The sequence below is a fragment of the Mesorhizobium sp. M6A.T.Cr.TU.017.01.1.1 genome, from assembly GCF_004023115.1.
Taxonomy (GTDB): domain Bacteria; phylum Pseudomonadota; class Alphaproteobacteria; order Rhizobiales; family Rhizobiaceae; genus Mesorhizobium; species Mesorhizobium mediterraneum.
On sequence record NZ_RZTA01000025.1, the window covers coordinates 1 to 57671 of the forward strand.

Sequence of the window (57671 nt, forward strand, 5' to 3'; positions counted from 1 at the left end):
GCGACCGGCATAGGGAATGAAGCTGGCGCGTTCTTCTTCGAATACGTCCCAGATCGTGCGCTCACCCTGTTCGGGATGCCGACGCGCCTTGGCATTAGGCAACGCATTTGTCGGCCAGCCAGCCGTTGAGATCCTCCAACGTCTTGAAGCGCAGCCTCGGTGTGAAGAAGCGCTCGCGCACCAGCCCGACCTGGTTCTCGACTTGCCCCTTCTCCCAGCCGGCCGCCGGTGTGCAGGCCTCCGGCTCGACAAGGTAATGCCCGCACATCTGCGCAAAGCGGCGGCTGTAGCGGCGAATCCCTGCCGATGAAGATCGCGTCCACCGCCGTCTTCATGTTGTCGTAGATGCCGCGCGTGCAGGCGCCACGGAAGAAGGCGAACGCCCGGTCATGCGCGTCGAACACCATCTCGTGCGTCTCGCGCGGATAGGCCCTCACGAAGAACATGCGGCTGTGAGAGCCGCATGTGCGCGACCTTCACTGTCACCGTCACGCCGTCGAGCAGGACGATCTCGTGACTCCAGTCGAACTGGTAAGCCTCGCCAGGTGCAAAACTCAGCGGAATGTAGGCCTCGGCCACGGCGCTGGCGCGATCCGCCGCCCAGCTCTGAGCATGCCGCCACCCCGAACTGTAGCTGCCGTCATAGCCGAGGCCGCGAAGCTCCTCGAAAATACGGATCAGCGTCAGCCGCTCCCGCTGCGGCTTGGCCGCATTCGCCGACAGCAGCCGGTCCAGCGTCTCACGCCAGGCTCCCATGCGGGGATAGGGCTGGTGCTTGCGCTCGTAGCGGAACTCCGTCTCCTCAGAACGCAGGACCTTGCGCACCACCTTGCGCGAGATCTTCAGCTCGCCTTGCTCGACTTCCCCTGGACCAGCGACAGCCGACGTATCTTTGCAATCGTCTCCAAAACCAACATCCAAAACACAAATGCCTCGGATCAAGCCGGAGGCATCTTGATGACCCCATCGTTAAGGGGTCCCGTTTGGACGAAAAGCACCCCTTAAACAGGGTCCTCATTCCACGAAAAATCAATGCACTACCTTCCAAAGCTGAGAGAGATCGCCACCGACCGCTTTGAAGGGGCTTTCGGCGGTCTCGTCAGCGAGGTTGTGGCATGAAGAAACATCAATCCACCGCATTGGGCCGAAGCATGCCACGGGCTCATGCCGCGGAGAGCGGGAAGATATTCTTGAAAGAAGCGGTCTCCGACATCAATAACGACAGGATCGGCAGCTTTCTCACGTCACTTGAGGTCGAGCGTGGCAGTTGCGACCCGCAATGCAAAGGCTGGCGGCGATGAATACCTTTGCGCGGTCCCTGATCTCGGAGCACCCCGAATATATGGATGCGCTGCAACTGGTGGTGACACTTCCCTTCAAGAGGGCGCGCGGGTGGCACCTGTCGCATATCTCGAAGGCCCGGAAATCAAGAGCGTCCTGGCGCGTATCGACCGCCGCACGCCTTCTGGACAGCGGGATTACGCGCTGTTTTCGCTGATGTTCAATACGGATGCACGAGTTCAGGGAATCCTGAATCTTCGAATTTGTGACCTTCGTCTGGTATCGCCCTGTCCCGCCGAGCAAAGGGACTTTCTCAACGACCGCGGCACACCGCTGACCCGGTTCGGTGTTCGATACTTGCTGCGCAAACATGTTGATATGGCTGCGGGGGAAGGAACCACCCTGGCGGAAAAAGCATCCATCACCGCTCTTTGCGGCACACGACGGCCATCCACCTTGTCAAGGCGGATGTTGACATCGCCACCATCAGTCAATGGCTAGGCCACTCGGGGCTGAACGTAACGATGCGCTACGCCCGGGCCGGTATCGATATGAAGCGGCAAGCGCTCGAACAAGTCTTTCCCGACGTGATGTCATCGGCAAAAGACCAGACGATCATCGCTATGATGGCGGGATGTTAGGCTGGCTGCACCGCTTGTAGACGCTCAGTTATGTGGAGTTGTATCGTGGGAAGTCGCGCGTCTGTGGGCTCTTGCGGTGTCAGCTCCACATCTCTCCGCTTGCACGTTGTCGCTGTCGAAGAGCAGTCTGTTCATGTCTTCGTGCTGGCACGGCAAGGATTGTCCATATTGTGGGCGTCTTGCACTTGCCGAGCTTATCCGAAATCCAGCGCCGGATCAGGCGTGAACACTGTTGCGTAGTTCGTCAGCCAGAGCGCGGAGAACGTCGGCGCTCCCTTCCAGCGCCGTAAAAGCGTAGGGATTGAGGAACTGTCGGCCCCAGAACAGATTGCGATCTGTGCCGGATAGCGTAGCTTCCTCGCTGACACGCGGCCAATTCTCCGCAATGCATCGGAGCTGGCCTTCAACAATCGCTAGAGCTTCCGGCGCGCTGAGCAGGAAGTGATGCGCGGCTTCAAGGCAGGAGGCGATCCGGCTCATGCGGTTATTGCCGCTGATGAGCATGGCCTGGCTGGCCTCCTGGCCACTGCGGGCCTGCGGACAAATATCGTAGGCAGGCGTGAGGGTGAGCTTAGCTCCGTCCCAGAATGCCGCATGGTTGCGGGCATGATCGTCGGTGTTGCCGCAAAGTATGTTGAAGACAATGCGGCTGAACAACTCGCGCAGAGTTTCCGACGGCGCGGTGAATCGGTGGCGAATGATCTCCGCCAAATCCTGGTAGCTGGCGTAACGCGCCATCATCTCATCGAGCGCGAGCATCGTCAGCGCTGAGACCATGGATTTGCGTTGCCAGCCGCCCGTGACCTTGATCCGGTCGAATCGCTCGACGAGCAACACGTCCTTGCCTGCGGCGCGAACGAGCGAGACGGATGCCGCTCTGATGCCGCACAAGGCGGCAAGCCGCATGGCTATGAATTCTCCTTTGACGACGCTATAAAGGTCGGCAGACGAGGAAAATTTCGCGACATGCTTGACGGCGTCGTCCTCGATCAGCGCCTTTGGCCTTGCGCCGCCGATCGAGCTGCCGTGATGCAGCGCCTGATCTAATTCGGGGGTGAGCGGAATACCTTTCTCTACCCGCTCCGCCGATTGGACAAGCTCTTCGAGAGTGGCATTGGCCAGTGCGCGCGGTTCGTAATTCGTGGGCGAAAACTGAAAATCGAGCGCGCCGATGCGATCCGAGCCTGTTTCCAGCAGGAACGTCAGTTCTGAAATATCGAGCCGCGCGATTTCATCGCCCTTCACACCGAATTTGCGGTTTAGGATAACCCGTCGTCCCCAGGCATCGGGGGCAGCATCGCGGATGCATCCCGGCATAGTTAGGCCAGGAAGCAAAGGCAATTCGCCTGCCTTCAGGGGCAGTTCCGGGAGATAAAGCGGGATCGCGCTGCCCAGTTCACGAAAGCTCCTGCCATAGTTGAAGCTGACGAGTCCGTCATGGGCATATAGCCGCCCGGCGACAACCGGTGCGGTCTCGCCCGGCAGCCAGACCCAGACATAGGCTTCGTCGTACTTGGGGACCTTAGAACTCATCGACGATCTGCTTGCCGGCCTTGTAGACGTGCTTCGGCAGCAGCGCGATGCGATCGTCCATGCGGCCTGTGAGGGCTGTGATGCCCTTGCCGTCCGCATCGAACAGCTTCACACCGACAATGGCAGCAGCTTCGAACATCAGTCCGATTTCGACTTTGGGATCGCCCTTCTCGATGCGCTGCAGGGTGCTGCGTGAAACACCGATTCTCTCGGCTAACTCCTGTGCGGTTAACCGGTGCTGCATCCGGCCCAGCCGGATGGTCTTACCGAAAAGGCCAAGCGCTTCCATCGCGTAGCGCGAATAGGTGCGTTTATGCGCTGCCGTCATTCGGGTCTCCGTGACCTATGCATGATCCATATCGCCATCTTTCGACCTTTATATAGGTAATGTCGCAGAGCGACTGCCAAAGTCAAGACTCCGTATCGTATGACCCAATCCCCCTGATTCGACTTTATATGCAGCAAGAGTTCGCATCACGGCTACGTTCGGAAAGCGAGGTAGAATGCGACGGGAGACGCAAGCGTTACACATCCGAACTAGGAAGGCGAATATTGCCTACGGCTCTGCACAACCGGGCCAGCTCTGCGCGCCTCGGGCGAGGCGGAGATCTGGCGCTGGATCGCGGACAGCCTTGAGACGCCTCGCATGAGTCATTCGATGGGCGGTCCCTGGTGCGAGGCCGAGGCGCTCGACTGCTGGCCGACATCCTCGGCGGCGGGACTCGCAGCCGGCTATACCAGCACTTTTCGACCGCATACGCGCCTAGCTTCTCTCCGAAATCATTGCCAATGAGCGCGAACCTCACGCGATCGCCGAGCTGGCCTGGCGGCGCGGAATCTACGGCGTATTCGAGACCGCCCAAGGGAGCCTGACCAGCGTAACGCCCTCCGATCTAAGCGCCTTCCACAAAGCCGCTTTCGCCCGCGACGGGCTGCATGTGGCGGTCGTAGGCGACATAGATGCCAAAGCCCTGAGAGCAAGGCTCGACCAGCTGTTCGGCGATTTGCCTCAGAAACAGGCGCTCGCCCCCGTATCTGATGTCACTAAGCGCCGAGCGGACGCAGGTCGCATACGCCCTCCACCAGACTTCGCTCCAGCTGGCCTTTCTCGCCATTGGACGCAACGACCCGGAATTCTACGCGGGACAGCTGATGAACGATATAGTCGGAGGCTCACGATTTACCTCACGTCTGTTCCAGGAAGTGCGCGAAAAGCGCGGCCTTGCCTACGGTGTCTCGTCCAGCTTGGAAGGCTACCAGCATTCCAACATGCTTGTCGTGACGACGTCGACGCGCGCCGACAGGGCGGCCGAGACGCTCGACCTGATAACACAACTGATCAACGAGCTGGTGGACACAGGCCCAACAGCGGCCGAACTCGAAGCGAGCAAGAAGTATCTGATCGGCGCCTATGCTATCCACAATCTGGGTTCCTCCAGGTCGATTTCCGCCACGCTTGTCGGGTTGCAGCTCGACAAACTCGGCATGGACTACATCCAGCGCCGCCCGGCCCTCATCGAGCAGGTGATCCTCGACCAGGCAGGGGGGGGGCGGCGAAGAAGCTGCTTTCGGCCGGGCGTTGGCCCGTGACAGCGAATAATCCCACGCTCTACAATAGCTGAAGGACTCGCCGAACTACGTGTGGCTGATCCGACTATGGTGTGGCAGAATGAACGCCTTGAGACTGCCTGCGCGCCCTCGCAGACCAGGTTCTCTCCCGTGATTCGATTCCCGCCCCGAAGAATGCCGTCGTTCCGAGAAAGTATTCTAACTTTTGCGTATACCAAATACGGGAAAGTTAGAAACTCTTGAATATGATGATTATGCTAGCTTTCCCGTATCTCAGATACGGGAACTTTAGAAAATGGCCCTTCACCTCGTTGGGAAAACATCGATAAAACCCGCAGCCACTATCAGGCTGAAACGGGCAAGCTCGTCCAGTTAATGCGCGGCATCTATGTCGATGCCGGGGAGGATATCGAGGCCACGATACTCAAGCACGCCATCGCCAAATACCTGTATCCCAACGCTTACCTCTCGGCGGCGAGCGCTGTGCTTCTCGGCCCGACCCGGGATGGCCGCCTGTTCCTGAGCGGGCGACGAATACAGCGCACGCGCTTACGCTTGCTGGAAATCATTCAGAACCCAGCTCCCGACCACCCATCATTCGCTCAAGCGGTTGTCGATGATGGAATGGGAGAATTCCGGATCGACGTCTCCTCGATGCGCCAGCGCTTCCTCGAAGCTTTCCGCCTGCGCAGCGAACACGCGGCATCCATCGGCGAGACGATGCGCGAGGCAATCGCGAACCGCCTCATAGAACAATACGGCAGCGCCCAGGGCGCTGCCGACGCGACATGGGCGCTTGCCGGCGCGAACCAGCGGTATCGCGAGGGCGAGCACGCCGAGCGCTTTTTCCTCCGCCCTCCACTGACCACAGAACCCGCACGCAACGAAGCCGCGCTCGATCTGATCGTGGCGTGGCACGGCTTCGCGCAGCAAGCCGGCTTTTCCTGACGTCGTCGTCAACCTGGTCTATGCGACCGAAGGTGGTCGCGTGGGGCCGCGAACTCTGCTCCAATGCCAAGGTCCGAAAGATCAGCTTTACAGGCTCCACCGCGGTTGGCCGACTGCTCATGCGCCAGCGCTCGGACCAGATCAAGAAGGTCAGCCTCGAGCTCGGCGGCAATGCGCCCTTCATCGTCTTCGATGACGCGGATATTGACGCTGCGGTTGACGGCGCGATCCAGGCGAAGTTCCGCAATGCCGGCCAGACTTGCGCGTTTCATCGAACCGGCTTTACGTCCAATCGAGCGTTCACGATGAGTTCGTCGAGAAGTTCGTGGAGAAAGTCCGGCACTTATCGGTTGGGGACGGCTTCGCTCCGGGAGTGGACGTCGGACCACTCATCGACATGCATGCTTTGGCCAAGATCGAGTCCCACATCGCAGATGCCGTTGCCAAAGGTGGGATAATTCGATGCGCGGCCGAACATATCGGCAAGGATGGCACCTTTTTCAAACCCACAGTCTTCACCGAGATCTCCAGCATCATGGCGGTTGCGCAAGAGGAGACTTTCGGGCCGTTGGCGCCGATCATCCGCTTCCACGATGCGGATCAGGTTATCTGTGAGGCAAACGACACGATTACGGGCTCGCCGCCTATTTCCATGCCTCGAACCTGAGGCGTGTCTGGCGCGTGGCCGAGGCATTGGAATATGGCATGATTGGCATCAATACGGGGCGTATGTCTTCGGAAGCGGCGCCCTTTGGCGGCTTGAAGCAGTCCGGCATCGGGCGGGAGGGTTCCCGCCACGGGCTCGAAGACTACCTCGGAATGAAGTACCTCTGCATGGGTGGAATCTAAATGACGTCGCCCCGAGTTTCTCCAGTTTTGGGTTCGTTTCCGGCGTGGGTTGTGCGCTGCTGGGCGGGTGAAGCGACGGGCGCTGGCGCGGAACCTTTCGCATAGCGCAGCGCGAGCGACCGTCGCGGGTTGAAGGTGGTGGCGAACTCGGCCGGTGTCTGCCAGGCGATTTGGGAGTGCGGCCGCGCGGTGTTGCAGTCGGCGCGCCACAGGCGATAGCGATGCTTGCCATGCGCATGGAATGCCATTCGACCGGTTCTGATCCGCGCAGGAGAGGATGGCGTTCGAGATGAACTCGCTGGCATTGTCACTGACCAGTGATGAGCCGGTTCAATTCCCGGGCAACCAAGTGCCCTCGACCGTGCTGAATAGCGCGCCTTTGCCATACCGGCGGATTAGCGCGGCCGACCTTACTTCGGCATGATGCGAGCAATTTCTGCACCAGGCGCGCAACGTATGCCACTCCCTCAGATCGCCCAGCGATACGTCTGGGCCTGCATGTTTGCTGCCTTCTGCGATGGCTTGCCGACACTTTCGGCTCGCCGGGTGTGATGATCTTCTTCTGCGTCTTTCCCTCTCGGCGATATTGCCGTTCGGCCGTCCCGACCAAGGCCAAACCTCGGGCCGTTTTCCCGTTCCCGGGTCGAGCTTGAACGTCTCGTCGATGATGTCTCTGGCGTGCTGCGAGCTCAACGCCGAGGCGCTTGGCATCGATGCATGGCGCGACATGATTGCGGCGGTGTCGCACGGGTTCGACGGTTTGGGCTTCAGGATCGTGCGGATGGGCCACGCTTTTCTGGCGGCGCGAAACACGGGCAATGCGCGTTCAAAACCTGACAAAGGCAGAAATTTGTCAGGTTCAATCCAACCGCCATCCGGGCACTACGGAGGTTTTTCAAAGCATATTCATGCACTTGCGCGCTGAGCCCGCTGGCATGGACCTTGCAACGCTTGCAGCAGGACGGTATGCAATGGAGCAGACGAGGATGTTCTCTCCCCTGAACCGTGTGCCGTCTCTGAGAGGGAAATAAGCTCGTGCAGAAAATCTCACAACCTTTGACAACGGCTTTGGAGAACAACGTGGTGTTGCAGATCGAGTCCCCGGCTCCTTCGATTCAAGCGGAAACCTGGCTGCGTGGCGAGCCCCTCACCAGCTTCGAGCCTGGCAAAGTGTACATCGTCGAATTTTGGGCAACTTGGTGCGGTTCGTGTGTGGACGGGATGCCCCATCTGATGCAGCTGCAGGAGAAATACAGGGAAAGCGGCGTTGAGATCGTAGGAGTCGCGGCTAGTGAACGCGCTCCAACGGCCGATGAGGCCCGAAGCACGTTGGACGCTTGGTTGACGGAAAAGTTCCCGAATTTGAACTATCGGATCGCATTCGACTCGACAGGCGAAATGGACAAGCTTTGGATGGAGCCCAGCTTTTCTTTCTGGATTCCCACCAGTTTCGTGGTCGACCGAGACGGCTGCATCGCCTTTATTGGTGCACCGACGGAACTCGATGAGGTCTTGCCGAAGGTGCTTAACGGCAGCTGGCGCACCAGCGATAAAGCAAAATCCGCCGATGCGGAGCGGATCGCGGAAGGCGAACCCATAGCGCGCGAACAAGCGCTGAAGAAGCCGATCAATGACAGATATCGGGCGGCGGTGGAGAAAAAGAATTGGAGGACGGCGCTCTCGGCGATCGAAGAAGGCATCGCCTTGATGCCGGACAACCTCGGTTTCCGCCGTTCTCATGTGAATCTGTTGCTTCACAAAATGAAGGACATGCAGGTCGGCTTGCCCGTCATGCGCCAATTCGTTCGCGACGCGATCAACAGAAACTCCGAGAATTGGATGGTTGCGGCGTTAGACGAGCTCTTCTTTCCGAACTATGACCATTCGCACTTTCCGTCTGCTGAGCGCTTGGCGATGGGAAAACAGCTGTCCGAACACATCCTGGCACTGAATCCCCCGGAAAGCGACAAACGTAAGCTCCTGCCCTATCGTTTGGCAGCCCTCTACTATCACGAGAGCGGCAACAAAGATCGGGCGATCGAGTTGATCGAGCTGGCACTGAAGTCGCAGGGCGGTCCGGAGCTTATCCGGGACGAAGATGAACAGCGCGAAATATCGCATTTGCTGCAGTTCCTGGCCTACTTCAAGGGTGAGAAGGTTTGTTACGGCGCTCTGTGTGCGGTTCCAAACAATGGCCGATTCGACAGCTGGTATACCGTTTGCGGCTGACCGCCAGCTTATGTGAGGGACAGAATTGGCCGGGCGGACAGCTCTTGATGCGAACGGCGCAAACCCCGCCCGGCTTGCGAAATCACCTGGGCCGCTCTTTTGGACCTAAGTCCGAAGGACTGCGGCCTTGTACGATGCCCGCCTTTGTTTAGGCGCGCTATGAGCTGAGCTACGGGTTTTGCCCGCTACTAACCGTTCGCCAGCCTGGCGCAGGTGCCTCTCAACACCTCCACCACACCAAGGTTTCATGCCGGTAGCGAATTCGATCTTGGCGGCATGGCCATTAAGCACATGGGATGGCCTCGCTGGCGGCATGCCTGTGATCTGGTGCTGCAGCCTACGCTTGCCTCCGCCAGCGGTTCGATGAGGCAGCCTGTCGCACAATTGATATCAGGATTTCAATGCCGGAACACCGGCGCCGCCCTCAATTCAATAATGAGGTGTCGCGCACCACGGTTGGCTGCTTGATCCAGGCAATTCAGGCCGCCGTCATCCTCAATGAGGTGACCTCGACCAGAGCCTCGGCCTTGAATGGCATGATCGAGGTGCATGGGTGCGGCCACCGTCATTTTCGTCAATCCGAACGGGATTTCTTGCGACCGCTTTGCGGCTTTATCCAACACGCCAAGGACCACACTGTCGACAGGCGGCGCGAGCTTGGCGCCTAGGCGTCCACGTCAACAGATCCTTCTGACAATTGGGACTTGTACGATCACCTAGGAGGCGAGAGCCCATGACGATCATCGTCGCGCCGGCCGCGATCTGAAGCAGGCGTCGGCGCGCCTCCCGCCTATCTTCTGGCGAGGCTTCGGTGAAAGGCGCCGATGGCGGAACGGAAACACCAGGACCGGCTGAATACCGAGCTGTGCGATCGCGTTCGGCCAAGTTGAGGAAAGCGAGCTGAAGGCAGGACTTTGCACGCTGGCACCGCGTTGCCGGGCCATATAAGAGATTTGGCCCGACGCGAGAGGCGGCACTCGTGGCCAGAGAACGGGATCGCACCGGCCGCCACGCTGTCACAATGCCGAAGTTGGTGATCCGGCACGACGCATAGCTTCTTCCCGCTCTTTGGCGATGAAGCGTACCAGCGTGTGAATCTTGAGCACACCTGAATCACTTCGTCGCCGAGAACCAACGCCGGCGTGACGTTGATGTACAGCTCCTTGGCGAGCGCGCAATGGCGCTCGAGGACGTTTTCGATGGCGCGGTCTTCCATGTCCCGCTTGAGCTGCTCAACCTCGAGGCCAACGTGTCGTGCGATAGTCAAGATGTCGAATTCGCTGAGCTGGCCGCGAGCAGCCATAAGGGCGTGATGGAACGCCTCATATTTTCCCTGTTTGCTGGAGGCGAGCGCCGCCAGTGCGTCGCCAGCCCGGAAAAAAGCAGGGCTAGAGGACTGAAAGGGCGATAGGGCCGGCTTTTGGATTAAGCATGGGGGGCTCCAAGTAACGGTGGAAGGCAGGGCAGCAACGGCTGGCCTTTTGACGTCAAAGGGGGCACCGCTTTAATGCCTCACCCGCTGTTCGCGGATGACGGGAGGTCAAGGGGCTCGTGCTATTCGAACAGATGCGGTGGGATGGCTGGGCCCAACAGCCGACCAATCCGTGAGCGGCGCTGTGTGCGTGCGAACTGCCCAGCCGCGGTCGCCGTTCGCCGAGCGGCTTCAGGCGGCCGAGTGCGATTGCTGAGCGTGACTGCAGCAAACACCTGCACGTAAAGCTGGGATAAGAGGGCTTAGGGGCGCGGGACTCGCGCTGCGGGTGTGCGGGATTATATTCAACAATTCTTGTCTCCTGACCGGATGGAGGCGGGTTCCTCCCTCCCGGGCATCTCCCGTGGCTGCGCTCCGGTCTCACATTGCACCAAGGGTCCTGGCAAGCTCCGCGCCAATTGCGACAGCGCCGATAAACGAGCAGGTTTCCCGAATTGATAAGGGCTCACGCGCCGTGGCTTGTGCGGATTCCAGCACTCGCTGCTCGCGAATACGTGCACATGCAACTTAAGCGACGGCGGAAGCAGCCGCGTCGCAGGAACGGGCCAGGAAATCCTCGCCCTGCCCTGTCCGCTCATTCCGCGTTTGGCGGCGCAAACTGCGACCGGGCCTTGGCCCACTGATCGGCCGCGCGGAAGCCGCTGTGAATGGTGTAGCACGATCGGGAATTTCATCCAGCGCGGCAGCCAGCCTCTCGAGTTTCTCGCGATCGTTCTCGCCGGACCGGAAACGATCGGCTTCTGCCTCTTGACCTTCTCGGCGAAATTGCCGTCCGCGACACGCTTGACTGCAACATTGGCCAGCATGCGTTGGCAATATCCTTGTTGCGCAGGAGATCGAAGAAGGCATCGTCCGGCTGCCACAATGCGCCCATGCCAACGTTCAGATGGTTTACCGACCGCCTGGACCACGGCGCATCAGGCTTCTACGGCCTCTATCGTCTAGCCATAGGGATGGTGAGAGCGCGTACCACATCCTAGTCGGAGCGCTCGAAGGGCGGCGAAGACAGGCGCCATGGCATGGTCGCCGCCATTGCCGCCGGCTTGCGCCGCCTCATCCGGCGCCGAACAAGGCCAAACCTGGCGCTGCTTTTCGGCTCGAGCTCGCGGGTCAAGTTTGAACGCGTTCACGACCATCTGGCGTGCGGCAACTTCAACGTAGTGGAGCCCGACATCGATGCGTCAGACGACGTCATGCCGCGTGTCGCACGCGCTCTTATGGTCTTCGTGCTTCGGGACCGTGCCTGTGGCCACGCCTTCTGGCGGCGCGAAGCAAACAAAATGTCAGGTTCACGACAACCGACATCTGGGCACTGTGGAGGTTTTCAAAGCAAATGGCGCTTACCGGGCGCTGAGGTGTTGGCACGGCCTTTGCAAAAATTGGGAAGGTGGCAACACGGAACGAGGGTCTCTCGCCTTATTGCCGGACACGAAGCCAAAGCTTCCGAAGGTTTAGGCCGGAATGAACTCAAAGCACAGTTGCGCTCTCTCTGCCAGAAATTATGAAGAGAATGAGCGCTGAAGCACATGACATTGGTTACGTGGCGTCATTTATTGGGCAATTTCTTGTCATTTGTTGATCTATCTCGACGAGAACAAAAGATGAGCGGGGAAGGTAAAAAGAAACGCGGAGCATCTGGCGTCTCAAATGCGGGGAATATTGCATTCCGATGGCGGTCGGCCTTCAAATTACAGATTGGCGATAGGGCACACGACTCATCCGCGCCTGGGTGGATCGCGGTTCCTTAACGCCATGATCCTGGGAATGCTGCCAGGATTTAAACCAAGTGAACGCATGTTGAGGGCTGCGGACGCTTGTATCGAGGTATGCCCCGTTCTTGCTGCGCCTTTCCTGTGAAAGAAGCAGAGAACCGCAAATGGCTTGGCAGATGGTGTGAGCCAGGTTGTAGGCGGGCTGTGCCGCCCTTCTTCTTCCGTATCTTCTCGTACTCCCAGGAATGGAAATAGTGATTGGCGTCCAGAACAATGACATCGGACCATCCGGAGATAGGCTGCCTTGCGCCGCGCAGTCGCCTCGTATCCGCGTCGGCGAAATAGCTATCCTCGCCAAAGAGATCGGCGACGATCTGGCCGGCATAGGTCGCAAACAGCGCGGCCATGGTGGATTCGTCACGCCTTCAAGCCCGCGGCGCGGGGCGTAGGTGTCGGGACTGTTGAACTGCGCCAGCCATTCCTCTACCGGTCCTAGTTCGCCAGTGTCAAATAGCGCACGCTCTGGCGTCGATCTCGCGGCGGTAGGTATTGCCGATGGCGGGCACAGCGCCGCCTGCCTTGAGCAGTTGGCGAAGGTCTCCATTTGCGAGACTTCATCCGGCTCGAGCCGCGCGATGTTCTCGATCAGCGAGGCTGCGAGAGCGGCCGCATCCACGCCGGTTCCATGATGGCTCGCAGGGCTTCGACCGGCTCGCCCCTCATCGACGAATGTCTTTGCGGCGTAGTAGCGCCGCCGCCCGGCGACGATGTCGAAAGCGTCCGGACTGCCGTTTTCGCGAACAAGCAGCGGCTGGAGGATGCCGCGCTGGCGGATGGACGGCACGATATCGGAGACGTCGGTGGCGTGCTCCCCGTTTTGCCCGAATCTCATAAGTTTCCCAAGCCGCAGCAGCCATCCCACAGGTTCTGCTTCGAGCACCGTGCCCCCGATGGCCAACGGTATCGTCAACGCGCGTGAACCGTGTTGTCGCCGAGATGTGGCATATAATGTCGGCACTTCAGGAAGTGATTGCGCGGGCGGCAGGTGGGCAGTGGTCAGCGCGCCTTTCGAGAATATCGCTCGCATAAATGTCCGGCGAGCGGCTCCGAGCGTAACCTGCCATCGCCGGGCTCTGCGACAGCCTGAAATCTATCTCGAACCGAATCCGAATCGCTCGTTGAGTCTCGTCCCTCCCAGCGCGGTAAACCGCGCCTCGATCTCGGCATTCCAGCAAGCCTCCCACGAAGTTCGCCCGCTAGACAGGGTGAAGGTCTGCTGTCCGATCAGCTGGTTTAAGATCAGCTCAGGCTGCGGCGGCCGCTCGATCTCGCAAAACTCTACAATTCTGCGAATGGTCTCGAGCTGAACTTCGCGTCCTTGGTCGCCTATGATCTGCTCATAGCTCAATCCAAGAACATTCTCCTGATCCGCCCACGGTGCCACTGGATGGCAGCGATCATTGAAAATGAAAGGCGCGATCTCATCGAAGTACTTCAGCATTTTGTCAGGTCCGTCCGGCTCATTGCGCCACGTAATCTCAGCCTCTCAGGGGGGCACCAATCGCTGTCACCTACATATCGCATCCCCTGCACTATCATCGGAGCCGTTGCCCTTGTAAAACTTCCTAAACTCTGGGTGTTTCAATAGCAGCTTCACGTCGATGCGGCCAGGGCCGCTGGTGAGCAATGACCGACCTGCTTCGGTGGCAACGAACCGCCCTCGTGCGGGAGGGGCGAGCAGTCCCGCTTTGCTCATGTAGAATTTCGCCCAGTGGATACGGTTGTGTAGCACGTGCTGCTTGCCGCTCGGCAACAGCTGCTCACGCTCTTCAGCGGTGAGACCAAACCGTGCAGCAATCTCGGCCTCGGCTAGTGGAACGGAGGTTTCGTCCTTCGAAGCGACCTCAAGAACCGGGAGCATGAGCGATTGGTAGTCAGGGATCGGCATCGTGCTTTCAGCCCTCGAATACACGGAATGCAGTTGGGGCGGCGAGCGCTGACACGTGAGAATATCCCCGCCTGTGGGGGCATTACTGTCGATCGGCTTCGCTGAGCTTGACCTGCGGCAACTCATCGCCGCGACACCTTACTCGTGGAGGCAATCCCTTCGCCAGCGGGGGCCTCCGACGGAGTCGCCAAAGCGAAACGCGCAAACCTACCCAATCGCGTTCCAATTCTTGCTTACGAACAAGCCAGTCTGGAAGCACGCTGTCCATCGCTTTCCAGAATTGCTTGGAGTGGTTGTGATGCAGCAGGTGAACCTGTTCGTGTAGCACCACGTAGTCGATAACCTGTACCGGCAGCTGTAGAAGTCGCCGGTTAAAGTAGAGTGTCCTATGCTTGCTGCACGAACCCCAGCGGAATCCAAGGTCCCTCACAATCACCTTAGACGATTGTCTGCCCGCTTAGTCGTTCAAGCTCGGCCGATCGTGATCGGAGCCATGCAGCCCCTTCGTCCATGAACCATCGCTGAAAATGTAGAGCAGCCTTCGGCGATCGTGGACAAGCGCGTGCGCCGTTACGATCTGACGGTGAGTGGTTTGAGCTCAGGCGCAGTGCAACGAAAGTATCTTCTATCTCGGCCGAAGCTACCGACTTCGCAGTGTTGCGGCGCGTTGGACGATCTCGTCGAGCACATATCCGTCCTGATCAACCGCTCGCCACACCCAGGATTTCTGACCGTTGATGCGCACCACGACTTCATCGAGGTGCCAGACATCGTTTTCGTTTGCGCCTTCGGCGTATGCGGCGGGCATAATCAGGCAGTGCATCGGCACCATCGGAGGATGGTCTCGTAGGGAACGACAATCCCGCGATCGAGCAGCATTTCCCTGACATCGCGCAGACTCAGATTGGAGCGGAAGTAGCCAGATAGCACGGGCCACAATTTCGATCAGGTAGTTCGATCACACGTCATTTCGTCAGTATCGATTGTCGCGCATCTCGGAACCAGATCCGCCCTGCGTGTGAACGATCTTGAAACGAGATGATGTGGGACGACAATCGGTATTTGACCACTACCATTTAAATAGAGATTCTTTGGCCGCTCGCTTCCGCTGAGCTTGATAAAGCGCTGACATTAGCACGAAACAATGAATGGGAGGAGGAACATCTCATGTCGCAGGAACTCGAATATCTTGGCCGTTACGTCGCTGCGGGCCGCCTGAGCCGACGTGAATTTCTCGGCCGTGCGACGGCGCTCGGCGTTTCAGCGACGTTCGTCAATTCGATCCTCGCCAGCGCTGCGCGCGCGCAGGGGCCGGTCCGCGGCGGTATCACCAAGGGCGGCCTTAGTGGTGCTGGGGCAACCGACAGTCTCGATCCGGCGACGTCCTCGAAGATTATATCAAGATCGTGGATATGATCAGGCGCTTAGCGTTATCGCGAGGAACGTCAGTGAAGGAACTTCAAGTGCGTCGTAACGACACTAGCTCCTGCGAAGCGTGATCATCACCTAATTGGAAGAACCGGAGCTGTCGCCGAACAGCGACAATCACCGCAATGGTCGGAGAACAACCCGCTGCGCGGGATGGACGCGCGTGGTAAGGTAGAGGTCACGATCCGGTTGCCGCGCCCGCATTGAGCGTCGTTCGGCGGGGCAGAGCATCACAGGCTTCGTCAACAAGAAGCCTGACCACCCCCACCCTGTTCTCGATGCACCGATCAGGCCGCCGCGCCAACGGTTGATTGACGACATGACCATGCGCCGGTTCAGCCAGGAGGCGCAGCGCAACTACGTCCGCGATGTCGGGCGGTTCGCAAGCTTCCTTGGCCGATCGCCTTGCGAGACGCTGTGTTAGAGCAGCCAATTGTTATGCGAGTGCATCTTGCTTAAGCAAATTGATCTTTTGCCAAACGTCTTTATAGACAAAATGGGCTCTGGCGTAGAGGATTAGAATAGCCAATGGGAGGGGAACGAAATGCACAATGGTCGTAAAGAGAGCGAGCTGCTCGCCCATGCAAGACTGGTCCACGGCAGCGTAGAACGACCAATACAGGGCCGCTAGCCCGAACAAGGATGTGACGGCCGCGCAGCATGTTACCCAAGTGGCCAAACTATCGTCATTGATGACGATCTCTCGCTTTGCCGATTCCAAACGTGCCCGAAGGCTGCCGGCTGATGAGGGGTTTCTCACCTTTCTTGATCCGATTAACGTTTCGATTGCCGCGATCTGGCGTGCAAGCCGTCCTCGAGGAACGATTGCCAGCTCTCTAAAAATCGACAGCGCCAAATTCAATCCGAACGCTAGTTGAAGCAGTCCGGAAAACTCATTCAGACGAAAACACTCTGTTGCGAGCGACTGAGATGCCATTGAAACTTACCCCCCGACCTTCGGCAGTGGAAAGCATCCGCCGCGCGCGACGATTGTCAATTGAAGCGGTCGCGATTGAGGCGAATATCCGACCAGATTTCTTGACTGAAATGGAAACAACCCCAACCGACGTCAGCAAGCGAGTGGCGTTTTCACTTGCCTCCGCTCTGGCTGTACCGGTCCAGTTCCTGTTCGCCAAAGACGTAGAAATCGACGCCAATATGCCTGATTTTCGCGCCGCCAATAATAGGCCAGCGGTTCTTACATCGGCAGGACTAACGCGAATCGCGCGTGCTCGTTCTATCGCCGCCTACCTGGCGGACCGAGCGTTCGAAGACTGCGCCAGGTTCGCCAATACAAATAGCGTGACCATCCATCAGCAGTCGACCGCGCGAAAGCTATTGAAATCGCTCTATGTCCCCGTCCAGCGCGTCGATGGATCGGTGGATCCTACCCTAACGTTCAGGGAGACGCGTGTATCGCTAGAGCGGAAAGGCATCATCGTGCTCTGCGATAGGGTAGCGGACCCGTTCCGTGGGTTTTGTTACTCTCCTACCGGTGACTTTCCCATCATCTTCGTGAATACAACCGGGCAGCGGCCCGCTACCAAGCTGTTCACACTGATGCATGAAGTGGTGCATGTGCTCCTTGGCAAAACGGGAGTTTCAGACCCCGCCATTCTCAACAACCAGGTTGAAAGATTCTGCAACTCGGTGACTGCCTCGGTCATGATGCCTGCGGAGGAATTTTCCCAAGCCTATAAAAGCGTCGCGGGAAGGGGTGCCAGGGCCGTCGTTGATCTCCTTTCCAGACGATTTGGCGCCAGTAAGCAGGCGAGCGCCTTACGCGTCTCTGATTTGGGCTTGAGCAAAGGCTTTTACGCTGCGTGGTCTGCGACCCTGCCGTCTGAAGTCCCCATGATCGAAGAAGAAGACGAAGGTGAGGAAAACAGCGGGGGCGGTGGAATTAGCTCGCAGATTGCCAGGTTCGGATATCTTCTGCCTAACATGCTCACCGCCGCCGTCGACAGGAAGGCAATCTCTCAGTTCGATGCGTACCGGCTCACCAATCTGAAGCCAAGTACGATAAAGCAGATCGCCGCCATCGGTGTTAACCGGCTGGGGCCATAACAGCATGGCCTATAGCGGCATCAACTTTGTGCTTGATCTAGAGGCATGCCTCTATTTTAGCGAAGCTGGCGGAAACCTGAAAGCCGCTCTGTTCCAACGAGCGAAAGTCGAACGCATTGCGGTACCCAAAGAGGTTTTCGACCAGGTTCGTATCTTCGACAAGAGCTTGGCCGATGAGATATCGGAGTCGGACATCGAAATTGTCGAACTCGATTCCGACGTATACGTGGCCGCTTGCGCACTCAACGAAATCTTTATGACCTCAGGGCATCGGTTAAACGCGGCCGCAAACGAAAAGGTCCCCGTCATAGCGCTCGTTCATTGTGCGCAAAATGGCGCTAAGCCGCCATGCCATTTGGTATCCGGCGACAACGGACTCCACTCCTCGTCGATGAGAAGCCTCTGTGCCGCCCTGAAAGTCCCTTTCATGGAAGTCACCAGCTTCTAGCAGCATTTTGGCGCTGTGCGGGAACTTGGTGTGGGACCAAGTGGCAGCTTTGCTCGAAAACCCATCTAGCGATCATCGGCGGTTGGGGTCTGGAGCGGGTGTGGCCGATCTTCGGTGCGCAATCCGGCAGCAGCACGACGAGCACCTGTGTGCTGTTCGGTGAGCGTGACCGTGCCGGGCCGCCGCCGGCGGAATTCGATCGCTGGGTAGGTGTGCTTCCACGGCGTGATGCCAGCGAGGCCGAGGCGGCCGAGGTGCTCGCGCATAGCCCCATAAGGTGGGTGATCGCTGCCTGAGCTGCAGCCAATTGGTCCGCCGGTTTTTGCGAAGCCTTTAAACTGTCCTTGCTGAGCAACGGCGACAGTTCCCGTAAGACTCTGGTGGCTGCAAACTTGTCTCTCTTTTTTTGAGCAGTGACCAATGGCAGCACACAGTGGGTGAAGAGGCGGGCGGGGCCGAAAGTGCCATCCAGGAAACTGGTGCGAAATTCGTCGACGGATGCCAAGGCCTCAAACATCCGTTCGAAACCCATCCGGCGCGCAGCCATGTGGTGTTCGAGCGTCAAGATTTTGCAATCATCAATTCTTTTCCAAAGCGGATCGCTGGTGATCTCCGCCATGTATTCCAGGATTTTCTGCTCCAGCGCAGGTTTGTTGTCGGTACCTGTGGGAAATACGAAGAGGCGAGCCCAGCCCTCGATCGCGTCATCACGGGGCTCTTGGGTATGAACGTCCGCAGACGAGCGGATCTGGTTGATCAAACGAACGACAGTTTTGGACTGCGATGATTGAGTTTTTTTGCCGGGACTGCCCAGCCCGCGGGGATTTCATCCTCAATCCGGTCTTTTCCGTCAGCGTAGATGCGCTGCATCGTGTCGCCGATCAAACCAAGGCTGAAACGCTCTTTGTGTGCCTACTGAACGCTGAGTAATGCATCCACGAGGGCGCCGTGGTGGTGTCTTGGCCTTCGTCGATGAAAAGGAACGGGGATTTTTCGACAAGACGCCGTTGCGTCAGTGGCTTGGTTTGCAGGAACGACGAGAAAATCTTGATCACTTCGCTGTGGTTCAGCGCATTTCGTTCTCGATTGTCGCCGTTGGGGTGTAGGTGAATGTTTTGATCTGATCCAAACGATCAAGACGATGTCCCTTGGACTCGATCTGCGCGAGGCGGGATATGGACGCCTTTGTGCCAGGCCGGCCTTTAACCTCCTCTTCCTGAAGTTCAAGGATTTGGCGCTGGATGCCGCCCCTCCGGCAATTTCATTTACTACTGCTGGAAGGGGATTTTCGATCACTTTCACGATGCCGAGTTCAAGCTGCTTGTGTTCAAGCTGTTCGGCCAGCCATAGAAGCCCAACACGGATGTAAGGTGGTGGAGCGAGGGCGATTGGGTTTTCAATCTCAAGCAGGTCTAATGCGAACTCCGCCTTGTTCCCTTGAACCGCGCCGGGTTTGCCGGAGGCTGTTTCGTTTGAGTCACGCTGCCATGGCCGGCTCTTCGAGTATGGCGTAGTAGGTGCCTCGGCTTCCGCCGGCGGGATGTTGCCGATGGGCTCCAGCAGCCGGCGATTGTTGAACCAGTCGACCCACTCCAGGGTCGCGAACTCGACGGCCTCGAAGGAGCGCCACGGCCCGCGCCGATGGATCACTTCAGCCTTGTATAGGCCGTTGATCGTCTCGGCGAGCGCATTGTCGTAGGAATCGCCGACACTGCCAACCGACGGCTCGACGCCGACCTCGGCCAGGCGCTCGGTGTATTTGATCGACACGTATTGGCTTCCCCTGTCGCTGTGGTGGACCAGGCCGCCGCCATGGACGGGGCGCCGGTCATGGAGCGCCTGTTCCAGGGCATCGAGAACGAAGCCGGCATGGGCGGTCCTGCTCGCCCGCCAGCCGACGATGCCACGGGCATAGGCGTCGATGACGAAGGCGACATAGACGAAGCCGGCCCAGGTCGCGACATAGGTGAAGTCGGAGAGCCAAAGCCTGTTCGGGGCCGGGGCATGGAACTGGCGGTTGACCTGATCGAGCGGACAGGGAGCGGCCTTGTCGCTGATCGTGGTCTTCACCGGCTTGCCGCGGATCGCCCCTTCGACACCCATTTGGCGCATCAGCCGCGAGACGGCGCAGCGGGCGACGTCGAAGCCTTCCCGCCTCAGCTGCCGCCAGACCTTGCGCACCCCATAGACCCGGAAGTTCTCCTCGAACACGCGCCGCACTTCGACCTTGAGTTCCTCATCGCGCTTCGCCCGCGCCGACAGCCGGGAGGGATCGCGCCGCTTGGCGACATGGTCGTGGTAGGTCGACGGCGCGATCGGCAGCACCTTGCAGATCGGCTCGACCCCATGCGCCTCCCGGTGATCGTCGATGAACGCGATCATGGCTTGAACGGGCGGTCGAGCTTCGCCTGGGCAAAATATGCCGACGCCTTGCGCAGGATCTCGTTGGCCTGCCGAAGCTCCCGGTTCTCCCGCTCCAGAGCCTTCAGCTTCTCGGCAACCTCGGTGGGAAGGCCGGCGCGCACGCCGCTGTCCACCTCAGCCTTCTTCACCCACTCATTGAGCGACTGCGCCGTGCAGCCGATCTTTGCCGCGATCGAGGACACCGTCGCCCAGCGCGAACCATGCTCGCTTTCGTGATCCAAAACCATGCGCACCGCTCGGGCGCGCACCTCGGGAGAAAACCTGTTCGTCGTCTTGCTCATGATGGCTCCACCTTCTCAAGGTTTGGAGCCTCCGGCAAACCCGGCGCGGTTCACTATCTGCGCTTTCGGTGATGGCTGTGTGGAATTTTGCAATGAGACCTGTGCCATTGAGGCCTGCGAAGAGAGGCAAGTTCGCATAGACGATCGAATCTTCAAGCGTGTAGGCCAGCGCTTCTGCCGCTGTGCCTTTGAAGGTGATTTGCACCGGACTTTGGTAGGCCACGCAAATCGCGAAGCGCTCATCGGCATAGGTCAGAATCTTGTCCGCGTCAGGCTGGTCCAGAAGCTCATCGAGGAGAGTGGCTGCCGGACACCCAGTTCGAAGGGTCTGATTGCGGGAGGTATAGTTCTGGCCCCTGACCGGTACTGCGACCTTCCCCTCAGCATCGCAAGAGTCGAGATCGGTGATGATAAGGGTTGTTAGGCCAATTCGCTCGACCAGTGCTTTCATGCGATGGACGTGGCTTCCACCGATTTCTAGCCAAGTGATGTAGCTCTCGGACAGCTTGGCGAATTCAGCATGCTCGTTCACAAAATGAGGAACGAGAATGCGTTCGGCTGGCCCCTCGATGAAAATGGCCGCATCGGCAAAGACGAGATCGCAGTGCGTCACCTTAAGGTAGCGGGTGATGAAACGTTTTGTCTCTGGATCGCCGCCGAACGCATCGTTGAGGTTCAGGACGCATGAGGTCGGAATACTCGTTGCATTGCCCGGTAGACGCCGGAAATACCGGAGCGAGTCGAACTCGCATTCGTGCGCGATGTGGCTTGAATGTGTGCTTACCACCATCTGGGTGCGGAAGGGTTCTTTGGTTCCGAGCTCGTCGTGATTCCGGAGAATCTTATACGCCTGGCGGATGAAGACCTGCTGGACCTGCGTATGGAGGTGCACCTCGGGTTCTTCGATAAGGACCAAGTGCAGGGGCGCGATAACCGTTTCATCCCCCGCCGCCCCACACCGAAGCGTTTCAAAACCCGCGCCAATTTGGCTGATCGGACCAACGAAGAAATTTTATGGCTTCTTTTCAGCTATTTAGCCCGAAGCAAAACAATGATTGGGAACAAAGCCTGTGCTGCGGACATGACAAACCCGACACGACGAGAAGCGTTTCCTGCGATAGGCGGCAGAAGTGTCTCGATCGGAGCAAACGGAGACCCACGTTACTTCGCAACCAGTTGCCGCGCCCTCCGGTCGCCACGCAGCCGCGACCAAATTGCGGCATGTCCTGCCGGTGCCCTCCCCACCGGCAGGACATTTGTTTTTCGACTTTTTGGGTCAGACGCCTCGCACTGCGTTCCTGATCAGAGTTCCGAGGCGGGATTGCCGGCATGAACGAAATGGTATTGTGGAGACCGGTAACTTCTCTGGGGTTAGGCGGCGCGCAGGAGAGGCGGTTTGGGCTTGAATAGTGGTGGCACGTTCGGCTCTGGCTGTCGGAACGGTGCCCGCAATCGATTGCGAAGCTCGCCGTTGAGATCTGCCGTCCTGACCTGCATGAGCATGTGAGCACCGTGGAGCGACCACCGCATCTGCTGTTTCTTGACCATCCGCTTACCGACAAGTGAATTCACCGCCGATTCAGCCAGAGTCGTTGCGACGCGAAGGCCGGCTTGGTAGCGCTTGCCATAGTTGACGATCGCGCCGCGGTTCGAACGGATATAGGTCAGGAGCTGCAAGCCGAGGCTTTGAAGTCCGGCGATGGAGAACTCGCTGTCTCCTTGCGAAGCCTTCACCCTCTCCAAGAGTTGCTCCAGATCGGTGATCGCGCGATCGACCCGCCCATGCCACAGGCGCCACTTCACCGCTCTGATGTCACGGTCGATTGCGGGAAGCGCTTCAGAGAGACCCGATCGGGATCGAGCCATATGATTGGCGATCTGCTGCATCGGCTGGACCTTCATGGCGATGTGGAACCAGTCGATGATGTGGGCCGTCGGCTTCGGCATTGCGCGGGGTAGCCGCTTCAGGATTTCGGCGCCGTCCGAAATCACCGTCACATCGCCAAAGCCGCGGTAGCCTACTTCCCAAAGGGCATGAAGGGCGCGATCCCGGATTGCCCGTTGGTCGGTGCTGCCGGTCACGAAATAGCGACCGCCGCCTTCGCCCCGCCCGCCGCGGCCGCATCGGGCCACAACGAGCTCGAAGTTGCGCGCGGAATTGGAATCGGCGCTGCGAACATGCGCAGTATCGATGCTGATGACGAACTCTTTGCGTCGATCGCCAGGAAGCTGCATTTCAAGCTGGCGTCGTTCGTCCGTTTGCGCCCTTGCGTGCAATTCTTCCTCAGCAACCTGATCGTCGAGCCGTTCGCCAATCCTGATGGTTCGCTTGCGCACGGTGGCATGCGTCTCGGTCGGCTCGACGGGCAGGAATTCGGCAAGCACTCTCGCAGCCTGCCGGTACGGCATCATGCTCCCCAGCCGCGCCGTCAGTTCCATCAGCTCGGATGTCGCTCGATCCGGGCAGATCTCCCGCAGCGGCGCAAAGGCATCGACCATGCCTGGGTAACAATCCCGACACAGCATCCAACGAGGATTGCGCACCTCCACGATGCCAAAGACAGTCCGGATCCGTCGCGTCGTGTAGTCCTTGACCGGCCGAAACCTGTGGCAATCCGGGCAGACCCGACGAAAGACGGAATACGTCTCCGCCTCATGGTTCACGACCGCGCTCTGCAGCGCCGCCATGATGGTCTTGCTGTCCTCGATCGACAGGCCGAGGTCGCCGTCAAACAGACGTTCCCAGCTCTTGTCGATGCGGACCGCCTTCCGGCAAACGTCTCCGAACTCGTTCCTGCCCTCGATCGTGATCGTCCATTCCACCGCCATCGCTTTCCCTCCGAACAAAGCGGCGCTCATGGACTACGCGGGCCTAACGACCTGTATTCGACCCCAGAGAAATTACCGGTCTCGCGCCCGGTCAGGACACCCAAACTTCCACGGCGAGTGCATCAGCAGTCTGCAACAATGAAACCGCTCACGAGCTTTTTCCTCTCGATTTCGTTGCTGTCCGCAGCGGCCCCATCCGCCTTCGGGAGCACGAAGGAGATAGATGTCACAGTCAGTAAGGCCCTGAGGCTGTCGCAGGACACTCTCAATCCTGGTGAGCGGCGAGAATTGGCCGAGGTGGCGCTGGCTTACTGGCGAAATTTCGACAGCCGAATCCCGAGGTTGTCGCCATCTGAAACGAAGTGGATTGAGGAAGAGTTGAACACCCAGGATACGAGCAGGCTCACCAAGGTCGTTAATTCGAAGGAATACGCGCTCTGGCAACTGAAAAACCTGTCGTCGAATTGCGTCGACCTATTCGAGCAACTCCCCTCGACCGTCGGCGGCGATAAGTTTGTCGAACTCTACATGTGGATGAAGACAGTCTCATGCGACGCGACAACGCATGGCACCGTACAGTACCTGCAGTTGGCCGGGCTGGGTGACGGGCGATTTGCCGGATCCTTCAATCTGATGCATGCCAGCCTGATGTGTCATCGCAAGCAGCATAGCCTCCGACCGAACGATAGGAAGTCTCTTCTCTGCCACATCATTGTCTCGACTTTCCTCCCACAGGGCTTCCTCCACGGAGTTGAACTGCTTCTTGGTCGGTGGAAATCAGCATCCCGAACGGAGGTCATGCCTCTTGCTTCCTTGGGCAAGCTGTCGTTCTGTGCCCGGAGGCTTGGGATAAATTGAATGATCCGGACATCAATGCTTCTTTTATCGACGTCCATTTGGTTGTTCCTTTGACACGTCTAATGTCCACGATGGCCATGATCGGGTTGGCGACCTTAACAAGCATGGCCGCCGAGTGGAGCACATATGGCAACGCGCGGTTCGGATACCGGATCGATATTCCGCCCGGGTTCTCGGCCGTGAGTGAGGCGGCCAATGGCGACGGAGGAGTTTCCAGGTCATCCGACGAACGCACCGAGCTGAGGGTTTGGGGCAGCCATCTGACAGAGGGCGATTTCCAGGAGGAGGTCCGATGGCGGATCGATGAGGACGTCGCTGACGGCTGGAACGTCACCTACCGCAAGCAGCATCCGGCATGGGCGAGCTGGTCCGGGACGAAGGGCGGTCGCATCCTTTACGAGCGCGCCATCCCTGCCTGTGACGGTGCGGCCGCGTATTTCCGGATAGAGTACGACATTAGCCAGAAGCAGGCGTTCGCCCCTGTTGTCAGCAGGCTTGTGAAATCGCTTCGAAGCGGCTCCTGCTGATCCGGTTTACCGCCTGCAGTTTTTGGCAGCTTCCGGATCGTTCCAACCATCGGTCATCGCCGCTACCCTGGCAACCTTTTCGGGATGCGACCTGGACGGACGACGGTCGAGCAATTCCGTTACAGACAACGCGCCTTCCAGGCTGACCCCTTCCTTGCGCAGAGTTGCGCCCGCAAAGCGATCGGCCTCCAATTCCTGCATCGGGTCTACCGGAGTTCCGATGTGTCCGCACTAGTGATGCCCCAGCTCATGGGCGATGATGGCCATCGCACCTGTACTGCCGACTATCGGCGACAGTTCGCGATCATAGACGATGACCCTATTGCCATCGAGGATGGGTGGCGATCGCATTTCCCCCGAGCGAGGCATTCATCGGATATACATGCAGTCTTCTTTCGACAGCTCATCGCGTCACATGCATCGAACATCATGAACGCGTAGTCCTCGAAGGCAGGGACGACTGCGACGGATTTGCCGCCGATGCCAATGGAGAAATGGAGGGCGGGCGTGTCTTCGAAGTCGACCACCGTGTCATTGTCGGCAGAGGCCACCGTTGATGCCATAGCCAGTAACGAAGCGAAGATAGTTGTTCGCACCTTTCATTCAGCCGTCAATACGCCGTGAGAGGTCGTTGATGTACCACTGACGGTGCATCTCGTGATGGTCTTCCATCTGCCTGTTGATCACACCAAGCCAGCCGCCAGTCCAAGTCTCGAATGAAGGCCGACCCTCGGGATCCTTCGTGTTCTCTGCCATAGTCCGGATTGTAAAGACGGGGTTCTGCCAATCACGTTCTTCGCCAAGTTGCCGGAAAATAGGAACCCTCAAATCGGAAGCGCGTCCGGCCGCGGAGGGCCAACTCAACCTTCGAGACCAAGCGGTTTTTGAAGGCCTCGGCCGTATCCAGGAGAACCCGGTCGACGTCCGCCATGCTCGCAGTCGGCGAGATATCCCAGAGGTCTAGGACGAGGGTTGTCGGGTTCACGCCCCATCCGTAGTGGGCATAGAGAGATACGTTCTCGTTCCTCGAGTCGGCAGCCTTCGCCCGAAGAGCTGGCCAGGTGACAAAGATACCGTTGGCCGTAATTGCTCCGGTGATCATGATGATCGCGGCGATCAGTGTCTTCTTCATGATGGCCCCCAAGCCCGAAAGTGATCGGACTATATTGGGTACATTGCGATCTTGTCACTGACTAAACACCGAGGCTCTGTCAGGCATCAAGAACGGCCCGTCTATCGAAGGCGACATCCTGCGTTACTTCGGTCTGTAGATCGTCTTTGAGTGCCACCGCCATCTGCATGATTTGGATTTGCCGGAGCGCAAGTTCGGGCGATTCTACATATCCCACACGCCCGGTAGCGCCCCCGGCCCGTCACCTCCCGGATGCCGAGTTCGGCGACCAGGTCTAGCGCGGCGCGCTGGCTGATTTTCAGCTCGGCCGCAATCAGACCAGCCGACACCACCGGCCGCGCCAGCACCAGTTCGATCAGCGCCGGCATGCTCGAGTTTTTTCGCCGCTTCCTCAGCCGGCGCTCCATCTGGCATTTGCCCATCACCAGCCGATAGTGCTCCTTGAGCCCGGCCGCAGCGGCCTCCGCAAAAGCGTCGAGTGCGGCCAGCAACCGAGTGGTGCGGAGGGGGCTTTTGCGCCGGTCGCGCGGAACCATGCGCAGGCCGGCATGCAGGCAAAAAAGATGTGAGCCGACCTTCCCGGTCTGGCGCAGCAGCGCCGCGACCAGCAGCGTGCCGAGCCAGTGCTGGTGCTGCAGCGGTTCGACGTCCTGCCACGCCTCCCAGGCGATCGCCGCTTGCATCACTGCCGGCATGTTTTCGCCGCGGAGCCGGTCGACCACGGCGAGCCAGTCGGTCAGCCGCAGGTCCTCGTCCCAGTCGAGGTCGCGGATCAGCGGCCCGAGACTGTTCGGCAAGGCCTCCCGCGCTGTCGCCCGTGCCCTGCTGTGTCGACATCCGAGCTGTCCGCTGCGCGCGGCGCCACATTTTCGCCGGCCAGCAGCCGGCTGGAGCGCGCCAGCACGGCATCGATCTCGGCCATTTCTTGTGCCAGGGCATCGGATTGTTCAGTCTCATCGGCAAGCCCACTGCCGCCGGCGTCGTCGTCCGCCCCGGCGGCCGCTGTCGGGGCAGCGGGTTCGGAGCCGGCCCGTCCCGGAATCGACCAGTCGCCGCCCTGCCCTTCACGGCCGCGCAACGCCAAAATGCTAATTCGAGAAAGCGCCCAGTCGGGTGGGTGCAAAAGAATGCGGCGCCGGCTGCGCAGCACGGCGTGCGCCCGGGTGAGCTCGTGGGTCGGGGTGCGGATGTCCATAGGGGCGTCGTGCAGCACGAGGTCCTCTGCATGGACGAGTTCGCCGTCGAGCCACAGCGCGGCGGCCGCGTCGCCGAAGTGGGAGCGTTCGACAAAACCGTCGCGGACCGGGCTTTTGTGCACGCGCTCGTCGAGGCGCGCCAAAAGGTCGTCGGCGCGGGCGAGCGGCCCGATCAGGGCCCTCAGGGGCAAGTTGGCAAGATCATAAGCCATTGATTCCTTTGTATCGGATTCGCGCAACGGAGGCTATATTGCTATTCACTTCCGTCACAGGCGATGACTCTGGCGATAAAGCTGACTATCGATAATTAGCTTCGATAGTTATCGAATAGTTCGCTGATTCGACTCTCAACCGCTCATATCAAGCGATTACTTCCATGTATCTGCTGCGCTATCCCCGTCCTGGCGTTGGAGTGTCGCTCCTCACCTCCTCCACCACTCACCAGCCCGACGGGAATATCGCCCGCCAGCAGCTTCTCCTTGCTGAGCAGCGCGGCAACCTCAAGCGCCTCGAAATCGGGCAAATCCCGCAGGTGTGTCGAGGCCGAAGTGCAACAGGAAGGTCTTGGTCGTGACGTAGGTGTAAGGCGTGCCAAATTTGCGGGCTGGGCGGCCCGGAGGCGATAAAATCCTGCGACCGGAGCGCCCCGATCGGGTCGCGGCTGAACGCCTTCAAGGTCCAACACGGCCATTGCCGAAAGCGCAGCCTTGTGACCATCCGCCAGCATCGCTGCGACGATCGGCTCAAGCGGTTTCTGGTCGAGGGCTCTGATGACCTGTTCGGCAAGCCGCAACCCATGCGCTCGATCCCCCGTAGAGCTCGCGGTTTCTCTTTTCGAAGGTGCGCACGTATGGAGTTCGCATACTCCATCAAGGGTTAGGGTGATCGGACGCAAAGCCTTTTGGGGCTGGGTTCTTGCGAGCGCTGGACCGGTCGCGGCGAAGCGGCCGCGCTTTTTTCAGCGGCCATGGTTTGCAGATCGGGCACTCAAGCGACCTCCGAATACGGCCTCTCGATTGGAGCCGACGGGCGGCTCCGCACAGGAACGCTCCCCCTTCGCGCTGCGGCCAGGTGCCTCGAAACGGCCTTCATATACCATCGACGCAATCCTCTTCAGCCTGACATTGCCCGCTCAGTCTGAAGTTCTGAACGGGAGTGCTTCCGAAAAGGCATGCCCGGCAGGAGACTGAGCTCGCTGCCGGGCCGGGTACGCCTTGGGAGGTGGCGTAAGTCAATGATTCGAGCATAGTGGGAACCACTCAGTCCGCTCATTTTTCGGAAGCGTGCATGTACCGTGCCAAGGCAAAAAGCATTTAAAACGCCCGACAGTCAGCTTCCCTTACGTTGCGTACTCGACATTGTCGGCTATCGGACAATGCCGAACGTGCGTCGGCTACCGCCCGCACTGCCCCTGTTGCTGCGGCATACCAATGCGTGGCGTCAGGAAGACATCGTCGACCATTAGCCGTCTCGCTGAGATACTACGCCGAGCCCGAGCTCCCCCTATCCTAGACCCTCGTATCGCATATCGGACGGCCCCACATCAGCCCAAGTTGCCATGGGGACCAGCCCCATGCGTTCGCCCGAATGCAGCTTTCTGGCTTGATCGACAGACTTCAAGGAATGCAATCAAGGGGACGGTGCAGGCCAAGATTGCGGCAGGGCTTGGGCAACCATCAGGTCGCCCAAGCGGTGCCCCATCCTTCTCCTCAGAACTCCGCTGCTTCCAGCTGGCGGCTGAAACCCACAGGCGCAGCCAGCTTGGTCGCTAACCGCATCGATCGCCTCATGGTGTCTGCCATGAATCGTGTGCGTGAAGCGCTCCAGAGCGAAGATGTTGGGCGTCAACCAAGTTCACCAATGACCTTCACTGCGCGAGTTCTGCACGGTGAGAGGTTGATCCGGTGATTAGGAGGAGCACTCGTTGTCGGATTCTCGACGATGTCGGACATGTGACACAACGCTTCCAGAGCGATCGCATTGTTCCGAAACGATTTTCCCAGTTGGCACGTCGGTTGCGGTCCTATGCGCAAAAGCACTGCGATGCCGCACCGACTGGAAGAACTCATCAATGATCACGCTTTTCGAACATGTGGGCGCCGCTACCAACACTGAGCGTTCCCGATCAAACGGAAGCCATTCCACTTTCATTCCTCAGGTCGTTCGGACATGAACGCATTTGATGTCCGTCCAACGCTGGATGCTCCCGACGACGATCCCTATCTCTGGCTTGAAAATGTAGAGGGCGAGCGGGCACTTGCCTGGGCCGCCGGCCAGTCGGCAAAGACCCTAAAGCACTTCGGTGGAACGCAGTTCGAGCGCGACCGCGCGGCTCTGACAGCCATTTTCGACAATCGCGACAACCTTCCCCTGATCGCGCGCCATGGTCAGTACCTCCACAATTACTGGCGAGATGCCGGAAATCCACGCGGACTGTGGCGCCGGACCACCCTTGCCGCCTACATGAAGGCGGATCCCCAATGGGAGCTACTGCTCGATCTGGATGCTCTCGCGGCTAGCGACGGAGAGGATTGGATCTGGGACGGCGCGTCCATCGAGCCGGAGAGACGGGAAAGAGCCGTTCTGCGCCTGTCGCGCGGCGGCAGCGACGCGGTCGTGCATCGCGAATTCGACCTGATCTCTCTGAGCTTTGTCGCCGACGGTTTCAATCTCCCCGAGGCCAAAGGCTACGTTAGTTGGCTGGACCCTGACACGCTTCTGCTTTCCAGTGCGCTTGGTAATGGCATGGCCACCCGCTCCGGCTATGCGCGCACCGTGCGACTGTGGAAGCGTGACGCGGATCCCCTCACCACGCCGGTAATCTTCGAGGCCGGGTTCGAGAGCCTCAAGGTGTCTGGTCATTCGGACCGCACCGGCCGCAGCGAGCGCCTTTGGTTCATCGAGAAGCCGGCCTTCTTCGAGGAGATCAGCTGGATCGGCGACAGGAGCGGGCCGAGGAGGCAGATCGATCTTCCTCGTGACGCGTCGTGGCGGGTCTTCGGCGACTGGCTGGCGGTAAGGCCGCGCAAGCCGTGGACGGTGGGAGGCACCACCCATCCCGCCGACGCGCTGATCGTCATCTCGCTTTGCTCTTTCCTCGCCGGCGGACGCCGATTTGAGACCCTGTTTCAACCAGGGGAAAGGCGCTCCCTGCAGTCATTCTTCTGGAATGACGGGAAGCTCATTATCTCTTACCTCATCAATCTCGTACCGCGTTTCGAGATGTTCACTCCCGGCCACCAGGAATGGACGCGCCGAGTCCTGGACACTCTGCCCGCCGAAGGGACTGTCCACGTCTGGTCATTCGATGCGGCAGTTCACGAGGCCAATGGAGAGGTCCTGGTCTGTGCTCAGGATCCGATCACGCCGCCGCAGCTCTTGCTATTCGATCTCAATGCCGCGCCGTCTCTCAGCGCTTCAGCAATCCTGAAGCGCAGCCCGGAGAATTTCGATGCATCCGGACTGGTGGTCACGCGCCACGAGGCAGTCTCTATCGATCATGAGCTGATCCCCTATACGCAGGTTGGTCCGGCGAACGGGAACGGAGATGCTCCGATTCACCTTTCCGCTTATGGCGGGTTCGGCGTATCACTCCTGCCCTACTACAACTCCCCGCTGGGCAAGCTGTGGCTCGAGCGCGGCGGCACGTGTGTGGAGGCGAACATCCGCGGCGGCGGCGAGTTCGGCACCCGCTGGCACGAGGCCGGGCGCAGGGAGGGCAAGCGTCTCGCCCATGACGATTTCGCCGCCGTTGCCGCCGACCTCGTGCGAAGGGGCATCACCCTGCCGAGGCGGATTGCCGCCGAGGGTGGCTCAAATGGCGGCCTGCTGATCGCAAACATGCTGACCCGCTATCCTGAGCATTTCGGGGCTCTGTTCTGCACAGTACCGCTTATCGACATGCGTCGCTACACCAAGCTCTTGGCGGGCGCGAGCTGGATCGACGAATATGGCGATCCGGACAAGGTTCACGATTGGGCTTTCCTGAAGGAAATCTCCGCCTATCACGCCGCGGCGCCGGGACAGCCCTATCCGCCTATCCTGATCGCCACCACGAAACGCGACGACCGCGTCCATCCGGGCCATGCGCGCAAGATGGCCGCAAAACTGCAGGCTCTTGGCTATCCCGCTTACTTCTACGAAGCCAGCGCAGGCGGGCACGGCTGCGGCAAGGACAATCGGGAGCAAGCCGCATTCATCAGTCTAGGCACCAATTTTCTCCGCAGCGCAATCGGCTTCAGCGATCACCTTCCGGAGACGGCGGGACGCGTTGCAACGCAAGAGGGGCATTTGAGGTCCATCAACAATTCATTCGAGCAGGAGACGAAATAGTGCAGTGCATCCTTTCTGAACATCAAGGAGTGAATCTCATGGCGAGAACGCGAATGGGCGTAGCGCGGGCAACAGCAGCGGCGGTGGCCCTGATCATGGTGGGACAGCAGGCCGTCGCCGCGGAGCCTGCGCAAGCAGAGACCGTCCTGGCGGAGACGGGAGCCTCGGTCACCGAAGCGCCAATCCCTTGGCAGGTCCGCCTGCGGGCGTTGGGCGTCGTTACGAAAGATCTGGGCTACGTTGATACGCTTCCCGGCTCCGGTCTTTCGTATTCGGACACGGTGACGCCGGAACTCGATATCTCGTATTTCTTCACCGACAACATCGCCGCCGAACTCATACTCGGTACCACCTATGCCAACATCGCGGGCCAAGGGACGATCGGAGGGTTGGGCAACATCGGCAAAGTTTGGCTGCTGCCGCCGACGCTCACGTTGCAGTACCATTTTACCGATCTCGGCGCGTTCAAACCTTATGTCGGCGCCGGCGTGAACTACACGAGCTTCTACAACCAGGACACTGGCAGCGCTGATGCTCTCAAGGTGAAGAACACGTTCGGCACGGCGCTGCAGGTCGGATTCGACTACATGGTGGACCAGCACTGGGGCCTCAACTTCGACGTGAAGAAGCTTTTCCTGAAGCCGGACTTCGACGTCACGGTGGCCGGCGCGAAGCTGACGGGGAAGGCGGAGCTCGATCCCTGGCTGATAGGCGCAGGTGTCACCTACCGCTTTTGAATATCAGAGTGAAGTCTGCTTCCCGACTGCCGGTTTTAATGAAGGGCGCCTCGCGCGCCCTTTTTTACGGTCGACACTGCAGGGCGAGACCTCATGAAGCCGATTGTCGAGAGGGCGGGGCTCTCTTCCGGCGGACCAAGAAGGTGAACTGGCCAGCTGGCCTCGCGCCTGAGATGGAGTGCTCAGAAGCGCTTTGAATCGGGACGGGCTTTGGTATTGTGGGTGGAATGCTTCAGCCAGACTATTTGCCAGCATCGTCTCCCGGACGTCATGTCTGAGCTTCGTGTCAGCGCAAGGCGAACACGCGGCTCCTAGATGCCGACACGATGGCTGGTTGAGCCATACTGCGACAGTTGCCTGTTTTTTCGGTTCCTTTGCTGTTCGCGCGCTAACCGCAACGCTCCATACTAGTCTCGCGTGCCTGTCCCCGTGGGACGGGCAACAGAAAGCGATTAGGCCCGCTGAAAGAGGCGGACCGCATCCGAAGGACCGTAACCAAGAGAAGGACCTGAAGCGAGAGCGAAGGTTGCGGCAGGCCGCGGCGGGCCTAAAAGGGAATGCCGACCACCCCACGTCCCAGGAAAAGCTGACAAAAAGGCAGCGTCCGACTGTCCAATAGGGTGCGCCCGCGCGAGGGCGAGCTAAATGGCAGGGGCTGCCGGGGGACCTAAGAAAAGCGTGGGTTCACAAGCACCCGGCGCGCGCCATCAGGCCGCCAGCTACTTGGAGGGCGGGTGCATCAGCCCTGTTTGTCGGGCCGAACCAGATCCATGTGGCTGACGCCGAGGGCCAATGCCAGTTCATAGATCGTGATAATTGTCGGATTTCTTCGGCCTTTCTCCAAGCCGCTGATGTACTGCTGACTGAACCCGGAAATCTCCGCAAGCTGCTCCTGCGTCAGGCGCTTCCTTTGCCTGATCCTCTGCACATTCCGTCCGACCAACTTGCGCATATCCATGCACGCAAGCCAGCGGATCAGGCGGCTTGAGTTTATCAACTATAATATGTAATCCACATTTAGCAGGCACAGGGCTTCGCGGGTCCATTGGCCGGAGATAGAATTAGCGATGTTGCAGCCCAGATCGAACACGCCGTTCGCCGACGAGGTCCCCTGGTCGGACCGCATTACAGCCTACGACAAGGACCACTTTACAACCTATATGAGGCTCCTGGACGCCTCGGCAGACAACGCCACTGAAGAGGAAATGGCCAAAGTGATCCTCGGCATTGATCCGGCACGCGAACCTGAGCGCGCACGCAACGTTCTTCGCAGTCATCTCGACCGTGCAAACTGGGTGGTGACGAGCGGCTACAAGGATTTGTTCGCCAGTTGACGAAATGGGCGGTGCGGTCGCTTCGCTTCAAGCAACGAAGTCGCGTAACACCATGCATCGACGTATCACCACAGCGCGGATGGCCCAGCGCTTCGCTGTCTCATCATTTTGTCCTCCGCTCGCCAATGGCTGCTTCCCAGGAATGGGTGCGGCGGCGAATCATGACAGGAACGGGTCCGCCGTCTGAGCCGCACCGCATCCGAAGGGCCGGATGGACAACCTACTGAAAGCTCACAGCTGGCTAAGGGTTGCGGGACGCCGCGGCGGGCCTAGAAGGATGCGGCGCCACCTGCTGGGAAAGGCACAAACAGAGCGAATTGCGAGAGTCTAACGACGCGCTAGGAGGCGCAGCGGAATGGTCGAGACGCCAGAGCCAAGAAAAGCGGGGATCGACCCACCGGCACACGGCACGCGCGGTGATGGGCGCGGGCGCCCACTACGTGCGCAGGCTCAACAGAATCTCACACGGATCAGCATCGAGGGCCGCAGTTACGTCGAGAAACTCAATGATATCGAGACGCCGCTCGCCACCCTCATATTTCGCCACGAAAGATTGCGGACGACCAAGCTTCTCAGCCACCTGCGCCTGCGTCAGCCCTTTGACATTGCGTAGTGAGATCAACTGGGCCAGAAACCGCTGGTGGCGGGGAGATCGAAGAGATTTGGGCATTTAGGTGAACCGGTCAGGTAGAGACCGGCTCAGCGACTAATCCCCGTTTCGGATTATCCCATTTTGGGATATTCTGCCTTGGATCCAGCGATCAACATGCGAGGTTCGCGGCAGACATGAATCGATCAACGGGAACAGATAGGACTCAAAGCTCAACACTGCTCGACGAAGTCCCTTGGTCTGACCGTCTTACCGCCTACGACAGGGCGCACTTTACCATCTATATGAGGCTCCTGGACGCCTCAGCCGATGAGGCGCCCGAAGAGGAAATGGCCCAACTGATCCTCGGCATTGATCCGGCACTTGAACCGGAGCGCGCCAGGAAGGCGCTTCGTAGTCATCTCGACCGTGCGAACTGGATGGTGACGAGCGGCTACAAGGAATTGTTCGCCAGCTGACAAGTTCGCAGTGCTCGGTCATAGAAGCAGGCAGTTCCTGTGGCAGCCATTGGTCAGGCTGATCGGGGCCTGCACCACAGACGCGCCGGCAAAATGGACCCGGTGGCGAGCACAATTCAGTTCCCAGGAAATCGGGTTTTGGCAATTCGTCCGAGCGTCTGACGTGATAGAAGGTTCCGCTCTGTCTGGATGGGTATTAGCCCGGAGCAGCACTCCATATCGTGCCGGCGCTCGACCCCGAAGGGTCCACCTCTTCGCTTTCAAGCCGGATAACCGATAGCCATCGCCCTAAGTCAACGGTTAGAGATTACCGGCAGGTAGGTATGCAAGCGGGCCATCCTCGGAAACTATATAACCGCACGACTAGCTCGTCAGCGACGAAACACCCGCTCGAGCACCGACAGACTAAGATTACCGGCGCGGACTGGAAGAATACGGCTGCATCGCCCTGACCGAGCCGGCGGAACAGAAGATCTCGGCATCCAGTCAACGCTCGATACAAGGCGCGCGATCGAATGGCCCGAGCACAAGGGGATCAAAAAGCTTCTCAGAGAATTGAGGACCCTTCGGACCCCAAAAGGGCTATAGCCTGATTTTGGGTTCGCACGCCTAGCTTCTTCTTGGCATTGTCCAAATGAAAAGCGATCGTGCGTGGCTTGATGCCCAAGATGCGGCCGGTCACCCAGGCTGAATTACCCCGCGCTGCCCACCGCAGGCACTCATATTCGCGGGATGTCAGCGAAATCCCATCCACTGTTCGATCGCTCGGCAGTTTGCGGCGAACGCAACGATGAAAGCAGGCCGCCATCAGCTGAAGAGCTTGTTCGTACCGCTCAGCGACCCGAAGAAATACTGGACGAGGCTCATCGGCGGCAAAAGTAACCGCAGCGATGCGGCCGCGGAGATCGACAATTGGGATCGTCAAACCGCAGCAGATGCTGAATTGAGCCGCCTCATCGAATAGCTGCTGTTGAGCCGGCGACATTTTATCCCCTCCCAAATTCGATCCCCAGTGAAACGGGCAGCCGCCATTTCGAGCACGCAAGACCACAGGATCGAGTTTCTCATACTGATTTTCCAGATACTGTCTGGTCCAGCGCGGTGGATAGTTCGAAATTAGCCTCGGTTTGCCGGAAGGCCTTGCTGGCAAGGAGAGGTAGGCAAAGGAGATTAGGTCAAATCGTCCGGCCGCCTCAGCCATGGCATCCCGGAAATCTGCCTCATCGATACTCTGTGACAGTCTTTCAAGGAATGTCTCGAAAACAAGTGGCAGGTCCCTCGTCATCGTCGCGCTCGATTCTTCCTCTTTCTGCACGCCTTCCGGCTGCGTCGTGTATGTCCCGACAAACGCGATTGACTTCGCGTGCGTCGCTGCGCTGACCAGGCTCCAGAATGCTGCCACACTTTCGATCTTCGCCGGTCATCCCAATCATGCTGGGCTCGCCCGTTGGGCGTCTGGCAGACGCCTCTTGATCTTTCAACAGCTCAATCAGAGAATCTCCATGCATTAAATCATGACCGCCCCTGCACCGTCCAAATCAGGAGAAATCATCCTGCGCTGACCAAAAGCCATCATTGACCCAGCTTTTGCAGGAATTTGGGTCGGCACGAGCATAACAAGTCGGATAGCCGCTCATCCCCCACCCGGGGCGCCGTGATCCGGAACGAAGTGTTGCGATGCTTTCTTTTCTTTGATAGGCAAATCGTCTCAACAATATTAAAATGCCTTTTCCTTGTGAACGGGATGGGCGTGTGAGTATCGTCCTTTTATATACCTGACGTGATAAAATTCACCGCAATGATTATTCTGCTCTTTGTGATGTGAAGGAAGATATCTTCGGCGTTGCCGCACTTTGGAACCGGCGACCGTGGCCCGCTGCAATGATGTAAAGGGCGCGTCTAAGCTCAATCTGCATCGGAACGTGCAGATGACCTTTACCAGACCCTCGATTCCGGACGGGCCATAATGATTCTGATTACGTGGGTCAAAAAGGGCGCCCTGCCGGCGGGGAGGTACACCCGCAGGGCGCGCCGCACAGAGGTCCTGGTCGTTGGGCAACAGGACAGCGGCGGCAGAACTGATTCGGTTACAGCTTGCGATCGAAATCCGGAACATGGTGGGCGGGTTGGGTGGAATTTGTTGGTTGAGCCAAGGAGGTCGCTCGCTTATATCAGCTTCACTGGACCGATTTGCACGATTCATCGTCCATTCGCGCAGGGAATCGGCGTTTTACCCCCCCAATGCGTAGACCCAGACGTTTGCAGGCTGCCCGCAAAGCCTTTGACCGGTAGCAGGAGCCACTGTCGGTTATCACGGGCTCGACCCGGATGCCCAGCTTGGCATAATAGGCGACGGCGGCCTCCAGGAGGCAGCGGCGCTCGCCTTGCGCTCATCCGGCATGACCTGCACGAAGGTGACGCGAGAGGCGCCGTCAATGCAGACGTGGACGAACTCCCAGCCAATGCCGAGATGCCGGTTGACCGTGCCTGTCCGCCGTCTAGTGATGCGATGCCCCACCTAGACTAGCCGATGCGGCCAAGTTTGTTGAGGTCGGGATGAATGAGTTTGCCCGATGCTCCCGTTCATAGCGGCGAACGGGTTCGGGTTCCAAGGCGCTCAGCTCCTTGAGGCCCAACCGGTGTAGAACGCGGCTGACAATTGCCGGCGAGACACCCGCCTCGGCAGCGATCTGCTTCCCCGTCCAGCGCTGGGGACGCAGCCGCTCGATCGTCTGCACACGGATCTGTGACGATGTCGGACATGAGACACAAATCCCGTCAGAGCGACTCATTGTTCTGAAATGATTTTCTCATTTGGCACGACACGTGCTGTCCCAATCTACCAAAGCACTGCCGCGCCGCACGGACCAATCCCATGATCACGTTCGCCGAACATGCGTTCGCCCCCGCGACACCGAGCGTTCCCGAGCCGACGCAAGAAGGTGCGTTTGCTTTCCAATCGGCATCGAGTAACGCCGGCACGTCGAACGTCCCGAGCTTGGCTACGGCTAGACGATACCGGAAAGTTCGTGACCACAAACGCAACTTCCAGAGCAATCCGTTCTACTCATTCGCCGAAGACAGCCGCACTTGGATCGGAAAGAATTTAGTTGCGATGGCGCTCGCCCGACCAAGCGCGCGCCATCGGATCAGGACAGGTGCTTTCCGCCGTTACATGCCCGACCAAGACTATTCTGGTCCTGGCGCCATACGGCCGCGGTCCGTCGCCCGCCAGCCCGCCATGCGGCTCTGGCCGGGCACTCTTCGCGAGGGCGACAAGGGATAGCGACCTGCGGTGGCCTCGTGGTCTCGCCAGGCTCACCATTCATCCCGAACAACTGGACGGCGCGCCCCCCTGGCTCTGGCGAGGGTGCCGAAAAGAAACTGAACAGGAGCTTACAATGATAGTCGCACCAGAATTTTGCCGGGTTGAGGTATCGGAAATGAAGCCACTGCCTTCCAAAGCACGAGCCGTCATAATCGGAGGGGGCGTGTCGGGGTGCTCCGTCGCATATCACTTAGTGAAGCTAGGATGGACGGACGTGATCCTGCTCGAGCGTAAGCAACTTACGTGCGGCACGACCTGGCACGCCGCCGGATTACTCAGCGAGCTTCGCGGGTCTAGCGACATGACGAAATTGACCAAGTACTCAATGCAACTCTACTCGAGCCTGGAGGAAGAGACAGGGATTGCAACCGGACTTCGCCGCGTCGGCTCATTGTCTATCGCAGTTACCCAAGAGCGCAAGCACGAGCTCTACAGGCAACTCTCTCTCGCACCCGCCTACGGCGTGGAGGCGCGAAAGATCTCTGTGCGAGAACTCGAGGGAATGTACCCTCATATCGATGTGTCTGATGTCACTGCTGCGCTTCATTTCCCTAATGATGGACAATGTGATCCAGGCAACGTCGCGATGGCGCTGGCCAAAGGCGCACGCCAGCGTGGCGCCGCAATCTTTGAGGGAGTGAAGGTAGCCGGTGTTCAGGCGAGGAACGGACGGGTGTCGGGCGTGACATGGGAGAAGGATGGTGAGCGAGGGGTAATTGAAACAGATAACGTAGTAAACTGTGCGGGGATGTGGGCACGGGAATTCGGCGCCAGAAGTGACGTCGCGGTTCCATTGCATGCGTGCGAACATTTCTACATGATTACAGAGCCAATAGATGGGCTAAATCGACTGCCGGTCCTACGAGTTCTCGACGAATATACGTACTACAAGGAGGATGCAGGGAAAATTCTCTTTGGGGCAGTCGAACCGAAGGCGAAGCCGTGGGGGATGAACGGCATCCCGGAAAGCTTCTGCTTCGATCAGTTGTCCGAGGACTTTGCGCATTTCGAACCCATTGTTGAGAAGGCTCTCAAGCGAGTTCCGATGCTGGCAACAGCCGGTATTCGTACTTTCTTCAACGGCCCGGAAAGCTTCACTCCGGACGACCAATACCACCTCGGTGAAGCTCCTGGTGTTAGGGGCTATTGGGTCGCATGTGGTTACAACAGTACAGGAATAGCTGCCTCAGGGGGTGCGGGCTTAGCGCTGGCGCAGTGGATGAATGACGATGAGCCGCCCTTCGACTTGTCGGGCGTGGACATCCGTCGGATGGAGTCCTTACAGAAAAACCGTTTGTATTTGAGAGAGCGGGTTTCGGAGGTAGTGGGACTCTCGTTTGGCGACCACTTCCCCGCTCGTCAGATGACAACAGCACGCGGCATTCGACGCTCGCCAATTCATGAACATCTCAAGGCACGTGGGGCGGTGTTCGGTGAGATGGTGGGCTGGGAGCGAGCCAACTGGTTTGCCAGGAAGGGCCAGGAGCGTGAATACCGATACTCCTGGTATCGCCAAAACTGGTTCGATAATCAGCGCGAAGAGCACCTGGCGATACGCGAACGCGTTGGTATCTTCGACTTAACCTCATTCGGAAAAATCCGAGTGGAGGGCCGAGACGCTACCACGTTCCTCCAGCGACTTTGCTCCAATGATGTCGACGTGCCGGTTGGCCGGATCGTCTATACGCAAATGCTGAACGAGCGAGGCGGGATCGAGAGCGATCTGACCGTGAGTCGTCTCACGGAGACTGCTTTCCTGCTGGTCGTGTCAGCCCTCACATTACAAACCAATCTCTGTTGGCTTAGGCGGCATCTAGGCGACGAGTTCGTTGTTATCGTCGATGTGTCGGCGTCGGAAAGCATCCTGGCAGTGATGGGACCGAAATCGCGCGAACTGCTCGGCAAAGTGAGTCCGAATGACTTCTCCAACGAGAACAACCCTTACAGCACCTGGCAGGAGATTGAGATCGGGATGGGTCTGGCGCGGGCCCATAGAGTGGCCTCTGTCGGCGAGCTGGGCTGGGAGATCTACATTTCGACTGACCAAGCCGCACATGTGTTCGAAGTAATCGAGGCGGCGGGTGCCGATGTCGGACTCAAGCTGTGTGGGCTCCATGCCCTCGGCTCGTGCCGCATGGAGAAGGCATGTCGGCACCTCCCCGACGATGTTGGCAGCGGGGAACACGTGCTCGAAGCGGGGCTGGGCTTCGCTGTCAAGACGGCAAAGCCTGGATATATTGGCCGCGATGCGGTGCTGAGAAAACTTGAGACGGGACTCGACCGTCGGTTGGTTCAGTTCCGCCTTAAAGACCCTGCCCCTCTACTTCATAAGAACGAAGTCGTTTTCCGAGACGGTCGGATCGCCGGAACAATCACTTCCGGAGACTACGGGCACACGCTCGGTGGAGCTATCGGCCTTGGGTATGTACCGTGCAAGGACGAAAGCGAGGCAGCTCTGCTCTCCTCTTCATACGAGATTGAGATCGCCGGCGAATGCTTTGCCGCGGAAGTCTCCCTCAAACCGATGTATGACCCGAAGGGCGAGCGGATGCGGGCTTGATTTACCAATTGGAGCCGTTCGGCATGCACGAACGTATCCTAAGTATCGAAGCTCGCAGGCCGCGCCTAATAAACGGCCTTCTGGACCTCGAAGGCGCGGTTCACGAGCCAATTGGTGCGGATGCCACGTGTTCGACTGGATTCAGCTCGAGCGCGAACGCAGGGGATGGGCGTAATCTCCGGGCGAATCGAAATGCTGGCCTCCCCGTTCAATGCGATCAAGAAGCACTGTTATAATGTCACTCTTCTACTCGCCGAACGGACGCCAAGTTGCCAAGAGGTATCGTTTACCGAGAGCGCGGTCGTCTCGGGGCGACATGAGGCCGCCAGATAAGGGCTTTGCGAGGGATGAGCTTTGAGCAGCAATCGCGGGCCCTGTGACAGAAAGGAGGCAACTGAGACAGCAGAATGAATTAGCCCGCGTGCCCGTGGCAGTTTTGTCGACCAGCCAGTGGTCACGTGGTGCCCAGCATGGGTAGGCGTCATGTCGGTCTTGGCCAGGTCTCTTCGATGATGCCCAGGCCGGACGGATCGATCAAACCGTTATAGGTGTAGCCGCTGGGCATGGCGGGGACTTAGACCAGGGCGGTCTTTACCGCGCGGCCAGCGCCATTTTTGAACGTGAGTCGGCGCAAGTACCGGCCCAAGGTTGAGGTATGGCCCCAGGCAGCGTCCGGCCAAGGGCGGCCCAAAGATTGACATCGGCTGACCGCCGAGGCTCTCACTAAGACGAACCTTCAGAGGCAGGTCACCAACTACAAGCTGGTTCGCCGGTAAACTGAGATGTGACCTTTGGATTCATTGGTGAACGCGCCCCTCGCCCAATCTCCCCAACGCTCCGCCAGCTCCAGCCCAACGCATTCGGCCATTGTATCGAGCTCCTGGTGATAAACGTACCGAACGCGTTGTGGTAAACGTCTGACGGATGTACCAGAAAACCAGAGGATGGTTGAAGTCAAGTTCTGGTTTACTGGGTCATGGAGTACCGCATTGACAAAGGTATTCTCATGATCAACGTACATCGTAGTAGTTTTCTGGCCGCCGACAAAACCGTCCAAGGGTGGAACACGAACTTCTATTACCACAACCCCCTTCTCTGTTAGCGCCTCCGCAGCCGATCGAAGGCAGGCTATTTGCTCTTCGCGCGTGGAGAGCAGGGTGAATGTGCCATAAACACAATAGACCAGATCGTAGCGTTGTTCTGAGCTGAAATCGGAAATGTCCCCCTTCCAGGCTTTGATCACATCAGTACGTTTGGCGAGAAGTTTTAACATGCTTTCTGAATTGTCGATGCCTTCGACCCTGACTCCCCGCTCGCTCAACGGCACCGCTACGCGCCCATTGCCAATACCGAGCTCAAGAGCCCCTCCTCCTCTGGAAAGTTGCTCGAGGAGGGCAGCAGTTTCGTCTGCCTCCGCAACTTTCCCTAATAAGCTGGTAAATTTTTCATATGTGGAAGCCCTACTCTCGTCATAGGCAAAAATGTCTGACATGCTATTCTCCACATTGAACCTTCGTTGTTTTCTACAAGTAAATTAAGGATGTTTTTCCGAGTTTTGCCAAATATGACCTCTTCGTTCTGGCTGTCGCACATCATTCAACGAACTTAATAGTCTTCGGATAATCAGAGATGTTCGTGTATGTTTGTGTTATTTCCTCGTCCGCCTTTATGTCTCTAATTGCTACAAGGCTGGCCCATGCGCCGGATTCTTCATCAGCCCAAACCGTTTCTGAATTAGGGTTCACAGAATGATTTACCAACGACGCGAGTCCAAAAACAACATAGCGCGCCAAAGGACCAATTTTTTGATTTTTGTCGCCCCGAACGAAGTAATATTGAAGTACCCCTGTGAGATCTATGACATTTGCTTGTCGATCGTCAAATTCCCACGTTGGAGCTCGCTCAATTAAATCTCCAATCTTAAAATTAATATTGGCGAATAAACCACGCCCTTTTCCGGGAACTGTCTTCACATAGAGAGCGTTACTGCGATCAAAAACCCTATCGACCATCGTGTGTACCTTCTTAATCCTGAGTTTGGAGCTGATGGGCAGCGTTGAGCTTCCGGACGCGATTCACCAGCAATTACTTCAACGAAAGTCGGCGGCGTGTTGACCGAGCGCTCAGCTACGAGGCCCACTGTTCTCGCCCCAAACCTCCTCCTCACGGAGGTGCCATTGAGGCCTCGACCAAATCCAAGTATACTTTCGCCACTTCGCGTCCTCTGATAACCGGCATCCCCACTAAGGAGCGCATCGGTGGGATCGGCAAAGCGCTTCTAGGGGACGAGGTTCAATGGCTCATTCCACAACTTGTTCTCCGTGAGAGAACATAGCTAGTTCTCAACCTCGTCATACCTACCAATATGCGTGGGTTCGTTAGTTGACTTACGTTTCGCTCCAACCAACCCGGTTCACGCATTCCAAGGCCGGGACCACGTACTCGAATGGGAACCGATCGGCGAGCGCATCAAAGACGCCTTGGGAAACGAGAACGATCTTGGGTACGAACGGCAGGCATTCTATCATCCGGCCCGAACGGCGATAGGATCGGCCCGATCGAACCAGGCGAGTTCCTTGGGACTTACAGCTTCCGATCTCACGATGCAGCATCTACAACGAGGTTCATCACCAGCCAACAGCGAACTACATCTCGATCTATTCACACCCCTGTTGAGTCGTCGGCGTAATGTCGGGGATCTGAGGTTCGACTCCAAAGCCTCCTTTCGCGATGATATCTTTCACGCCTGGGTCGAGCGCAACGATCCGGTGCCGACCTCGGGGATGGCCCGTATCATTCTTTCGGCGAAGTCAGAATGTGGATACGTCTTCGGTCAGTCCGCTCGCCACCGGTCAGCGCGTTATTTCGGTGACTAACCTCGACGAGGTGGGCCGCCGGGCTCACATCACCTCAAGTCAGCGACCCGCACGCGCCGCAAGGCCCCAAACGTCGCCTGCACCGAAATGCTTGCCGCCAATGACCTAGGCGGTGATGCCGAGCCCTTGGATGAACGACACGGGTTAGGCGAGCCCTTGCATCTCGGGGGCGGTAGGCTTTTGCTCACAAGCCGAGCCGAACCCTACTGCGGCACAGATACGCGGTATCGTCGAGAATATGGCAGCCGCTCCCGGGCTCCCCCATGAACGGCTGAACGACTGCCGTTTCGGAGTGATGTAGCCCGCAGCCCCTCGTCGATGAAGCGCCGCGCCAGCAATCCTCGTGATGCGGATACTGCGCAGAATGATACTTGGCGCACTGTGGGCCGTTAGCAAAAGGCACGAGGAGGCGATGAAGCTCTATCGCAGAATATACTCTGAACCGAAATCGATGACGTGCATGTGAAGGCCTTGTGCCCTCGCCCGAACCGCGTGATCCTTGTCAGTCGCGGCAACGATAACCTGCCCCCCCTTCCTGCAAACGTCTGCGACGATATCGAAGAACTTGAGGTAATCTTGTCGGTCGATGTTCTGCTGGGCAGGCTCGTCGAAAACAGTCAGATTCGGATGGTTGCTTTTCTGGGAGTTATCACGGCTGGCGTGAAGGGCGAGCACGAAGGCCGTTATGATGCGGATCCAGTCACTAGCCGAGGTCCCGAAATCGGCCCGAACCCGCCGGTCACGATCGTTTACGATGACTCTCGGCATGAAAGAGCCCTCATCGATCACCATGGAGCCGATCTCGAAAGAATTGAAACCTAGGCGCCCGAGATAATCTCTGAACGTTCTTTGGAATTGCCGTAGAAGGCTTTGGTCGTCAGCGCTCAGGTCACTCCTCAGTTTCGAAAGCTTTCCAGCAACGTCAAGATACTCGTTCCAAATGTTCAGAAGAGCGGCAAGCTCGCTGCTAGTCTGGTCGAGCAGATCGCGATAGCTCCCTATCGCGTTCTCTATTCGCGCGATGTCGCGGGCACGCGCCATTAGTTCCGATGGAATTGCACCAGCCAGGCTTTTTTGGATTTCCGACTGCTGGGTCAGAGCAATACTGATTTCGTTTCCAAGCTGCTCTGATTCGACTTGGTGACGCTCACGCCTGGCGATCTCGACGCTAATGATGTCCTGCAAGAGGTTTCGCTGGTCGGTAATGTATTCGACATTTTCATCGATTGACATGGTCGGAAAGCTGCGCATCTGCGACAGTAGCGTGCCATCGATCGACTGCTCGCAAACCGGGCACGCACTTGTGATCGCCCATTCGTCCCGATTGAACAACCGGCGGATTTTCAGCTCCTCCTTGTTCTTTTGCAGGTCCCGTGCGAGCACCTCCAGACGCTGCTGATAACGACGAACGTTGCCGCGAATGGCCGCTATCGCGTTGTCGAGCTCGCTCTTCCTGGTGACCAACGCTGTGATCCTTTTTGAGATCTCGTCTATCCGACTTTGCAGGCTAGGATCTGGAGGCGTAAGATCGGCTAGTGCGATTTTGCTGGCGAGATCTGCCTCAGCGGCTGACAGCAAATCTGCCAGGGATTGCTGTTTTTCTCCCTCCGTCACTCTGAATATCTGCGGGCTGAATGAACCTACGCCGATGTCCGAGGGAATACCCTTAATTGAAAACTGTCTGCCGTTTACGTGACGTCTAAGAATGGCGATTCCGGTGTCGTAGCGCGCCTTCAGCCGTTGCTCGTCCAGCCTAAGGGCATTCCGTTGCAGATTGTTCCTGATGTAGTCGAGTCCCAGAAGTTCGGCGATGGTGGATTTCTTGGGATCACGGACCCGATAATAAGGCATGTTCGCCATGATATCCGCCCATCCGCGCTTTTGTTCGATGAAAATCGCGGAGAATATGTATTCCAGGTAAAGCCGCATCACGCCGTCGTCTTGAGAGATAACTTGAACCTCCGGGAAGCCGATGAACTCGGAGAGCAAACGGTGGAAACCTCTAGTGTCCGTGTAAGATCCTGACCCCAAATAATATTCCTCCAATCCGGCCTCGCTCCATTGGCTGAGCGGCCCGCGCCGAACCAGCATCCCGCGTGACAATTCCGGTTTGACGGATCGACGGACGGTCAAGAGTTCATTAGAAGCGTTGGCAATCTCGAGGAGAATTGCCGCTTCGACAATCCTTTGATCCCCTTGTGCGCCCCTCAATGTGTCCTTTACCAGAGCGGCAACATTGCCTTTCACGAGATCGTCTAATCCTAGCCCGACCGCGAGAGCGTTGACGAGCGTGCTTTTGCCTTGTGTGTTGCTGTCCGTCAGGATGAGGTTTGCGCCGGGACGAAGTTCGACCTCGCATGAGGCGAGCTTACCGTTGAAAAGCTTCGCCTCGAGGCGTACTCGACTATATCTGAGATGCATTTAGATGCCCTCCCTCATGACGGTCTGAACTTCGTTCTCAGAGATCCTGCCTACTTCCCTGGCCAGTGCAAATACGTCCAGCGCCAGTTGTTGGCTCCTGAGGCTTTTCACAAAGTCCGTTCCCTTATCGGTCAGTTCCACCCTAAAGCCACGCTGAACGTCCTTCTGATCGAGGAGACCCGCTCCCATGGCATAGTTCACACATCGGTTCAGGTAGGGGTCGGCCGACGGCGCAAGGATCCTTGGCGAAAATCTGACCGATCTGAACTCCATGTACGGACCTCGGAAATCCTCGTTTATGAATAGCGAATTGATAAAATGAAGCTGCTTGAACGATGCGGAGCCGGCGCGGCAGCATTCCGACACGGAGATGCAGACCATGGCTAGCCGCCGATAGAGCCTTAGGTCGGCGGGCACATCGACGGGTCGCTGGGTGAACTCGATTTCGATCTTTTCGGCAGGGTTCACTGCAGCGACCTTTTCCTCTTAAACCTCAAAGGGCAGCGAACCAGCCAGTCTGCAATCGTAAACTTCCTGATCCTGCTCAGCGTCTTGGTGCCGAGACGGCTGCCTACGACAGCGTTGAGACGGGCCTCGAGCGTCGTTTTAACGTGGGAGAATGAGTTCCAGGAGCCGACCGCGATGCTGCCCTGCTCGGCATCATTTTCGATGTCTGAACGAATTTCCTCAATTTGGCTGAAGAAGTCAGGTTCTCGGCGTTGGATTTCGCTGAGCTGAATCGAATTTTCCAGAAAGTTTTTCAATTCGAAATAGGCAAGTTGCTCAGCCTCCTCATCATTGTCCGTAATGACACGGAACTTTTCATAGACGAGTTTAAAATTTTCATTTTGTCGCAAAACGACGAGCGCGGGGACGGGCTGATCCTCAACCGTGACTTCTATCCTGTCGTCGCGCCGTTTTTGATACTCCAGCCATTCCGTCTCAAGAAACGATGGTGTCTGAATGGATACTTGAAAGTCCGGATCTATGATGGAAAGGCCCCACGATTTGACCTCTGTCTCTTTTTGCTTTGCGTATCGATGCAGGTCGTTGTGGGGAATTTCCTTGTTAAGGAGCAGGGCCCAGTTCCGAAGCTTCTTACTACCAATGATCGCGGCTATTTCGCTTTCGTTCAGTTGCAGCTTCTTGAGGTCAGTTCCGATCTTTTTGCGAACGCCGGATACTGGATCCTTGTTTTCAGGCTCCTGCCCGTACGCCTGGTATGCCGTACCGGCTCGTAGATTGAGCCCGTCCAATCCTAGATCGCCACCCTTGTCGCCGATGGGCTGATAATCCGTCCCGTATTTCGTGCCGAGGAGAACGTTGCAAATGCCTTCCCAAGCATCCCCATTATAATCCAGATACCAAAGACTCAATTTACCGCCCCGAATTCAGCACTGTTCCCGCGACGGTAGAAGGCACGTCGTCCTCTAAACAGCAAAGACATAACACAACGTCAGGCTGCAAACGTCGGACTTGCGTCGCGGAGTACCAGAAGATTCGTAAATCCGCCAAGACGGCCTCTGCAAATAACGGAATACGGTCTGCTCATTCCTGCGGACGGCTAAGACTAGCTCTCTTCACGTCCGCGTCGTATCGCGCCGGCGTAAGTCTTCGTGACGGATCAGGACGTATGTGTCAGGTGCGGCTCAACGCTTACAGACAATCCGCCCGCGATGCAGCACCACGACCGTCGATGTGAACAGCGCCTCTCCGAAGCGGGAGGTGCCGCTGTTCATGTCAATTAATGTGAGCGCATCATGTCGGCAGCCTTGTCTCTGCGCTCAAACGTGGTCGGCCGGTCCGGCGAAACCCTCATCCCGGCCGGAGTTCGCGCGGATCGGAAGCGAGGCCCTTGAGGTACTGCCGTCCGTGAGTTCGAGTGTGCTCGATCGACCGCATCACCTCGAAGTGCCTGAACGTTGTCGAGAGGTGCAGGCAATTCAGGTTCTATCATAAGCTCGCTCAAAATTTCAGTCTTGCATGCTGCTACCGCATTTGCGGCGTAGACGTTCAAGCCCTTTTACAAAATTGGGACGCCTATCTGCGGGGTGTTCGTGAGGATTGATGGCCGCGCAGCCTACGTCAAATTCAGTTTGCATATGCTAACGATCTAGACGCAAGATGGGCGTTCAGACAGAGCCTGCGGTTGGCCGCCAAGCGACATTCTTCGCATGGGCTTGCCCCCCACGGGAACGGTGCCGCGCTCGAGTTCGGCAATGATGCGGTTTGTGATCTCCTGAGATGCTGGCGGCTGAGGCCCGCCCTTGCCCGCGCCAGCCTCTCGGCTGCCGGAACGCTTGTTATTTGCACGCATTGTCTAGTCCTCCGCACGCCAATCACGCCCTCCCCCCGGAATCAGGCCAGAGGCGGGGTGGGCGGCGAAAGCGACCGGGAAGGCCCGCCGTAGAAGGCGGACCGCATCCGAGGGCCGGGACGAAGAGGGACCCGGAGCGCCCACGCGGTCGCGCTGTTACAAGAGGCGGCGGATGCGATCGCGCATGTGATCGCGAGGATCATTCCACTCGGACTGGGCCATTCGCCGAAGGGCGCGCGGCGACTGCGGATGCTCCAGCACGAAGTAAGGTCCGTCGGGCGCCCCGTTGTTTCAGTAAGGCTGCCCCACGTCAGGGACGAGCGGGATGGCCGAGACCGCCTGAGCCTGCCGAAGAAAAGGGCTCGGTTCATGACCACTCGGCGCGTCTTAAGGCGCGCAGGCGCCTACTATGACGAGGCTGGACAGAATATCGCACGGGTCAGCGTCAAACACCGCAGTTACATGGAGAAACTCAATGACATCGAGACGGCGCTCTCCGCCCTCGTACTTGGCCACGAAGGATTGCGTACGGCCAAGCTTTTCGGCCACCTGCTCCTGGGTCAGGCCTTTTGCCTTGCGCAGCGATATTAGCTGGGCCAGAAACCGCTGGTGGCGGGGGACCGAAGAGATCTGGGCATTAGGGGAACCGGTCAAGGAAAGACCGGCTCAGCGACTAATCTCGTTTCGAATTATCCCATTTTGGCATATATTGCTTGGGTTAGCGGTTAACTGGCGAGGTTCGCAGCAGCCATGAATCGATCAACGGGAACAGATGAGACCCGAAGCTCAACTCTGTGCGACGAAGTCCCCCTGGTCAGATAGCATCACGAGCTACGACAGGCAACATCGCACCATTTACCTGTGCATCCGCGACGCCTGCGCCGACAATCTCAGCGTCGAAGAAATGGCCAATCTCGTTCTCGGCATCGACCCGATCCTTGAACCAGTCCGCGCCCGCAAGGCAGTCCGCAGCCATATCGACCGCGCTAATTGGATGGTGACATACCGGTTGCAGGCAACTGTTCGAAGGCTGAACTGCAAAGCGAGTCGCGACGCCATTTTAGACGAGGAAGTCCCGGTCCCGCCATTCATCAGCGCGCGGCCACGAACGCCAGCGCTGCGGATTTCCATCGCGCTAATGATCGCCAGGATCCTTCCATTGGCCCGGACGCGCCCTTCGCCGATCAGCGCTTCAGCAATGTCGCGGTGGGATGCTCGAGCGTCGAGCGAAGAAATAAGACTCTTTCAGGCGGAACCAAGCGGCCGGACATTTCTCCATCGAGACAAAGGGTATTGAGGCATTCGAGCGCCCACAAGCGAATGCGCGGGCCAGCTCAGCACGCAGGCAAGCGGGCCGCAGGATATCCGCTCCGGAAACTGCGAGCTGGAGGGTATGCTCCGCCTTGCGAAGATGGACGTGCTGATGCTCATAGGATCCCAGTAGAACTGTTGCTCGGCATGACCATGCCGTCAGGTCGAACGGCGACGCGGTTGGCGATACAGAGGGCTGTTTCGCGACGACCGGCTATACATTTGCGCACCGGCGCGGACACCAGAACACGACCGCAGTTCGTGCGTAAGACTGGGCGAAACAAAACACCGCAGCGCGAAAGATCGCCGGCCGAAGCGATCACGTCAATAAGGGCTCCGCGAGACAGTGTATTGGCCTGCTAGAGGGCAGCGGCCAGATCACGCCGGAATGCCGGATTGCGACGCAAGAACTCCCAGGCCCAGCCATTCGACGTCAATTGAGCAGTGCAGCCATAGGAGCAGCGATCCTGCCACTCCTGATCGGCATCTGGCGCGACAGATATGGGCATGACTGTGCTCCCCGCCGCGTGATCATGCTACCCGGCGAAGCACCGGCGCCCACAGCACCGGACCGCCAATGCCACCGTTTGCCGCACCGCCTGGAGCATCTTATCCGACACTTCTAAACCGGCTAGCGCGCGGGTGACGCCAATGGTGTGCGGCTCTCCAATCCGCTCAAGCGGCCAGCCGGCGCGACGAAGGATGCGCTCCATGCGCAAGTCGGTGACCGTTACAATATGACTGAGCTGGCGCGAGAGACCTAACTCGATCATGCCGGCGAAGAGTTCGTAGGTGGCGATTGCAATGCCACCCGCTCCCTTCGGTGCCGACGAACCAATATCGAGCGCGAAGCGGCTGCTTTCCCATGCGTTCGGATGCTCAGGCGCCGTCTTTCCTTCCAACAGTATGGGAAAGGTGTCGCGAAGCATCGTCGCGCCCGTCGTGGGCAAAAGGCGCACGCAACCGTCCAGCCGACCCTCGAAACCCCGCAGCAACAGGTAGTGCGGTCTGAACGCGTCAAATGAATCAATCTCATAGCCGCCATTTCCTTTCACCTGCCAGTCGAGCCTCACTTTGAACACCCGGTAACGCAGGCGATGCATGGAATGCAGGTCGTCGGCAAAGTCCTCGTAGCTGTCTGGTGCAATCAGTTGGATCATCAAGGCCTCCTCGTTGGGGAAACTTTCCCCGGCAGTGGAGGCGAAGCTCGACGCTTGCGCAGCCTGTCCAGTTGCACAGGGTGAGAATGTCAGTGAGGCGAGGATTTCGAATTGGTGAGACGCGCAACCAATTGGCTTCTGCGTTATCGAGATGAAACGCGGCCGTGCGGCGCGTGATCCCAAGAATGCAGCCGATCTCCCAGGCCGTCTTGCCACATGCTGCCCATTGCGCGCACTCGTATTCGCGTGCCGTCAAACGCACACCGTCAACGATCCGGTCAGCCGACAGTTTTCGTCGAACGAACATGTGAAAACGGGTCGCAACGTAAGGGAGATCGTCTTCATAGCGTTCCGCGGCGCGGATAAATGCAGCATCGCGCTTGTCCCCGGCAAAGGTCATTGCAGCAAAATTGCCTCGGAGATCGATGATGGGGATCGTCAAACCACAGCAGATGCCGAATTGCGCCGCTTCGTCAAAGACCCTCTGCTCAGCTACCGATGGCTCAACATCCAGTGCAGGGTCCCATCGAAACGAGCATCCGCCGAAGCGGGCACGCACGACGAAGGGATCGATGCTCTGGTACAAGATAGCGCGCAGTCCAGGGCGCCGGATAGTTGGAGATCAGCGTGGGCTTGCCACCTGGCCGCGGCGGCAGCGAGAGATAGGCGAAAGCGAGCAGGTCGAGTTGTGAGCTCACATAGGCCAAGGCGTTGTGGAAATCGACCTCATCGACGCCTTCCGAAAGCTGTTCCAAAAATCTTTCGAAGACAGATTGCATGTCTGCCCTTGTCAGAACGTTCCTTGGGTCTTCGGCAACTTGCTTGCAGGCGGCAGCAAGTCCAGGTGCTCGGCATCACAAGCGTCTCTTTGGATGATATTGTTCTCTTCAAAATAAATTCACTGGCGCGATGGTGGACCTGCTACGTCTCAGAAATACTCCCTGCCGGCGGGGAGGTACACCGGCAGGGCTCGCCGCGCAACGCCAGCGGTCAAATGGGAGGACCGGACGACAGCAGCAAAACAAGTCGTTTGGCGCTCACGAAGATTATACGGCGCCTTCCGCCTTCAAGGCGCGGTACGTCGTGTCAACTGACTTCGCCGTCGCATCGACGATGATGTCGATTTCGGCCCGGGTGATGATCAGTGGCGGTGCAAAGCCGAGGATATCGCCATGCGGCATGGCGCGGCCGATAACACCGTTTTCAAGCAGAGCAGCGGCGGCACGCGCGCCGACCTGCAGCTCGGGCTCGAACGGTACGCGCGCCTTGGGATCCCGCATCAGCTCTACTGCTGACAGGATTCCAACGCCGCGAACTTCGCCGACAATGGGATGTCCCTCCAATTCGGCTTTCATGCGGGAAAGCCAATACGGCCCGACATCCTGGACATGCTCCAGGATCTTTCTTTCCTTAAGTACTTGAATGTTGGCAAGTGCGGCCGCCGCGCAAAGCGTATGCCCTGAATATGTCCAGCCATGGCCGAGAGGTCCATTCTTCTCGGTTCCTTCTTCCAGGACAGACCAGACGCGGTCGCCAATGATTGACCCGGAAATTGGGAGGTAGGCGGAACTAACGCCCTTGGCGATGGTGACGAAATCCGGGCGCATCCCATAGAGGTGCGAGCCGAATTTCTCGCCGGTTCGCGCGAAGCCACAAACGACTTCATCGGCGATCAGCAGGATATCATGCCTATCCAGCACCTCTTGAATAGCCGCCCAGTACCCCCTTGGGGGCGGAACGATGCCGCCAGTCCCAAGTGCCGGTTCTCCGATAAAGGCCGCAACAGTTTCCGGACCCTCGGCAAGAACAAGGGCCTCGAGTTCGTCGGCGCAGCGTTTGGAAAAGGCTTCTTCGGTTTCGCCCTCATGCGCCTGCCGATAGTAATGTGGGGTCGTTGTGTGGCGTACCAGATTCAAAGGCAGGTCGAAAAACTTATGAAAAAACGGAAGACCTGTCAGGCTTCCAGTGACCAGGCCGGAACCGTGATAACCGCGATGTCGCGAAATGATCTTCTTCTTTTCGGGACGCCCGAGAACGTTGTTATAATACCAGACGAGCTTGATATTGGTCTCGTTGGCGTCGGAACCGGAGAGGCCAAAATAAACTCTTTGCATGTTCTGCCCGAAATATTCCACCACGGCCTCCGCTAAGCGGGCAACGGGCTCCGTGCCTTGGCTGGCATAGACATGAGCGAACGGTAAGTCGTGCGCTTGCTTGGCAATGGCGTCAGCAATCTCCGTGCATCCATATCCCATGTTGACGCAGTAGAGCCCACCGAAACCGTCGAGGCTCTTTCGGCCTTCAGTATCCCAGATGTAGACGCCTTCCGCTCCGGCCATGATCCGGTTTGGCGTCTCGCCGCGGCTGTGTTTTGCCAAGTGCGTGGACGGATGAAAGACGAAGCTCCGATCCTTTTCTTGGACTTGCTTGGTTCCCAGATTGGTCAGGCTCATTGTCGCTCTCCCGTTTATTGCCCGGCGGAGAACACTCAGTCCCGCTCGTCGAGAGCTACTATACCGACGGACACACTTCACGTTCCACGGCAATGTACGTCCGCGGCCGATGAAATCACGGAAGTTGCGTCAATTTCCGTGGAAAACACGGACAACTCAGCGTTGTCTTGGCGCGGACAAGGGAATGGGCGAATTGGATTTTACGGATTTCGTCACTATGAGGCTGTAATATTGACCGATCCCGAGTCCAACCTGTAACAAACCCTCCATGAATTCCTGGTAGGCAGCCATAGAAGGAGCTGCAACGCGCATCAGGTAATCTACCCGGCCCCCGATCGCCCAGCAGTCCAAAATTTCGGAGATGCCTTGAATTGCCGTCTCAAAGTGTCTTTGGTCTTCGAGGCGGTGACGATCCAGCACGACCTCCACCATTACGAAAATCACGCCCCCGGTGAGGGATGGACTCAGCCGCGCGCAATAGCCTTCGATAATCCCTGCTGTTTCGAGTATGCGGAGCCGCTCCGAGCAAGCCGACGCGGAGAGGTGAACGCGCTTCGCCAATTCGCTCTTCGATATCCGACCGTCTGTCTGAAGCTCCGCGAGGATCCGAAGGTCCCAAGCGTCCAGGCGAACTGTGTTGAGTTTCGACTTCATGGGGTTGCCGGGCTGAGTATGGCTTTACGTTTAGTCTGACGAGGGTCTGCCGCAAATTGCATCTATGGTCCGGTCGTGCCAGCCCAGCGTTGCCTTCGTCGCAGGCGATGCTGGTGTAGGCATAAGCCCATGCGCACAGCTTGCCCGATACAAAAACAAAGCTTCTCGCTGCCCTTTGATAGTCTATGCGTAGCCGACACAGGACTTGGCCTAACGGGAATGATCAAACGCCGATGTTGCGGGCGATCGTATCGGCGGCCATGCGCTTACGCCACTCGATTGGCCCGGAATTATGAATAGAGTTTCCCTCAACATCGACAGCCATGATGACAGGCATGTCCTGAACCTCGAACTCATAGATGGCTTCCATGCCCAGGTCTTCAAAGGCAACGATCCGCGCCGCCTTGATCGATTTTGAAATCAGGTAGGCAGCACCGCCCACTGCGACGAGATAAGGAGCCTTGTGTCTGACGATCGACTCGATGGCCGCTGGGTCCCTCTCCGCTTTGCCGACCATCGCCAATAGCCCCGTCGCGGCGAGCATCTTCTCAGCAAAACTGTCCATCCGACTGGAGGTTGTTGGGCCAGCCGGCCCGACGACCTCATCCCTCACCGCGCGCACGGGTCCGACGAAGTAGATCACGCGTCCTCGCAGATCGACGGGAAGCGGTTCGCCGGCATCGATCAAATCGATCATTCGCTTGTGGGCGGCATCACGGCCCGTCAGCATCTTTCCGGACAGAAGGAGAGTTTCCCCGCAGCGCCATGATGCCGTCTCTTCCCGTGTGAGCGCGTCGAGGTTCACCCGCCGGACGTCTCCACTGTGCAAGTCTTCATTTCCGATCCGTGGCCATTCAGAAAGGTCGGGCGGTTGGAGTTGGACCGGCCCTGTGCCGTCCAATGTAAACGTCAGGTGCCGGTTGGCGGCGCATTGCGGAATGAGTGCGACTGGTTTGGATGCGGCGTGGGTAGGATAGGTTGCAACCTTGACGTCCACGACTGTTGTCAGGCCACCTAGGCCCTGAGCGCCAATGCCTAGCCCGTTAATTCGCTCATAAAGCTCAATCCGGAGTGCCTCCTCCGCACTAGATGCCCCCCTGGCGATCAGTTCCGACATGTCGATGGGTTCGTTCATGGCCTCCTTGGCTAGAAGCATAGCCTTTTCAGAGCTGCCACCGATGCCGACCGAGATCAGGCCAGGTGGGCACCATCCGCTGCCAAGGGTCGAAACGGTGTTGACAACCCAGTCGGCAACAGAAGCGCTGGGATTAAGGGTGGTAAAACGCGTCTTGTTTTCGGACCCGCCGCCTTTCGCTGCTATGGTGATTTCAATCTGGTTACCAGGCACGAGGTCCACGTGGACGACTGCCGGCGTGTTGTCACGCGTGTTCACCCGCCCGGCAAGTGGATCCGAGACGATGGATGGTCGGAGGGGATTGTCGGGGTCGAGATATGCTTGGCGGACGCCTCTATTCACGAGTTCGGCGAAACTCGCCGCTGATTTAATGCGGACGCCCATGCCGACCTTTGCAAAGACCACCACAAGACCGGTGTCCTGGCAGATTGGGCGCCGTCCGAAGCCCGCCATTCGCGAGTTCAGCAAAATCTGCCCGATAGCATTTTTCGCCGACGGGCTCTGTTCGCGCGCATATGCCTGCGATAGAGACCGAATGTAATCTGGAGGATGGTAGTATGAGATATACTGAAGAGCGTCAGCGACGCTCCTTGAGATGTCCGTGCCGGCGACGATCCGCGATCTATTTCCCACTGGATCTCATCCATATGAGCCGAGGCCGTTGACCATTTTCAGGCTTTGGAAACTCCGCACACCCTGCTCACCCCCTTCGTAGCCATAGCCGCTCTGTTTAATGCCTCCATACGGCGAATCTGCCGAAACCCCTTTCAGGTAATTCACACTGACAGCCCCCGCCGAGAGGCCATCGATCAGTGCCCGTTTCGCATTAGCGGCGCCGGTGAAGAAGTAGGCGGCCAAGCCATACTCAGTGGCGTTGGCTTCTTCGATCGCCTCCTCCATAGTGTCGAACGGCGCCACGGTCAGGATCGGTCCGAACGGCTCGTCATGAAGCACTTTGGCATCTTTTGGCACTCCTGTCAGGATGGTCGGGGGCCAGTAAAAACCGGGCTGGTCGAGGCGGCTGCCACCAGTCTCGATGCGGGCGCCGCGATCGACCGCATCCTGGACCAGACGCTGCATGGCATCAATTCGCCGCGCGTTCGCCATAGGACCCATCTCCGTCGCGGGGTCATCCGGGGGACCGATTTTGATTTTGCGGGCGGCTTCCGTCATTCGGGACAGGAATTCCTCATAGAGAGACCGGTCGACGAGAATCCTGCTCGGCGCGTTGCAGCTCTGGCCCGCGCACTCGAACTTGTATTCCGATATCGCCGGGACCGCCTGTGCGAGGTCCGCATCCGCGCACACAACGACGGGGGAGTGTCCACCCAGTTCCAGGACGCAGCGCTGCAAATTATTCGCGGCGAGGGTGGCCAGCTGTTTTCCGACTGCCGTAGAGCCCGTGAAAGTCAAGACCTTCACGATCGAGGAACTGAGGAGATGCCGCGAAATATGCACCGGCACACCAAAGACGAGATTGACCACGCCATCCGGGACACCCGCATGGCGCAAGGCTTCGACGATATGAACGGCGGCGCTCGGCGTCTCCTCCGCACCTTTAAGAATCACTGGGCAGCCTGCTGCCAGCGCGGGAGCGAGCTTGCGGGCGATGAGTACGGCGGGATAGTTCCAAGGCGTAAAGGCAGCAACGACACCGAGGGGCTCCGGGACGATCATCCTGTTCGGGCCCAAGGGAATCGGGGCCGAGAACTCTTCGGCGTGGATGCCGTTCCACTCCAGCGTTTCGACCGCGCGCGCGTACTCACCTGTGGCCTCGGCAATCGTCTTTCCCTGTTCAACTGACAAATCCTTCGCTGCCTCGCCGGCCTTTGTGGCGAGAGTCCTGGCGGCTGCCACAAGGATTTCGCCGCGCTCTTTTACAGGCCGGGAGGACCAAGCCTTGCGGCTGCGCTCTGCCGAAGCGAGGGCCTCGTCCAGATCCGACACCGTCGCCGAGGCCACAGAGCCAAATGCCTTTTCCGTCGCGGGGTTAATCACGGGCAACGTGGCTCTGTTGCTAGCGGCTCGCCATCTACCGTTTATAAAGAGCTCATAGCTCGTGGGGTGGGACATAGCGCGCTCCGCTCGGCTGAATTCAGTGCGATACCAGCCTACATCCGGACCAGAGGCTCGCTTCTGCAGTTTCAACGCGATAGTCACGCCCGGTCAAATATGGAATGTCGATCAAAACTATCTTGAATACAGATCGATCCGGCTCAGCCATGCGCGGAGGAGCGGCAGGCAACTGGCACTTGGTCTCAGCCCGTCAAGAAGGGGGGCTTTTCCGCTCTCGATTAATGTCCTGAGGACTCTGGGATCAGCTTGCGCAGCGACACCGTTGCGCGCTCGACGTAAGGTTCGAAGTCGACCTCCCTTTCTACGATCATCAATATGGTCATGCAAGAAGGCGCATTCATCCTTACCCCGTCCGCCATTCAGAAAGAAGCCTCTCAAGGGCAGATCCGAACGGTGGAATTCATTGATCCCGTAATTGTCCGGTCCCTTGTCCTTGCCTCAACCCGAAAGATGAACGCTCTCCAGCCGTCTCTGCCTTCCGGACTGACCGATTGAAACGGCAAGCAGCCATCCACGC

47 protein-coding genes, 10 pseudogenes and 1 other annotated feature are annotated in these 57671 nt (G+C 58.3%); of the genes and pseudogenes, 21 read left to right on the forward strand and 36 right to left on the reverse strand.

Going from position 1 to position 57671, the window contains the following annotated elements:
• A pseudogene (istA, locus tag EOB36_RS10710) lies at positions 1-917 on the reverse strand (IS21 family transposase); the annotation flags it as partial.
• 475 nt (positions 918-1392) lie between these two features.
• Here istA and EOB36_RS34630 point away from each other — a divergent pair.
• Positions 1393-1782 (forward strand): hypothetical protein, encoded by a 390-nt coding sequence (locus tag EOB36_RS34630; protein WP_206637156.1) that lies wholly within the window; start codon positions 1393-1395, stop codon positions 1780-1782.
• A gap of 356 nt (positions 1783-2138) precedes the next feature.
• Here the strand turns inward: EOB36_RS34630 and EOB36_RS10720 are convergent, their stop codons facing one another.
• Together EOB36_RS10720 and EOB36_RS10725 are read right to left on the reverse strand one after the other, a co-directional pair.
• A complete protein-coding gene (locus EOB36_RS10720; RefSeq protein WP_128284822.1) occupies positions 2139-3455 on the reverse strand; it encodes a type II toxin-antitoxin system HipA family toxin in 1317 nt (438 codons plus the stop codon).
• Positions 3445-3783, reverse strand: a complete 339-nt coding sequence (locus EOB36_RS10725) for a helix-turn-helix transcriptional regulator (protein WP_245467721.1) — start codon at positions 3781-3783, stop codon at positions 3445-3447. The genes EOB36_RS10720 and EOB36_RS10725 overlap by 11 nt, the downstream gene beginning before the upstream one ends.
• A 604-nt stretch (positions 3784-4387) precedes the next feature.
• Here EOB36_RS10725 and EOB36_RS35720 point away from each other — a divergent pair.
• From EOB36_RS35720 to EOB36_RS10740, 4 genes and pseudogenes are all read left to right on the forward strand, one after another.
• Positions 4388-4450, forward strand: a pseudogene (locus EOB36_RS35720) (hypothetical protein); the annotation flags it as partial.
• A gap of 43 nt (positions 4451-4493) precedes the next feature.
• A complete protein-coding gene (locus tag EOB36_RS10730; RefSeq protein ID WP_281035475.1) occupies positions 4494-5045 on the forward strand; it encodes an insulinase family protein in 552 nt (183 codons plus the stop codon).
• 354 nt (positions 5046-5399) lie between these two features.
• Positions 5400-5972, forward strand: a complete 573-nt coding sequence (locus EOB36_RS10735) for a hypothetical protein (protein WP_245467722.1) — start codon at positions 5400-5402, stop codon at positions 5970-5972.
• Positions 5965-6821, forward strand: a pseudogene (locus tag EOB36_RS10740) (aldehyde dehydrogenase family protein); the annotation flags it as partial. The gene EOB36_RS10735 and the pseudogene EOB36_RS10740, both read left to right, overlap by 8 nt.
• Here EOB36_RS10740 and EOB36_RS10745 read toward each other — a convergent pair.
• Positions 6818-7139 (reverse strand): annotated as a pseudogene (locus EOB36_RS10745) (hypothetical protein); the annotation flags it as partial. The pseudogenes EOB36_RS10740 and EOB36_RS10745 overlap by 4 nt on opposite strands.
• A 331-nt stretch (positions 7140-7470) precedes the next feature.
• Between EOB36_RS10745 and EOB36_RS10755 the strand changes: the two are divergent.
• The 3 genes from EOB36_RS10755 to EOB36_RS35000 all read left to right on the forward strand — a co-directional run bounded on the left by EOB36_RS10755 (position 7471) and on the right by EOB36_RS35000 (position 9718).
• A complete protein-coding gene (locus EOB36_RS10755; protein ID WP_126097371.1) occupies positions 7471-7746 on the forward strand; it encodes a hypothetical protein in 276 nt (91 codons plus the stop codon).
• Between the two features lie 110 nt (positions 7747-7856).
• The gene (locus EOB36_RS10760) at positions 7857-9050 is read left to right on the forward strand and encodes a TlpA disulfide reductase family protein (RefSeq protein WP_245458614.1); all 1194 of its coding nucleotides are present in this window, start codon (positions 7857-7859) and stop codon (positions 9048-9050) included.
• Positions 9051-9514: 464 nt separating this feature from the next.
• Complete coding sequence (locus tag EOB36_RS35000; protein WP_245467724.1) at positions 9515-9718, forward strand: hypothetical protein; 204 nt, start codon at positions 9515-9517, stop codon at positions 9716-9718.
• Positions 9719-9840: 122 nt separating this feature from the next.
• Here EOB36_RS35000 and EOB36_RS10770 read toward each other — a convergent pair whose 3' ends face one another.
• Complete coding sequence (locus EOB36_RS10770) at positions 9841-10353, reverse strand: hypothetical protein (RefSeq protein WP_245467726.1); 513 nt, start codon at positions 10351-10353, stop codon at positions 9841-9843.
• Between the two features lie 1208 nt (positions 10354-11561).
• Here EOB36_RS10770 and EOB36_RS10775 point away from each other — a divergent pair.
• Complete coding sequence (locus EOB36_RS10775) at positions 11562-12047, forward strand: hypothetical protein (RefSeq protein ID WP_128284825.1); 486 nt, start codon at positions 11562-11564, stop codon at positions 12045-12047.
• Positions 12048-12225: 178 nt separating this feature from the next.
• Here EOB36_RS10775 and EOB36_RS10780 read toward each other — a convergent pair whose 3' ends face one another.
• From EOB36_RS10780 to EOB36_RS10800, 4 genes and pseudogenes are all read right to left on the reverse strand, one after another.
• Positions 12226-13341, reverse strand: coding sequence for a ParB N-terminal domain-containing protein (locus EOB36_RS10780; RefSeq protein WP_128284826.1), 1116 nt, complete (start codon positions 13339-13341; stop codon positions 12226-12228).
• Between the two features lie 63 nt (positions 13342-13404).
• Positions 13405-13755 (reverse strand): hypothetical protein, encoded by a 351-nt coding sequence (locus EOB36_RS10785; protein WP_128284827.1) that lies wholly within the window; start codon positions 13753-13755, stop codon positions 13405-13407.
• A gap of 66 nt (positions 13756-13821) precedes the next feature.
• Positions 13822-14202 (reverse strand): winged helix-turn-helix domain-containing protein, encoded by a 381-nt coding sequence (locus tag EOB36_RS10790; RefSeq protein ID WP_128284828.1) that lies wholly within the window; start codon positions 14200-14202, stop codon positions 13822-13824.
• 667 nt (positions 14203-14869) lie between these two features.
• Positions 14870-15120, reverse strand: a pseudogene (locus tag EOB36_RS10800) (DDE-type integrase/transposase/recombinase); the annotation flags it as partial.
• A gap of 249 nt (positions 15121-15369) precedes the next feature.
• On the opposite strand from EOB36_RS10800, the pseudogene EOB36_RS10805 reads away from it, so the two are divergent.
• Positions 15370-15582, forward strand: a pseudogene (locus EOB36_RS10805) (twin-arginine translocation signal domain-containing protein); the annotation flags it as partial.
• 484 nt (positions 15583-16066) lie between these two features.
• Here EOB36_RS10805 and EOB36_RS10810 read toward each other — a convergent pair.
• Positions 16067-16567 (reverse strand): hypothetical protein, encoded by a 501-nt coding sequence (locus EOB36_RS10810; protein WP_128284830.1) that lies wholly within the window; start codon positions 16565-16567, stop codon positions 16067-16069.
• On the opposite strand from EOB36_RS10810, the gene EOB36_RS10815 reads away from it, so the two are divergent.
• Positions 16561-17697 (forward strand): ImmA/IrrE family metallo-endopeptidase, encoded by a 1137-nt coding sequence (locus EOB36_RS10815; protein WP_084831477.1) that lies wholly within the window; start codon positions 16561-16563, stop codon positions 17695-17697. The genes EOB36_RS10810 and EOB36_RS10815 overlap by 7 nt on opposite strands.
• Positions 17698-17701: 4 nt before the next feature.
• Positions 17702-18145, forward strand: coding sequence for a hypothetical protein (locus EOB36_RS10820; protein ID WP_126038466.1), 444 nt, complete (start codon positions 17702-17704; stop codon positions 18143-18145).
• Here the strand turns inward: EOB36_RS10820 and EOB36_RS34640 are convergent.
• Positions 18132-18905, reverse strand: a complete 774-nt coding sequence (locus tag EOB36_RS34640) for a hypothetical protein (protein WP_206637150.1) — start codon at positions 18903-18905, stop codon at positions 18132-18134. The two genes, EOB36_RS10820 and EOB36_RS34640, sit on opposite strands and share 14 nt — an antisense overlap.
• 199 nt (positions 18906-19104) lie before the next feature.
• Here EOB36_RS34640 and EOB36_RS34645 point away from each other — a divergent pair, with 199 nt between their 5' ends.
• The gene (locus EOB36_RS34645; RefSeq protein ID WP_206637151.1) at positions 19105-19251 is read left to right on the forward strand and encodes a hypothetical protein; all 147 of its coding nucleotides are present in this window, start codon (positions 19105-19107) and stop codon (positions 19249-19251) included.
• Positions 19252-19622: 371 nt separating this feature from the next.
• Here the strand turns inward: EOB36_RS34645 and EOB36_RS10830 are convergent.
• The 3 genes and pseudogenes from EOB36_RS10830 to EOB36_RS10840 all read right to left on the reverse strand — a co-directional run bounded on the left by EOB36_RS10830 (position 19623) and on the right by EOB36_RS10840 (position 23607).
• A pseudogene (locus EOB36_RS10830) lies at positions 19623-20796 on the reverse strand (IS3 family transposase).
• Positions 20453-20569 (reverse strand) — a sequence feature (AL1L pseudoknot). Its footprint overlaps the pseudogene before it by 117 nt.
• Entirely contained in the window at positions 20702-21766 is a 1065-nt protein-coding gene (locus EOB36_RS10835) for a TOPRIM nucleotidyl transferase/hydrolase domain-containing protein (RefSeq protein ID WP_245467727.1), read from the reverse strand. Before EOB36_RS10835 ends, EOB36_RS10830 begins: the two are co-directional and overlap by 95 nt.
• 455 nt (positions 21767-22221) lie before the next feature.
• Positions 22222-23607 (reverse strand): ISKra4 family transposase, encoded by a 1386-nt coding sequence (locus tag EOB36_RS10840; RefSeq protein ID WP_245467737.1) that lies wholly within the window; start codon positions 23605-23607, stop codon positions 22222-22224.
• Here EOB36_RS10840 and EOB36_RS10845 point away from each other — a divergent pair.
• Both EOB36_RS10845 and EOB36_RS10850 read left to right on the forward strand, forming a co-directional pair.
• The gene (locus EOB36_RS10845; RefSeq protein WP_245467743.1) at positions 23506-24537 is read left to right on the forward strand and encodes a hypothetical protein; all 1032 of its coding nucleotides are present in this window, start codon (positions 23506-23508) and stop codon (positions 24535-24537) included. The genes EOB36_RS10840 and EOB36_RS10845 overlap by 102 nt on opposite strands.
• On the forward strand, positions 24534-25064 hold the full coding sequence (locus EOB36_RS10850) for a hypothetical protein (protein WP_245467729.1): 531 nt from the start codon (positions 24534-24536) through the stop codon (positions 25062-25064). Before EOB36_RS10845 ends, EOB36_RS10850 begins: the two co-directional genes overlap by 4 nt.
• A 6-nt stretch (positions 25065-25070) precedes the next feature.
• Here the strand turns inward: EOB36_RS10850 and EOB36_RS10855 are convergent, their stop codons facing one another.
• From EOB36_RS10855 to EOB36_RS35010, 5 genes and pseudogenes are all read right to left on the reverse strand, one after another.
• A complete protein-coding gene (locus tag EOB36_RS10855; protein ID WP_128284832.1) occupies positions 25071-25265 on the reverse strand; it encodes a hypothetical protein in 195 nt (64 codons plus the stop codon).
• A gap of 586 nt (positions 25266-25851) precedes the next feature.
• Positions 25852-26196, reverse strand: coding sequence for a hypothetical protein (locus tag EOB36_RS10860; protein ID WP_128284833.1), 345 nt, complete (start codon positions 26194-26196; stop codon positions 25852-25854).
• Positions 26197-26297: 101 nt separating this feature from the next.
• The gene (locus tag EOB36_RS35725) at positions 26298-26993 is read right to left on the reverse strand and encodes an RHE_PE00001 family protein (RefSeq protein ID WP_281035477.1); all 696 of its coding nucleotides are present in this window, start codon (positions 26991-26993) and stop codon (positions 26298-26300) included.
• Positions 26969-27604: a hypothetical protein gene (locus EOB36_RS35730; RefSeq protein ID WP_206637152.1), complete on the reverse strand. Its 636-nt coding sequence runs from the start codon at positions 27602-27604 to the stop codon at positions 26969-26971. The genes EOB36_RS35725 and EOB36_RS35730 overlap by 25 nt, the downstream gene beginning before the upstream one ends.
• Before the next feature lie 143 nt (positions 27605-27747).
• Positions 27748-28055, reverse strand: a pseudogene (locus EOB36_RS35010) (segregation and condensation protein B); the annotation flags it as partial.
• Positions 28056-29561: 1506 nt separating this feature from the next.
• On the opposite strand from EOB36_RS35010, the gene EOB36_RS10875 reads away from it, so the two are divergent.
• The gene (locus tag EOB36_RS10875) at positions 29562-31724 is read left to right on the forward strand and encodes a prolyl oligopeptidase family serine peptidase (RefSeq protein WP_128284834.1); all 2163 of its coding nucleotides are present in this window, start codon (positions 29562-29564) and stop codon (positions 31722-31724) included.
• 38 nt (positions 31725-31762) lie between these two features.
• Complete coding sequence (locus tag EOB36_RS10880) at positions 31763-32461, forward strand: OmpW family protein (RefSeq protein WP_128284835.1); 699 nt, start codon at positions 31763-31765, stop codon at positions 32459-32461.
• Positions 32462-33200: 739 nt separating this feature from the next.
• Here the strand turns inward: EOB36_RS10880 and EOB36_RS10885 are convergent.
• Entirely contained in the window at positions 33201-33419 is a 219-nt protein-coding gene (locus EOB36_RS10885; protein ID WP_126105025.1) for a helix-turn-helix transcriptional regulator, read from the reverse strand.
• A 109-nt stretch (positions 33420-33528) separates the two neighbouring features.
• On the opposite strand from EOB36_RS10885, the gene EOB36_RS10890 reads away from it, so the two are divergent.
• On the forward strand, positions 33529-33795 hold the full coding sequence (locus EOB36_RS10890) for a DUF2285 domain-containing protein (RefSeq protein ID WP_063169299.1): 267 nt from the start codon (positions 33529-33531) through the stop codon (positions 33793-33795).
• 436 nt (positions 33796-34231) lie between these two features.
• Here the strand turns inward: EOB36_RS10890 and EOB36_RS10895 are convergent, their stop codons facing one another.
• Positions 34232-34465 carry a helix-turn-helix transcriptional regulator gene (locus tag EOB36_RS10895; protein ID WP_126097360.1) on the reverse strand — a complete coding sequence of 78 codons (234 nt, stop codon included), beginning with the start codon at positions 34463-34465 and terminating at the stop codon, positions 34232-34234.
• Positions 34466-34581: 116 nt separating this feature from the next.
• Between EOB36_RS10895 and EOB36_RS10900 the strand changes: the two genes are divergently transcribed.
• Entirely contained in the window at positions 34582-34863 is a 282-nt protein-coding gene (locus EOB36_RS10900; protein WP_126105024.1) for a DUF2285 domain-containing protein, read from the forward strand.
• A gap of 547 nt (positions 34864-35410) precedes the next feature.
• Here EOB36_RS10900 and EOB36_RS10905 read toward each other — a convergent pair.
• Both EOB36_RS10905 and EOB36_RS35015 read right to left on the reverse strand, forming a co-directional pair.
• Positions 35411-36148, reverse strand: coding sequence for a LuxR family transcriptional regulator (locus tag EOB36_RS10905; RefSeq protein WP_128284850.1), 738 nt, complete (start codon positions 36146-36148; stop codon positions 35411-35413).
• 961 nt (positions 36149-37109) lie between these two features.
• Positions 37110-37583: pseudogene (locus EOB36_RS35015) on the reverse strand (DDE-type integrase/transposase/recombinase); the annotation flags it as partial.
• A gap of 723 nt (positions 37584-38306) precedes the next feature.
• On the opposite strand from EOB36_RS35015, the gene EOB36_RS10915 reads away from it, so the two are divergent.
• Entirely contained in the window at positions 38307-40751 is a 2445-nt protein-coding gene (locus tag EOB36_RS10915) for an FAD-dependent oxidoreductase (protein WP_128284851.1), read from the forward strand.
• Positions 40752-41505: 754 nt separating this feature from the next.
• On the opposite strand, the gene EOB36_RS10920 is transcribed toward EOB36_RS10915, so the two are convergent.
• The 6 genes from EOB36_RS10920 to EOB36_RS10950 all read right to left on the reverse strand — a co-directional run bounded on the left by EOB36_RS10920 (position 41506) and on the right by EOB36_RS10950 (position 49019).
• Positions 41506-42243, reverse strand: a complete 738-nt coding sequence (locus EOB36_RS10920) for a class I SAM-dependent methyltransferase (RefSeq protein ID WP_091598019.1) — start codon at positions 42241-42243, stop codon at positions 41506-41508.
• A 100-nt stretch (positions 42244-42343) separates the two neighbouring features.
• A complete protein-coding gene (locus tag EOB36_RS10925; RefSeq protein WP_091597921.1) occupies positions 42344-42763 on the reverse strand; it encodes an SET domain-containing protein-lysine N-methyltransferase in 420 nt (139 codons plus the stop codon).
• Positions 42764-44047: 1284 nt separating this feature from the next.
• Entirely contained in the window at positions 44048-46048 is a 2001-nt protein-coding gene (locus tag EOB36_RS10930) for a hypothetical protein (RefSeq protein ID WP_128284836.1), read from the reverse strand.
• Entirely contained in the window at positions 46049-46516 is a 468-nt protein-coding gene (locus tag EOB36_RS10935; RefSeq protein ID WP_091597927.1) for a hypothetical protein, read from the reverse strand. It lies immediately after the preceding gene.
• Positions 46513-47424 carry a hypothetical protein gene (locus EOB36_RS10940; protein WP_091597930.1) on the reverse strand — a complete coding sequence of 304 codons (912 nt, stop codon included), beginning with the start codon at positions 47422-47424 and terminating at the stop codon, positions 46513-46515. The genes EOB36_RS10935 and EOB36_RS10940 overlap by 4 nt, the downstream gene beginning before the upstream one ends.
• Positions 47425-48752: 1328 nt before the next feature.
• Entirely contained in the window at positions 48753-49019 is a 267-nt protein-coding gene (locus EOB36_RS10950) for a helix-turn-helix transcriptional regulator (protein ID WP_245467731.1), read from the reverse strand.
• Positions 49020-49137: 118 nt separating this feature from the next.
• Between EOB36_RS10950 and EOB36_RS35955 the strand changes: the two genes are divergently transcribed.
• Positions 49138-49662 (forward strand): hypothetical protein, encoded by a 525-nt coding sequence (locus EOB36_RS35955; protein ID WP_348631793.1) that lies wholly within the window; start codon positions 49138-49140, stop codon positions 49660-49662.
• A gap of 373 nt (positions 49663-50035) precedes the next feature.
• Here the strand turns inward: EOB36_RS35955 and EOB36_RS34340 are convergent, their stop codons facing one another.
• The 7 genes and pseudogenes from EOB36_RS34340 to EOB36_RS10990 form a co-directional block, all read right to left on the reverse strand.
• The gene (locus EOB36_RS34340; RefSeq protein WP_164897495.1) at positions 50036-50185 is read right to left on the reverse strand and encodes a DUF6499 domain-containing protein; all 150 of its coding nucleotides are present in this window, start codon (positions 50183-50185) and stop codon (positions 50036-50038) included.
• A 22-nt stretch (positions 50186-50207) separates the two neighbouring features.
• Positions 50208-50779: pseudogene (locus EOB36_RS10965) on the reverse strand (acyl-homoserine-lactone synthase).
• Positions 50709-51395: a LuxR family transcriptional regulator gene (locus EOB36_RS35020; RefSeq protein WP_245467739.1), complete on the reverse strand. Its 687-nt coding sequence runs from the start codon at positions 51393-51395 to the stop codon at positions 50709-50711. The pseudogene EOB36_RS10965 and the gene EOB36_RS35020 overlap by 71 nt, the downstream one beginning before the upstream one ends.
• Positions 51396-51882: 487 nt before the next feature.
• Positions 51883-53289, reverse strand: coding sequence for an aminotransferase (locus EOB36_RS10975; RefSeq protein ID WP_128284838.1), 1407 nt, complete (start codon positions 53287-53289; stop codon positions 51883-51885).
• A gap of 156 nt (positions 53290-53445) precedes the next feature.
• On the reverse strand, positions 53446-53943 hold the full coding sequence (locus tag EOB36_RS10980; RefSeq protein WP_128284839.1) for an Lrp/AsnC family transcriptional regulator: 498 nt from the start codon (positions 53941-53943) through the stop codon (positions 53446-53448).
• Between the two features lie 223 nt (positions 53944-54166).
• Positions 54167-55711 carry a fumarate hydratase gene (locus tag EOB36_RS10985; RefSeq protein WP_128284840.1) on the reverse strand — a complete coding sequence of 515 codons (1545 nt, stop codon included), beginning with the start codon at positions 55709-55711 and terminating at the stop codon, positions 54167-54169.
• Between the two features lie 6 nt (positions 55712-55717).
• A complete protein-coding gene (locus tag EOB36_RS10990) occupies positions 55718-57151 on the reverse strand; it encodes an NAD-dependent succinate-semialdehyde dehydrogenase (protein WP_128284841.1) in 1434 nt (477 codons plus the stop codon).
• Positions 57152-57671: the final 520 nt, after the last annotated feature.

Excerpts from the sequence above, each read along its gene's own strand:
- EOB36_RS10720 (WP_128284822.1), bottom strand. The coding sequence starts at position 3,455 with ATGAGTTCTAAGGTCCCCAAGTACGACGAAGCCTATGTCTGGGTCTGG.
- EOB36_RS10725 (WP_245467721.1), bottom strand. The coding sequence starts at position 3,783 with ATGACGGCAGCGCATAAACGCACCTATTCGCGCTACGCGATGGAAGCG.
- EOB36_RS10730 (WP_281035475.1), top strand. The coding sequence starts at position 4,494 with ATGTCACTAAGCGCCGAGCGGACGCAGGTCGCATACGCCCTCCACCAG.
- EOB36_RS10735 (WP_245467722.1), top strand. The coding sequence starts at position 5,400 with ATGCGCGGCATCTATGTCGATGCCGGGGAGGATATCGAGGCCACGATA.
- EOB36_RS10770 (WP_245467726.1), bottom strand. The coding sequence starts at position 10,353 with ATGGCTGCTCGCGGCCAGCTCAGCGAATTCGACATCTTGACTATCGCA.
- EOB36_RS10775 (WP_128284825.1), top strand. The coding sequence starts at position 11,562 with ATGGTCGCCGCCATTGCCGCCGGCTTGCGCCGCCTCATCCGGCGCCGA.
- EOB36_RS10780 (WP_128284826.1), bottom strand. The coding sequence starts at position 13,341 with ATGCGAGCGATATTCTCGAAAGGCGCGCTGACCACTGCCCACCTGCCG.
- EOB36_RS10785 (WP_128284827.1), bottom strand. The coding sequence starts at position 13,755 with ATGCTGAAGTACTTCGATGAGATCGCGCCTTTCATTTTCAATGATCGC.
- EOB36_RS10790 (WP_128284828.1), bottom strand. The coding sequence starts at position 14,202 with ATGCCGATCCCTGACTACCAATCGCTCATGCTCCCGGTTCTTGAGGTC.
- EOB36_RS10815 (WP_084831477.1), top strand. The coding sequence starts at position 16,561 with ATGCCATTGAAACTTACCCCCCGACCTTCGGCAGTGGAAAGCATCCGC.
- EOB36_RS10810 (WP_128284830.1), bottom strand. The coding sequence starts at position 16,567 with ATGGCATCTCAGTCGCTCGCAACAGAGTGTTTTCGTCTGAATGAGTTT.
- EOB36_RS10820 (WP_126038466.1), top strand. The coding sequence starts at position 17,702 with ATGGCCTATAGCGGCATCAACTTTGTGCTTGATCTAGAGGCATGCCTC.
- EOB36_RS10845 (WP_245467743.1), top strand. The coding sequence starts at position 23,506 with ATGGTTCACGACCGCGCTCTGCAGCGCCGCCATGATGGTCTTGCTGTC.
- EOB36_RS10855 (WP_128284832.1), bottom strand. The coding sequence starts at position 25,265 with ATGCAGGAATTGGAGGCCGATCGCTTTGCGGGCGCAACTCTGCGCAAG.
- EOB36_RS10860 (WP_128284833.1), bottom strand. The coding sequence starts at position 26,196 with ATGAAGAAGACACTGATCGCCGCGATCATCATGATCACCGGAGCAATT.
- EOB36_RS35730 (WP_206637152.1), bottom strand. The coding sequence starts at position 27,604 with ATGGCTTATGATCTTGCCAACTTGCCCCTGAGGGCCCTGATCGGGCCG.
- EOB36_RS10875 (WP_128284834.1), top strand. The coding sequence starts at position 29,562 with ATGAACGCATTTGATGTCCGTCCAACGCTGGATGCTCCCGACGACGAT.
- EOB36_RS10880 (WP_128284835.1), top strand. The coding sequence starts at position 31,763 with ATGGCGAGAACGCGAATGGGCGTAGCGCGGGCAACAGCAGCGGCGGTG.
- EOB36_RS10885 (WP_126105025.1), bottom strand. The coding sequence starts at position 33,419 with ATGGATATGCGCAAGTTGGTCGGACGGAATGTGCAGAGGATCAGGCAA.
- EOB36_RS10890 (WP_063169299.1), top strand. The coding sequence starts at position 33,529 with ATGTTGCAGCCCAGATCGAACACGCCGTTCGCCGACGAGGTCCCCTGG.
- EOB36_RS10895 (WP_126097360.1), bottom strand. The coding sequence starts at position 34,465 with ATGCCCAAATCTCTTCGATCTCCCCGCCACCAGCGGTTTCTGGCCCAG.
- EOB36_RS10900 (WP_126105024.1), top strand. The coding sequence starts at position 34,582 with ATGAATCGATCAACGGGAACAGATAGGACTCAAAGCTCAACACTGCTC.
- EOB36_RS10905 (WP_128284850.1), bottom strand. The coding sequence starts at position 36,148 with ATGACGAGGGACCTGCCACTTGTTTTCGAGACATTCCTTGAAAGACTG.
- EOB36_RS10915 (WP_128284851.1), top strand. The coding sequence starts at position 38,307 with ATGAAGCCACTGCCTTCCAAAGCACGAGCCGTCATAATCGGAGGGGGC.
- EOB36_RS10920 (WP_091598019.1), bottom strand. The coding sequence starts at position 42,243 with ATGTCAGACATTTTTGCCTATGACGAGAGTAGGGCTTCCACATATGAA.
- EOB36_RS10925 (WP_091597921.1), bottom strand. The coding sequence starts at position 42,763 with ATGGTCGATAGGGTTTTTGATCGCAGTAACGCTCTCTATGTGAAGACA.
- EOB36_RS10930 (WP_128284836.1), bottom strand. The coding sequence starts at position 46,048 with ATGCATCTCAGATATAGTCGAGTACGCCTCGAGGCGAAGCTTTTCAAC.
- EOB36_RS35955 (WP_348631793.1), top strand. The coding sequence starts at position 49,138 with ATGAGACCCGAAGCTCAACTCTGTGCGACGAAGTCCCCCTGGTCAGAT.
- EOB36_RS34340 (WP_164897495.1), bottom strand. The coding sequence starts at position 50,185 with ATGCCCATATCTGTCGCGCCAGATGCCGATCAGGAGTGGCAGGATCGC.
- EOB36_RS10975 (WP_128284838.1), bottom strand. The coding sequence starts at position 53,289 with ATGAGCCTGACCAATCTGGGAACCAAGCAAGTCCAAGAAAAGGATCGG.
- EOB36_RS10980 (WP_128284839.1), bottom strand. The coding sequence starts at position 53,943 with ATGAAGTCGAAACTCAACACAGTTCGCCTGGACGCTTGGGACCTTCGG.
- EOB36_RS10990 (WP_128284841.1), bottom strand. The coding sequence starts at position 57,151 with ATGTCCCACCCCACGAGCTATGAGCTCTTTATAAACGGTAGATGGCGA.